The sequence below is a fragment of the Enterobacter sp. ECC-249 genome, assembly GCF_043965265.1.
GTDB classification, from domain to species: Bacteria; Pseudomonadota; Gammaproteobacteria; order Enterobacterales; family Enterobacteriaceae; genus Enterobacter; species Enterobacter quasiroggenkampii.
In genome coordinates this window covers 510,877-568,547 of record NZ_CP143660.1, presented here as the reverse complement: position 1 = coordinate 568,547, position 57,671 = coordinate 510,877, and the positions used below count along the sequence as shown (strand labels likewise).

The window sequence follows — 57,671 nt, the reverse complement described above, 5'->3', positions numbered from 1 at the left end:
GCGATCCAATTTTTGCCTAAGAAAATGTAAAGTTCGGTCCTAAGGCTTCTCTTACTCCCATTTACTGATTAAAACAGGAAGCAAGTTAAGCGATAATCATGTAACCGTTTAACCGATTACGACCATTATCAAGGAGCGAAAAATGGCTACGCACTTTGCAAGAGGGATACTGACAGAAGGACGTCTCGTATCGGCAAGAATTTCTTCAGCCTGTCACCGTGAAGCACTCACTCTTCCGGAACACCGCAGAACGCGGTTTTTAGCGTCCAGAGCGCTTCTCGCAGAACTGATGTTTATGCTGTACGGCACCAGCGAGCTGCCGGACATCATTACCCAACCCGAAGGCCGCCCGGTCTTTGCCGACCCGGATCTCCCTCGTTTTTCCATTGCCTACACGGGCAACATCATTGGCGTCGCGCTGACCACCGAAGGGGATTGCGGGCTCGATATGGAACTTCAGCGTGCGACGCGCAGCTTCCATGGCGCTAATGCGCATGAAGACTATCCGCTCTCCAGCAATGAGAAGCTGTGGGTACGCAACCAGAACGATCCTGTCGAAGCCAGAGCCCAGCTCATTACCCTGCGCCAGAGTATTCGCAAGCTCTGTGGATGCGCCTCAGACGACGCCAGCCTGCTGCAGCTGCTGCCAGGCTCCGGACGTCTGCGCGCCACCCAGGCCACGCTGGTAGAGGCGCTCAGTGACGCAGAGGATGTGCTCATTTGGTCCATTGCGGTTACCCCCGCCATCGAACGCATGAAAATCTGGGAATTTGACAGGCAACAGGGATGGCGTAGCCTTCCTGATGTGCCCGAGCGCGCCAACGAGCCCGCCGCACGCCTGATGCGTTTAACCAGTTTACCGGCAGAAAAAGCATTCACCCTTAGCTGATCCAATCAGGGTCATCATGATGAAACAGGAGTAATCATGTCTGATACGTTGAAAGTAGTTACGTTACTGGGAAGCCTGCGCAAAGGTTCATTTAACGGGATGGTGGCACGCACGCTGCCACAGCTGGCGCCTGCAGGTATGGAGATTAGCGCCCTGCCGTCTATTGGCGATATTCCGCTTTATGATGCTGACGTACAGCAGGAAGAAGGGTTCCCGCAGAGCGTCGAGGCGCTGGCCGAACAGATCCGCCAGGCCGACGGCGTGGTCATCGTCACGCCGGAGTACAACTACTCTGTACCCGGTGGCCTGAAGAATGCCATCGACTGGCTGTCCCGTTTACCTGAGCAGCCGCTGTCAGGTAAACCGGTGCTGATCCAGACCAGTTCCATGGGCACGATTGGCGGCGCGCGCTGCCAGTATCATCTGCGCCAGATCCTGGTCTTCCTGGATGCGATGGTGATGAACAAGCCGGAATTTATGGGCGGAGTGATTCAGAACAAGGTCGACCCGCAAACGGGTGAAGTGGTGGATCAGAGCACGCGCGATCATCTGTCTGGCCAGCTGACGGCGTTCGGGGATTATATTAAGCGGGTGAAGGCGTAAGATCATTGCGGCCTGATGCCCTCACCCTGGCCCTCTCCCACGGGGAGAGGGAACAAACACTAAAGCCCTTTTCGAAGAAAAGGGCTTGCTGTTTATTTGGCGTCGATAAACACAATCTTCAGTACAAACAGCAGCGCCACAACAATCACGCACGGGCTGAGGTCGCGGAAACGACCGGTCCCGATCTTCATTACGCAGTAAGAGATAAAGCCCAGCGCGATACCTTCGGTAATCGAGAAGCTGAACGGCATCATCACGGCGGTAATAAACGCCGGCACCGCTTCGGTTAAATCATCCCACTTCACGCGCGACAGGCTGGAGGTCATCAGCACACCCACGTAGATCAGCGCACCCGCCGCCGCATAAGGAGGAACCATACCCGCCAGCGGAGAGAGGAAGATCACCAGCAGGAACAGAATACCCACCACAACCGCCGTCAGGCCTGTACGGCCGCCCACGGATACGCCGGAAGAAGATTCAATATACGCGGTAACGGACGAAGTTCCGATAAACGCACCGGTCACAGAGGAGACGCTGTCCACAAACAGCGCCTGCTTCATGCGCGGGAATTTCCCTTTCTCATCCGCCAGACCCGCTTTGTCGGTCACGCCAATCAGCGTACCGGAGGAGTCGAACAGGTTCACCAGCATGAAGGAGAAAATCACGCCCGCCAGACCCAGGTTCAGGGAACCCGCCAGATCGACATGACCAACAACGGTAGAGACGCTCGGTGGCGCGGAAACGATGCCGTTATAGTGAACGTCGCCCAGCATCCAGCCCAGCAGCGTGGTGACCACGATGGACACCAGTACCGCCGCGTGAATATTGCGGGAAGCCAGGATCGCGATGATAAAGAAGCCCAGCACGCCCAGCAGCACGTTATGGGAGGTCAGGTGACCGATGCTCACCAGCGTATCCGGGTTAGCCACGATAACGCCGGCGTTTTTCAGCCCCATCATACCGATGAACAGACCAATACCGCTGGTGATGCCCACGCGCAGGCTCACGGGAATGTTCGCAATCATCCAGTAACGCACGCGGAAAATGGTCAGCAGCAGCAGGCCAACGGCACCCCAGAAGATGGCGCCCATGCCAACCTGCCACGGCAGCCCCATCGCCTGAACTACCACGAAAGCGAAGAACGCATTCAGGCCCATCGCCGGTGCCAGCGCAACCGGCAGATTAGCGAACACACCCATCAGAATGCTGCCAAGGGCCGCGATCAGACAGGTTGTTACGAAGACGGCGCTGGTATCCATGCCAGCGACGCCCAGAATTTGAGGGTTCACAAAAACGATATAGACCATCGTCAGGAAGGTGGTGAAACCAGCGATCACTTCGGTGCGTGCCGTTGTGCCGTGCTCGCGCAGTTTAAACACGCGCTCAAGCAGACCCTGACCAGATGTCTGGGTAGTGTGTTGTTGACTCATCATCAATTTCCGAACAAGGAGGGAAAATTCGTCGCTATCCTATACCAAAATGCGACAATAGTGGCGGTTACGTGATACTTTTTTCATTGATTTTGCTTATACGGCAACGATTGCGTCCCGGTGAACTGCCGTACGTAAACGTTAAACTTGTTAAAAGGGAAAGGCATGTCCGGAATTGAAGCGGTATTTTTCGACTGCGACGGTACGCTGGTCGACAGTGAGGTCATTTGTTCCCGCGCGTATGTCACTATGTTCCAGGAATTTGGCATTACGCTGGAACTCGAAGAGGTGTTTAAACGCTTTAAGGGCGTGAAGCTCTACGAGATCATCGACATCATTAACGAAGAACACGGCGTGGATCTGGCGAAAGCGGATCTGGAACCGGTGTACCGCGCCGAGGTTGCACGCCTGTTCGATTCCGAGCTGGAGGTGATTCCAGGCGCAAACGCGCTGCTGGATGCCATGACGGTGCCAGTCTGCGTCGTCTCCAACGGTCCGGTCAGCAAAATGCAGCACTCGCTGGGCAAGCTTGAGATGTTGCACCACTTCCCGGAAAAACTGTTCAGCGGCTACGATATCCAGCGCTGGAAGCCGGACCCGGCACTGATGTTCCATGCGGCAAAGGCGATGAACGTTAACGTAGAGAACTGCATTCTGGTGGATGACTCGTCTGCGGGCGCTCAGTCGGGGATTGATGCGGGAATGGAGGTGTTTTACTTCTGCGCCGATCCGCACAACAAGCCGATCGATCATCCAAAAGTCACGACATTCACCGATCTGGCGCAGTTGCCTGAATTGTGGAAGGCGCGCGGGTGGGATATTACGCGTTAAGCCGCCCTCCCTGCAGGGAGGGCGACAGGCTTATCTGAAGAGCTTTTGAACAAACTCTGCATAGGCCGGACGCCAGACGTCCATTTCGTGATTCAGACCGGGGTACATTTTATAGTCGAATTTGATGCCCTGTTTTTCCAGCTCCGCTTTCAGACCGGCGATATCTTTGCCGGTCACCGAATCGCGCTCTCCCACAACGACGGTGAAGTTATGCAGCTGCCGATTAATGGCCTCAGGCTGCTTAAAGCGTGCGGCTACGCCTTCGTCAGGAACGGTTGTCGTGGTAACGCCGCTGAACGTTCCCAGCCAGCCGAAGCTCTCCAGATGATTCATCCCGGAGACCAGCGCCTGATAACCGCCCTGTGACAATCCCGCCAGTGCCCGGCCGGCCGCATCTTTACGCACGTTGAAGCGCGTATCCACCAGCGGAATAATCTCGCTCATCAGTTCACGGTCTGCGGCTTTCGCATTGAGCGGATAGAAAGACTTTCGTCGTTCTGCCGGTGGGAAGTTTTCGGGGATGGCCTCAGCGCTCTCCGTCTCGGTGTCGGGTACGACCACCAGCATCGGTTTGATTTTCCCCTCGGCCATCAGGTTATCCATGATTTGAGGCAGACGGCCCTGGTCGATGGCCGAGAGCCCGGTATCCCCAAAACCATGGTAGAAGTAGAGCACCGGTAAGGGTTCCCCTGTGCCGTTGTAGCCAGGGGGAGTCCATACATAGACGCGGCGCTCTGACTTGAGCGACGGCGAGTGCCAGGTCAAGGTCGTCAGATCGCCATGCGGTACAGGACGATCGTCGAGAATACTGCCCGGAACCAGAATCAGGCTGGTGTTCACCTGCCGCTGAGGTTTTTGATAGCGGCTTCCCGTGTCGACTGAACGGAAACCATCGATGTCGAAATAATATTCGTAGAGATTCGGGGCCATCGGCTCGCTTTTCCATGACCAGACGCCATTTTTCTCTTTCGTCATATCATGGGAAACCTGGCTTTCAGGCATTGACCCCGTCACCACGGAGACTCGCGTTGCGCCGGGTGCAAACAGGCGAAACGTAATGCTTTTATCCGCATTAACCTGGGTTACATAGTGGCTGACCGGGGTAGGCTGATCAGGTGTGACCGGCAACGGTGCGGCAATAACGTCTGTTCCAGTACCGATCCCGATGCTGATGGCCATCGCCAGACACGCTAATGAATTTTTCATATACCATCCTTTGCTGTTTTTTCGTCTCACGTTAGCGCGTTTCGAACGTCAGGCAACGGATGAAGGGGAAAATTGTGATTACAATAGAAATAACAACGCCGGTGAGTACCGGCGTTGTTATCAGATGACAGGATTACTCTTTCGGATCTTTACCCGCCAGCAGCTTGTCCAGCTCGTCGCCGCCGACGTGACGGAAGTCCTGACCTTTCACGAAGTAGAAGATGTATTCGCAAATGTTCTGGCAGCGGTCGCCGATACGCTCGATGGAGCGCGCGCAGAACAGGGCCGTCAGTACGCTTGGGATCGTACGAGAATCTTCCATCATGTAGGTCATCAGCTGACGCACGATGCCTTCATACTCCTGGTCGACCTTCTTGTCTTCACGGTAGATACGCACCGCTTCGTCCAGATCCATACGCGCAAAGGCATCCAGCACGTCGTGCAGCATCTGCACGGTGTGGCGGCCCAGCGACTCCAGGCTCACCAGCAGCGGCTGGTGCTGCTGAGAGAACTTCTCCAGCGCGGTGCGGCAGATTTTATCCGCAACGTCACCAATACGCTCCAGCTCGGCGATGGTTTTGATGATCGCCATCACCAGACGCAGGTCGCTCGCCGTCGGCTGACGTTTCGCGATAATGCGCACGCAGGCCTCGTCGATAGCGACTTCCATCATGTTGACGTTTTTGTCGCCTTCAATAACGCGCTTCGCCAGCTCGCTGTCCTGGTTATGCATTGCCGTAATCGCATCAGAAAGCTGCTGCTCAACCATGCCACCCATGGTCATCACCTGCGTGCGAATGCTTTCCAGCTCTGCGTTGAACTGGCCTGAAATGTGTTTATTAAGATTGAGGTTGTCCATGGTTTCTCCACATGCACTAAGGCAAATCAACCGTAGCGGCCAGTAATATAATCTTCGGTTTGTTTCTTCGCGGGCCTGGTGAACAGCGCGTCCGTATCGCTGAACTCAATCAACTCGCCCAGGTACATAAACGCCGTGTGATCGGAACAACGTGCAGCCTGCTGCATGTTATGGGTCACGATTACCACGGTGTAATCCTGCTTCAGCTCGGTGATCAGCTCTTCAATACGGCCGGTTGAGATCGGGTCCAGCGCTGAACACGGCTCATCCAGCAGCAACACTTCCGGGCGAATCGCAATACCGCGCGCAATGCACAGACGCTGCTGCTGACCACCGGAGAGAGAGTAACCGCTCTGGTGCAACTTATCTTTGGTTTCGTTCCATAATGCGGCCTTGGTCAAAGCCCACTGCACGCGCTCGTCCATATCGGCACGGGAGAGTTTTTCAAACAGGCGAACGCCAAAGGCGATGTTGTCGTAAATGGACATCGGGAACGGCGTTGGTTTCTGGAACACCATCCCCACTTTGGCGCGCAGCAGGGCGATATCCTGCGCCTGGGTCAGAATGTTTTCGCCGTCGAGGATGATTTCACCTTCAGCGCGCTGCTCCGGATAGAGCGAATACATTTTGTTAAAGGTACGCAGCAGCGTGGATTTTCCACAGCCGGACGGACCGATAAATGCCGTGACCTGGTTCTTCGCGATATCCAGGTTGATGTTCTTCAGGGCATGGAATTTGCCGTAGTAGAAGTTCAAATCACGAACCTGAATCTTACCCGGGGCAGTATCGACCATACTCATTGACTCATTTCCTCATTCGGCGCCGCGAGCTGCCGCGCCGTAAAAAATTAACCGTGTTTCTTCTTCGCGAAAATGACGCGCGCCAGAATGTTCAGCAACAGTACGCAAAGGGTAATGATCAGCACCCCGGCCCAGGCCAGCTGCTGCCATTCCGCGAATGGGCTCATCGCAAATTTAAAGATCGTCACCGGCAGGTTGGCGATCGGCTGCATCATGTCCGTGCTCCAGAACTGGTTGGAGAGGGACGTAAACAGCAGCGGCGCCGTTTCGCCAGCGATACGCGCTACCGCCAGCAGGATACCGGTCATGATCCCGGAGACCGACGCCTTCAGCGTAATCGCAGAAATCATCTTCCATTTCGGCGTACCCAGCGCGTAAGCCGCTTCACGCAGGCTGTCCGGCACCAGTTTCAGCATGTTCTCGGTAGTACGAATCACAATCGGCACCTGCAGCAGCGCCAGCGCAATGACGCCCGCCCAGCCGGAGAAGTGTTCCATCTGCGCCACCACCACGGTGTAAACAAACAGACCCACGACGATTGAAGGTGCAGACAGCAGAATGTCGTTGATGAAGCGAATCACTTCCGCCAGCCAGGATTTACGGCCGTATTCTGCCAGGTAGATCCCCGCCATAATGCCCAGCGGCGTGCCGAAGACCGTCGCCCAGAGGATCAGCAATCCGCTGCCCGCCAGGGCATTCGCCAGACCACCACCCGCCGTATTCGGCGGCGGCGTCATTTCGGTGAACAGCGACAGTGACATTCCGTCAATCCCGCGAACGACCGTCGAGAAGAGGATCCAGACAAGCCAGAACAGGCCGAATGCCATCGTCGCCATCGAGAGCGTCAGGGCAATGCGGTTTTTCATGCGGCGTCTGGCCTGCATTTTGCGGCGGGATTCCGCCAGTTCAGCGGTAGCTTGCATTTCGAGAGTGGCCATTAGCGTGCTCCCTCATTTTTAGCGAGGCGCATAATCATCAGCTTGGAAATCGCCAGAACAATGAAGGTGATAACGAACAGAATCAGACCCAGCTCCATCAGCGCCGCCACGTGCAGACCCGATTCCGCTTCCGCAAATTCATTCGCCAGCGCAGAGGTAATACTGTTGCCCGGCATATAGAGCGACACGCTGTCGAGCTGGTAGGTGTTACCGATGATAAAGGTGACCGCCATGGTTTCACCCAGCGCGCGACCTAAGCCCAGCATCACGCCCCCGATCACCCCATTTTTGGTGAACGGAAGGACAATGCGCCAGATAACTTCCCAGGTGGTGCAGCCGATACCGTAGGCAGACTCTTTCATCATCACCGGCGTTTGTTCGAAGACATCGCGCATGACCGCCGCAATGTACGGAATAATCATGATGGCGAGGATCACACCTGCCGCCAGAATGCCGATACCGAAAGCCGGGCCTGAGAACAGGGCCCCCACAAACGGAATGGCTGAGAGGACATTACCCACCGGTTCCTGAAAGTACGTGGCGAACAGCGGCGCAAAGATGAACAGGCCCCACATGCCGTAGACGATACTCGGAATAGCTGCCAGCAGTTCGATGGCAATACCCAGCGGGCGTCGCAGCCAGCCCGGCGCCAGCTCCGTCAGGAACAGGGCAATACCAAAGCTCACCGGAACCGCAATCAGCAGGGCGATGAACGAGGTCACCAGCGTGCCGTAGATCGGCACCAGAGCACCGTAGATGTCGTTCGGTGCGTCCCACTCTTTGGTCCACAGGAAGGAGAAACCGAATTTCTGGATGCTCGGCCATGAGGAGAAAATCAGAGACACGATAATGCCGCCCAGCAGCAATAGCACAATCAGCGCAGCCAGTTTTACCAGCGCGCTGAAAATCATGTCACCTTTTTTACCCGGAGGGTTAAATGCAGGCTTGGTTGCAGCCATAAATTACTCTTCTGTTTGAGACGTTTTTACGAATATGCCCGGTGGCGCTAACGCTTACCGGGCCTACAGCTTAAACCGTAGGGCGGGTAAGCGCAGCGCCACCCGCCATCTTCGTTAAATATATCCTGTTAGTACAGCGCTTTACCGCTGCTGTCTTTTACGTTGGTTTTCCATGCAGCGCGAATCTGCTCAACCACGTTGTCTGGCAGGGTGGCGTAATCCAGAGCGTTAGCCTGTTTGCCGCCGTTTTTGTATGCCCAGTCGAAGAACTTCAGCACTTCAGCGCCCTGCTCAGGTTTCTTCTGCTCTTTGTGCACCAGGATGAAGGTGGTAGAGGTGATTGGCCATGCACCTTCGCCTTTCTGGTTAGTCAGATCCTGCGCGAAGGATTTGCTCCAGTCAGCGCCTTTCGCGGCGTTAGCAAAGTTCTCTTCGGTTGGGCTAACCGGTTTGCCGTCGGCTGAAACCAGTTTGGTGTAGGACAGGTTGTTCTGCTTCGCGTACGCATACTCTACGTAGCCGATGGAGCCAGGCAGACGCTGTACGAACGCGGCGATACCGTCGTTACCTTTACCGCCCAGACCGGTTGGCCAGTTAACGGTAGAGCCGGAACCGACTTTAGATTTCCACTCTTCGTTCACTTTTGCCAGGTAGCTGGTGAACACGAAAGAGGTACCGGAACCATCCGCGCGGCGAACCACGGCGATGTTCTGAGAAGGCAATTTCAGGCCTGGGTTGAGTTTAGCGATCGCTTCGTCATCCCATTTTTTGATTTTGCCCAGGTAGATGTCACCCAGCGTCTTACCATCCAGCACCAGCTCGCCCGACTTCACGCCCGGCAGGTTGATGGCCAGAACCACGCCACCGATCACGGTAGGGAACTGGAACAGGCCTTCCTGAGCCAGTTTGTCATCAGACAGCGGAGCATCAGATGCGCCGAAATCAACCGTGTTCGCGGTAATTTGTTTCACGCCACCGGAGGAGCCGATACCCTGATAGTTAACCTTGTTACCGGTTTCTTTCTGGTAGGTATCCGCCCATTTGGCATACACCGGCGCAGGGAAGGTTGCACCAGCGCCAGTCAGGCTTGCTTCTGCAAATACAGAGAACGCGCTCAGAGATAAGGTCGCGGCGACAACAGTTGCGACAGTGGTACGCATAACTTTCATAATGTCTCCTGCAAGATTTTCGTAAATCGTTGTTTAGTGGCTACGATGAGCAAAATAGGACAAACAGGTGACAGATAAATGTACGAATTATGACAGTTTTATGACAATGGAAATTTCACTTAAAAATTAGCAAAAGAAAGCTTAATTTTCATCTGGTTAGCCACTTTTGTGACAAGACGTTTTCAGAAATATTTTCTTTATGTGACACTGAAAAAAGTAGCTGAAGATGACAAATTGTCATTATTAAAAACGAGAAAGGATTGATGAAAAACAAACCGGGTGGGATAAAAAAGCTCCACCCGAAGGTGGAGCCTGAAGGGATTATTCTACGGTGACAGACTTCGCCAGGTTACGCGGCTGGTCAACGTCGGTGCCTTTGATCAGCGCAACGTGATAGGCCAGCAGCTGCAGCGGAACGGTGTAGAAGATAGGTGCAATCACCTCTTCCACATGCGGCATCTCGATGATGTGCATGTTGTCATTGCTGACAAAACCGGCATCTTTATCGGCGAAGACGTACAGGACACCACCGCGGGCGCGCACTTCTTCGATGTTAGATTTCAGTTTTTCCAGCAGTTCGTTGTTTGGTGCCACAACGATGACCGGCATATCCGCGTCAATCAGCGCCAGCGGGCCGTGTTTCAGCTCGCCTGCCGCATAGGCTTCAGCGTGAATGTAGGAGATCTCTTTCAGCTTCAGCGCGCCTTCCAGCGCAATCGGATACTGATCGCCACGACCCAGGAACAGGGCGTGATGTTTGTCAGAGAAATCTTCCGCCAGCGCTTCAATGCGTTTGTCCTGAGACAGCATCTGCTCAATACGGCTCGGCAGCGCCTGCAGACCGTGAACAATGTCGTGTTCAACGGAAGCATCTTCGCCTTTCAGACGCGCCAGCTTCGCCACCAGCATCAGCAGAACGGTCAGCTGAGTGGTAAACGCTTTAGTGGAGGCGACGCCGATTTCGGTACCCGCTTTGGTCATCAGCGCCAGATCGGATTCACGCACCAGCGAGGAGCCCGGAACGTTACAGATGGCCAGAGAGCCCAGGTAGCCCAGCTCTTTAGAGAGACGCAGCGCGGCCAGGGTATCCGCCGTTTCGCCAGACTGGGAAAGGGTGATCATCAGGCTGTTACGACGCACCGCGGATTTGCGATAGCGGAATTCAGACGCAATTTCCACATCGCACGGCACGCCCGCCAGGGATTCAAACCAGTAGCGAGAGACCATACCGGAGTTGTAGGAGGTGCCGCAGGCCACGATCTGAATGTGCTCGACCTTGCTGAGCAGTTCGTTCGCGTTTGCACCCAGCTCGCTCAGATCCACTTCACCGTGGCTGATGCGCCCGGTCAGGGTGTTTTTGATGGCGTTTGGCTGCTCGTAAATCTCTTTCTGCATGTAGTGACGGTAAGCGCCTTTGTCGCCCGCGTCGTACTGCAGGTTAGATTCGATCTCCTGGCGCTTCACCTGCTCGCCTTTGGTATCGAACACGGTCACGCTGCGGCGAGTCACTTCGGCGATATCCCCCTCTTCGAGGAAGATAAAGCGACGGGTGACCGGCAGGAGCGCCAGCTGGTCAGAAGCGATAAAGTTTTCGCCCATGCCCAGGCCGATAACCATCGGGCTACCGGAACGCGCGGCCAGCAGCGTGGACGGGTCGCGAGAATCCATGATCACCGTACCGTACGCACCGCGCAGCTGAGGGATAGCACGCAGCACCGCATCACGCAGCGTGCCGCCCTGCTCCAGCTCCCAGTGCACCAGGTGAGCAATCACTTCGGTGTCAGTTTCAGAGACGAAAGTATAGCCGCGCGCTTTCAGTGCTTCACGCAGCGGTTCGTGGTTTTCGATAATGCCGTTGTGCACAACCACGATGTGTTCAGACACATGCGGGTGCGCGTTACCTTCAGACGGTTCACCGTGCGTCGCCCAGCGGGTGTGCGCAATACCGGTACCACCGTGCAGCGGATGCTCTTCCGCAGCCTGGGCCAGCATCTGCACTTTACCGAGACGACGCAGACGGGTCATATGACCTTCTGCATCGACGACAGCCAGACCGGCAGAGTCGTAACCACGGTATTCCAGACGACGTAAACCTTCGAGAAGGATTTCAGCAATATCACGCTGCGCAACTGCGCCAACAATTCCACACATAATTTTAGATTCCGAATTTAGGCATTATGCCTGCGTTGTCGCTGACCTGTATTTGCCCTTTCCGGGCACCCCGAGCCTTGTAGAGAGTGGGGTTATTTTTATGGGTACTGCCTGTGGGGGGAGGATTATGTTATCCCCTCACCCCAGCCCTCTCCCCAAAGGGGCGAGGGAGAAAAACACCGCACCGAACGATCCCCTCTCCCCTTTGGGGAGAGGGTTAGGGTGAGGGGTAAATCCGTTACTTCTTCTTCACCGGGCGTTTCCAGCCCTGCTTGCTGACCTGCGGAACGCGGCTTAGTACCAGCTCGTTCTCGGCCACATCGCGCGTTACGGTTGTTCCAGCGGCAATAGTCACCCCGTTACCCACGGTAACAGGCGCCACCAGCTGCGTATCAGAACCAACGAACACGTCATCACCGATGATGGTTTTAAACTTATTCGCGCCGTCATAGTTACAGGTAATCGTCCCTGCACCAATATTCACGTTATTGCCAATTTCCGCGTCGCCCAGATAGGTCAGATGACCAGCTTTCGAGCCTTTACCCAGACGCGCTTTTTTCATTTCCACGAAGTTACCCACGTGAGCGCCTTCCAGCAGCTCAGAGCCCGGGCGCAGACGCGCAAACGGGCCGATGGTACAGGCGGCATCCAGACGGGCATCTTCCACCACGCTGTACGGGCTGATTTCGCAGTCGTCGCCGATGACGCTGTTTTTAATCACGCAGCCGGCGCCAATTTTGACGCGATTGCCCAGCGTAACGTGACCCTCGAGGATAACGTTAGTATCAATCTCAACGTCACGCCCGTGAGTTAATGAGCCACGCAGATCGAAACGCGCCGGATCGCGCAGCATCACCCCCGCCAGCAGCAGTTTTTCGGCCTGCTCGGACTGATAAATACGCTCAAGACGGGAAAGCTGCAGGCGGTTGTTCACGCCGTCCGTTTCGCTGATGCGCGCCGGATGAACGGCGGCAATTTCACACCCTTCGTGGTACGCCATCGCAATGATGTCGGTGATGTAGTATTCACCCTGCGCGTTGTTGTTATCGAGTCTGGACAGCCAGCGCTTCATATCCGCGCCATTGGCAATCAGGATACCGGTGTTGATCTCCTGAATCTGGCGCTGTTCGTCGCTGGCATCTTTATGCTCAACAATACCCGTGACGTTGCCGTTTTCACGGGTGATACGGCCATAACCGGTTGGATCGTCCAGCACGACGGTTAATAAACCAATGCCGCCCTGCGGTTTGGCTTCACGCAGGCGAGTGAGAGTTTCAACGGAAATCAGCGGGACATCGCCGTAGAGCATCAAAATGTCTTCGTCATCCGCAAAGAACGGGGCTGCCTGCTGCATCGCATGGCCTGTGCCCAGCTGTTCGGCCTGAAGCACCCAGTTGAGCTTGTCGTCGCTCAGCGTCTTTTTAAGCAGATCGCCGCCGTGGCCATAGACCAGGTGAACCTGACCGGCACCCAGTTCATTCGCTGCATCAATGACATGCTGCACCATTGGCTTTCCTGCAAGCGTGTGGAGCACCTTAGGCAGATCGGAATACATGCGGGTCCCTTTGCCAGCGGCAAGGATCACCACGCTCATCGCACTGTTTGACATACGCATCCTGACGGTTGTTTGAGTGTGAAGTAAAAACGTTTGATGCTTAAAATTCTACATCTTTTTCATCATGAATTAAGGCCGAAAAAAAAAGCCAGCCTGGTATCCAGACTGGCTTTTGTGCTTTTCAAGCCGGTGTTACATCGCTTTTTTGGTCAACTCGATAACGCGCAGTTTCGCGATCGCTTTGGCCAGCTCCGCAGACGCCTGAGCGTAATCCACGTCACCATGAGAGCTGTTAATGTGCTCTTCAGCCTTACGCTTCGATTCCAGGGCTCGCGCTTCGTCGAGATCCTGTCCACGGATAGCGGTATCGGCCAGAACGGTCACACTGCCAGGCTGCACTTCAAGAATGCCGCCGGAAAGATAGATAAACTCTTCGTGACCGAACTGTTTAACGATGCGGATCATACCAGGCTTAATGGCGGTGAGCAGCGGTGCGTGACCCGGGAAAATACCCAGTTCACCTTCACTACCCGTTACCTGGATTTTCTCGACCAGACCAGAGAACATTTGTTGCTCTGCGCTGACGACGTCCAGGTGGTAAGTCATTGCCATATCACCCTCCGATTAAGGCGTTAAAGTTTTTTGGCTTTTTCCACGGCTTCGTCGATGGAACCAACCATGTAGAACGCCTGCTCCGGCAGGTGATCGTATTCGCCTTCCATAATGCCTTTAAAGCCACGGATGGTGTCTTTCAGGGAAACGTATTTACCTGGAGAACCGGTGAATACTTCCGCAACGAAGAACGGCTGGGACAGGAAGCGCTGGATCTTACGCGCACGTGCTACCACCAGTTTGTCTTCTTCAGACAGTTCATCCATACCGAGGATGGCGATGATGTCTTTCAGTTCCTGGTAACGCTGCAGCAGGGACTGTACGCCACGCGCGGTGTCGTAGTGTTCCTGACCAACAACCAGTGGATCCAGCTGACGGCTGGTGGAGTCCAGCGGATCAACGGCCGGGTAGATACCCAGAGACGCGATCTGACGGCTCAGTACCACGGTTGCATCTAAGTGAGCAAAGGTGGTTGCTGGAGATGGGTCAGTCAAGTCATCCGCAGGTACGTATACCGCCTGAACGGAGGTGATAGAACCGGTTTTGGTAGAGGTGATACGTTCCTGAAGAACACCCATCTCTTCCGCCAGCGTAGGCTGATAACCTACCGCTGAAGGCATACGACCCAGCAGTGCAGATACTTCCGTACCGGCCAGGGTATAACGATAGATGTTATCAACGAACAGCAGAACGTCACGGCCTTCGTCACGGAACTTCTCAGCCATAGTCAGACCGGTCAGCGCAACGCGCAGACGGTTTCCTGGTGGCTCGTTCATCTGGCCGTAAACCAGGGATACTTTGTCCAGAACGTTGGAGTCGGTCATTTCGTGGTAGAAGTCGTTACCCTCACGAGTACGTTCACCTACGCCCGCAAACACAGAGTAACCGGAGTGCTCAATCGCGATGTTACGGATCAGCTCCATCATGTTTACGGTTTTACCAACACCCGCACCACCGAACAGACCGACTTTACCGCCCTTCGCGAACGGACACATCAGGTCGATAACTTTGATACCGGTTTCCAGCAGTTCCTGAGAGCTGGACAGCTCTTCGTAGGAAGGTGCCGCGCGGTGGATAGCCCAACGCTCTTCTTCACCGATGTCGCCTTTCATGTCGATTGGCTGACCCAATACGTTCATGATACGACCCAGTGTTGCTTTACCTACCGGGACTTCGATCGGGTGCTCAAGGTCTTTTACTTCCAGACCACGACGCAGACCGTCGGAAGAACCCATCGCGATGGTACGCACGATACCGCCGCCGAGCTGCTGCTGAACTTCCAGCACCAGGCTCTCGTTACCATTCTGTACCTCAAGCGCGTCGTACACGCGTGGTACGGCGTCCTGAGGGAACTCGACGTCCACCACGGCGCCGATTACCTGGACAATCTTTCCAGTAGCCATCTTGAATCCTCTACGTAATTCGTAAACCTGGTTAAACCGCGGCGGCCCCCGAGACGATCTCGGTGAGTTCCTGAGTAATGCTGGCCTGACGAGCTTTGTTGTAAACCAACTGCAGCTCTTTAATCAGGCTGCCGCCATTATCGGTCGCGGCTTTCATCGCCACCATTCGTGCGGCCTGCTCGCTGGCCAGGTTTTCTACAACGCCCTGATAAACCTGAGATTCAACGTAACGACGCAGCAGGGTATCCAGCAGCGGTTTCGGATCGGGTTCATACAGGTAATCCCAGGTTTTTTGTTTCAGCTCGCCATCTTCTGATGCCGGTAACGGCAGCATCTGAGTGAGCGTTGGAACCTGAGACATGGTGTTAATGAATTTGTTGCTGACAACGTACAGTCTGTCCAGACGGCCTTCATCATAAGCCTGCAACATCACTTTAACCGGGCCGATCAGTTCGGACAGGGACGGGTTATCACCCATACCGGTCACCTGAGCGACAATGTTGCCACCAACGGAGTTAAAGAAAGAGACGCCTTTAGAGCCGATCATTGCGATATCGCACTGAACGCCTTTTTCAGACCATGCTTTCATATCCGCCAGCAGTTTTTTGAACAGGTTAATGTTCAAGCCGCCACACAGACCACGGTCGGTCGACACCACCAGGTAGCCCACGCGCTTAACGTCGCGTTCTTCCAGGTAAGGGTGCTTATATTCCAGATTACCGTTTGCAAGGTGACCAATCACTTTGCGCATGGTTTCTGCATAAGGACGGCTGGCCGCCATGCGATCCTGCGATTTACGCATTTTGGAAGCGGCGACCATCTCCATCGCTTTAGTGATCTTTTGCGTGTTCTGGACGCTTGCGATCTTACTACGTATCTCTTTTGCGCCGGCCATGAGCTTCTCCTCAATGCCAGGCGGCTTGTCCTGAGACAAGCCGCCGGACGATTACCAGGATTGGGTTGCTTTGAAGGAATCGAGGATAGCTTTCAGCTTGCCTTCGATTTCGTCGTTATAGCCACCGGTCTGGTTGATCTCTTGCATCAGCGGAGCGTGATCACGGTCGACGTAAGCCAGCAGAGCTGCTTCGAAGCTACCGATTTTCGCCAGTTCCACATCTTCGAGGTAACCGCGTTCAGCCGCGAACAGTACCAGGCCCTGCTGAGCAACAGACATTGGTGCATACTGTTTCTGCTTCAGCAGCTCGGTCACTTTCTGACCGTGGCTCAGCTGTTTACGGGTTGCTTCGTCCAGATCGGATGCGAACTGAGAGAACGCAGCCAGTTCACGATACTGTGCCAGCGCGGTACGGATACCACCGGACAGTTTCTTGATGATCTTGGTCTGAGCAGCACCACCAACACGGGATACGGAGATACCCGGGTTAACCGCCGGACGAATACCGGAGTTAAACAGGTTAGTTTCCAGGAAGATCTGACCATCGGTAATAGAGATTACGTTGGTCGGAACGAACGCAGAAACGTCACCCGCCTGAGTTTCAATGATCGGCAGAGCGGTCAGAGAGCCCGTTTTACCCTTCACTTCACCTTTGGTGAAGTTCTCGACGTATTCCGCGTTAACGCGGGAAGCACGCTCCAGCAGACGAGAGTGGAGGTAGAATACGTCGCCAGGGAACGCTTCACGTCCAGGTGGACGACGGAGCAGCAGGGAAACCTGACGATAAGCAACAGCCTGTTTAGACAGGTCATCGTATACGATCAGCGCATCTTCACCGCGGTCACGGAAGTATTCGCCCATTGCGCAACCGGCGTATGGCGCCAGGTATTGCAGTGCAGCAGATTCAGACGCAGTTGCTACCACAACGATGGTGTTAGACAGTGCGCCGTGCTCTTCCAGTTTACGAACCACGTTAGAAATGGTGGACGCTTTCTGGCCGATGGCCACGTACACACATTTGATGCCGGAGTCACGCTGGTTGATGATGGCGTCGATTGCCATCGCGGTTTTACCGGTCTGACGGTCACCGATGATCAGTTCACGCTGACCACGACCGATTGGGATCATGGCATCAACGGACTTATAACCTGTCTGAACAGGCTGATCTACGGACTGACGGTCGATAACGCCCGGTGCGATAACTTCGATTGGGGAGAAGCCATCGTGCTCAACCGGACCTTTACCGTCGATTGGCGCACCCAGGGTGTTAACAACGCGACCCAGCAGGCCACGGCCAACCGGCACTTCCAGAATACGGCCAGTACACTTAACCTTCATGCCTTCGGCGAGGTCAGCGTATGGACCCATCACAACTGCACCAACGGAGTCGCGCTCCAGGTTCAGTGCGATAGCGTAACGGTTACCCGGCAGGGAAATCATCTCACCCTGCATACAATCGGCCAGGCCGTGGATGCGGATAACACCGTCACTTACAGAAACAATAGTACCTTCGTTGTGAGCTTCACTCACAACACTGAACTGAGCAATGCGCTGCTTGATCAGTTCGCTGATTTCGGTGGAATTCAGTTGCATGCTCCAGTCCCCTTAAGACTGCAAGACGTCTGCAAGGCGTTCAAGACGGCCGCGTACGCTGCCATCAATGACCATATCACCCGAACGGATGATTACGCCTGCCATTACAGACTTATCGATTTTGCAATTCAGCTTAACTTTGCGTGACAGACGTTTTTCCATCGCGGCGGTGATTTTCGCAAGCTGTTCGTTACTCAGTTCAGTCGCAGAAGTTACTTCAACTTCAGCGGTTGCTTCACTGAGGGCACGTAAGTGCTCAAACTGCTCGAGAACATCCGGGAGCACACGGAGACGACCATTTTCTGCCATCACCTTAATCAGGTTCTGGCCGTTGGCATCCAGTTGCTCTCCGCACACGGCGATAAACGACGCGGCGAGAGTTTCAGGTGCTAACGCACCGGAAAGCAACTCAGCCATTTGTTCGTTTTTCGTCACCTCAGCGGCAAACGCCAGCATATCCTGCCAGCGATCGACATTTTGGTGTTCGACAGCAAAGTCAAAAGCTGCTTTGGCGTAGGGGCGAGCTACCGTAACAAATTCAGACATCAGCCCCTCCCTCCTTACAGTTCAGCGACAAGTTTGTCCACGATGTCGCTGTTAGCAGCTTCATCCACGGAACGTTCGATGATCTTCTCGGCGCCAGCAACAGCCAGAATCGCAACCTGCTTACGCAGTTCTTCACGAGCACGTTTACGCTCAGCATCAATTTCTGCCTGAGCCTGTGTCACGATCTTAGTACGTTCCTGTTCTGCTTCAGCTTTGGCTTCGTCCAGGATCTGCGAACGGCGTTTGTTAGCCTGTTCGATGATAACCTGAGCTTCCGCTTTCGCTTTTTTCAGCTGGTCTGTCGCGTTGGCCTGTGCAAGGTCCAAATCTTTCTTAGCGCGTTCTGCAGAAGCCAGACCGTCAGCAATTTCTTTCTGACGTTTTTCGATGGCAGCCATTAAAGGCGGCCATACATACTTCATGCAGAACCAGACAAAGAGAATAAACGCGATGGCCTGGCCGAGGATTGTTGCGTTCATGTTCACAGCACAATACCTCTTTAATTTCTGTGGCTTAGGGTTTTAAAACTACTACTACGCGACAGCAAACATCACGTACAGACCCAGACCTACAGCGATCATTGGGATAGCATCCACCAGACCCATAACGATAAAGAACTGAGTACGCAGCAGAGGAATCAGATCAGGTTGACGCGCTGCGCCTTCCAGGAATTTGCCCCCGAGGATGCCGATACCGATCGCAGCACCGATAGCCGCCAGACCCATCATCACAGCGGCAGCCATGTACAGCAGATCCATATTCAGGTTTTCCATGACAGTCTCCAGTTTGTTTCAATTAAAACGTAGTAGTGTTGGTAAAAAATCAGTGCTCTTCAGACGCCATCGACAGATAGACGATCGTCAGAACCATGAAGATAAAGGCTTGCAGCGTAATGATCAGGATGTGGAAAATGGCCCACGGCACATTCAGAACCCACTGTGACCACCACGGCAGAAGACCCGCGATCAGAATGAAAATCAGCTCACCCGCATACATGTTGCCGAACAGTCGCAGACCCAGTGAAACAGGTTTGGACAGCAGGCTAACGCCTTCCAGGATCAGGTTGACCGGAATAAACGCCCAGTGGTTGAACGGCTGCAAGGTAAGCTCTTTCACAAAGCCGCTTACGCCTTTCATTTTGATGCTGTAGAAAAGAATCAGGATAAACACGCCCAGCGCCATCGACAGGGTGATGTTCACGTCCGCAGACGGTACAACACGCAGTGCAGGCAGGCCGAAGATGTGCTCGCCGATAAACGGCAGCAGATCGATTGGCAGCAGGTCCATCAGGTTCATCAGGAAGACCCAAACGAACACGGTCAGCGCCAGCGGAGCAATCAGCTTGCTCTTGCCATGGTACATGTCTTTGACGCTGCCATGGACGAAGCCGATGATCATTTCGATGAAGGTCTGGAATTTCCCTGGTACACCGCTGGTCGCCCGTTTAGCAACACCGCGGAACATGGCCAGGAACAGAAGACCCAAAACCACCGAGAAGAACATGGAGTCGATGTTGATCGTCCAGAAGGTGGCCGGGGGGTTATGTGGATCCACCAGCGAGAATGTACGCAGGTCCAGCTGAAGGTTATTCAGATGGTGACCTATGTAATCCTGCGGCGTCATATTTTCTGAAGCCATGATGCCTTTTACCCTTTGTTATTGATTACAGCTGGAGCCAGAACTTGTACCACCAGCACCAAAACCCACGTTGCTATCAGCGGCATGAAGACCACTTTCAAAACCGCCAGCGCCATCACCAGTAGAGCAAAGGTCAGCAACACCTTACACACTTCGCCGATGGCGAAGGACCAGGCCACGCGGCCTTTGGCGGGTGTATGCGCCTGATGACGCCAGGCAAAAATCATAAACAACACGTTTGGCAGCACAACCGCCAAACCCCCGCACACGGCGGAGATGCCCCAGAAGGGGTCTTTGAGGCTAAACAGCAGTCCACTTGCTATCACAGCCAGAAACTGAATGAACAGAAGCTTACGAGCAACGTTTCTACTCAAGAGCGACACAGACATCACGTTTTTACTCCTGCTCCCTTCGAGGTATGTCGCGTGTCGTATAAAACGTCCTTTAAGGCTCAGAGTCAAGCATCAAAAAGCGGTCAAATTATACGGTGCGCACCCGTGATTTCAAACATTAAGTAGCGAAAAGGTGAATAAATGTTTAAATATTTTTCCCCACCGCTATTTTTTAACTTTCGCTGAAAGCGTCAACCTTCGACCAAAACTGCAAACAGCGCGAAAACGTTGACGATAAAGCGTGCACGAGATCACAAAACACACATTTGCGATAAGGTTGTATTTATCAAAGGCGCAAATCGCGGAAATTTATCTTTATGAAATTAAACGCAAAACGTCGTAACTATTTTCAAAACAGCCCAGTACACAATAAAAACCTTTTATTGACATTCTTAATAAATAATTAACATTGCGTTCTGGTTACTGCCTTCCACTTTTAGCAGACTTATATTTTCACAGATGACTATCTTCTCGGTGAATAATAGTTACTTCGTTAACCGGAAGAAAAACCTTAGTGAAGCAGAGGTTAAAAGTCGCCCGATAAATCCCCGCTAGTTGTGCTGTTTTTTAACATGATAAGAACAGCACGAATTCCACATTTTTTATTAATTTTTTAAAAATTGTTTGGCTTAATTATCACCAGGTGACGTTCACCTTCGAGCTGAGGAATCTCTAATTTCTCAATAGACTCGACGGCAAAACCGTCCGGAAGCTGTTCAATCTCATCGCCTGGCAACTGCCCTTTCAGCGCATAAAAGCGGCCATTCTCTGCAGGCAAGTGTTTGCACCAGCTCACCATGTCATTGAGCGACGCAAACGCGCGGCTGATAACCCCGTCAAACGGCGGCTCTGCCGGGAATTCCTCTACCCTGCTCTGCACGGGCGTGATGTTCTCAAGCTTCAGCTCATGCTGTACCTGACGTAAAAAGCGCACGCGTTTGCCAAGGCTGTCCAGCAGCGTGAAGTGGCTCTCAGGGCGAACAATCGACAGCGGAACGCCCGGTAAACCTGGTCCTGTACCCACGTCGATAAAGCGTTCACCTTTCAGCCAGGGGGCAACCACGATGCTGTCGAGAATGTGGCGAACGAGCATCTCGTTGGGGTCGCGAACAGACGTCAGGTTGTACGCTTTGTTCCATTTGTTCAGCATATCGACATACGCCACCAGCTGATTTTTCTGGTGATCGGTGAGCGAAATACCTGCCTGATCCAGCAGACGAGAGAGTTTGTTGAGCACGGTGAATACCTGTTGAGAGTTTTTTTGCCCGGTGGCGCTGCCGCTTACCGGGCCTACGAATAAGTAGGGCGGGTCAGCGAAGCGCCACCCGCCAAAAGCAATGTCAATTACGCGCTGCGGCGCAGCATGCCTTGCTTTTTCAGCCACACCAGCAGGATCGAAATCGCCGCTGGGGTCACGCCCGAGATTCGCGATGCCTGGCCGATCGACACCGGTTTGTGATCGTTCAGCTTAGCGATCACTTCGTTGGAAAGGCCAGTCACCTGGCGGTAGTCCAGCATTTCCGGCAGGAGCGTGTTTTCGTTGCGCTGCTGCTTTTCGATCTCATCCTGCTGACGCGCGATGTAACCTTCGTACTTCACCTGGATCTCAACCTGCTCTGCAGCTTCAGCATCTTCCAGGCCCGGCGCGAACGCGGTCAGTTTGACCAGGTTCTCGTAGGTGACTTCAGGACGGCGCAGCAAATCTTCACCGCTGGCCTCGCGCGACAGCGGCGCTGTTAAGTGAGCGTTTACTTCAGCAGCGGTTTCCGCCTGCGGATTAACCCAGGTGGTTTTCAGACGCTGACGTTCCTGTTCAATGCGCTCCAGCTTCTCGTTGAAGCGCGCCCAGCGTTCGTCATCGACCAGGCCGAGCTCGCGGCCCATTTCGGTCAGACGAAGGTCGGCGTTATCTTCACGCAGCATCAGGCGATATTCTGCGCGAGAGGTAAACATACGGTACGGTTCTTTGGTACCCAGCGTGCAGAGATCGTCAACCAGCACGCCCAGATACGCCTGAGAACGGCCTGGTGCCCAGCCCTCTTTCTCAGCAGAGAAGCGCGCGGCGTTCAGACCGGCAAGCAGACCCTGTGCAGCCGCTTCTTCGTAGCCGGTGGTGCCGTTAATTTGCCCCGCGAAGAACAGACCGTGGATGAATTTGCTCTCCAGGGTTGGCTTCAGGTCACGCGGATCGAAGAAATCGTACTCAATAGCGTAGCCAGGGCGAACGATTTTCGCATTCTCCATCCCCTGCATTGAGCGAACAATTTGCATCTGCACATCGAACGGCAGGCTGGTGGAGATGCCGTTCGGGTAAATTTCGTTTGAGGTCAGCCCTTCCGGCTCCAGGAAGATCTGGTGCTGGTTACGATCGGCAAAGCGCATCACTTTGTCTTCGATCGACGGGCAGTAGCGCGGACCGATCCCTTCGATCACGCCGGCGTACATCGGGCTGCGATCGAGGTTATTGCGGATCACATCGTGAGTTTTCTCGTTGGTATGCGTGATATAGCACGGCACCTGCTGCGGATGCTGTGCCGCATTGCCCATGAACGAGAAGACCGGCATAGGGTTATCACCGTGCTGTTGCGCCAGCACGCTGAAATCAATGGTGCGCGCATCAATACGAGGCGGCGTACCGGTTTTCAGACGGCTTACGCGTAGCGGCAGTTCACGCAGACGGCGAGACAGTGGAATAGACGGCGGATCGCCGGCACGGCCACCGCTGTAGTTATCCAGACCGATATGAATTTTACCGTCCAGGAATGTGCCCACGGTCAGCACCACGGCTTTCGCGCGGAATTTGAGGCCCATCTGGGTCACGGCACCCACGACGCGATCGTTCTCAACGATAAGATCTTCAACCGCCTGCTGGAAGATCATCAGGTTCGGCTGATTCTCCAGAGCGGTACGCACTGCCTGACGGTAAAGCACGCGGTCTGCCTGAGCTCGGGTCGCACGCACAGCGGGACCTTTACTCGCGTTTAGTATCCTAAACTGGATGCCAGCCTGATCGATCGCTTTCGCCATCAGGCCGCCAAGTGCATCCACTTCTTTTACCAGGTGTCCTTTCCCAATGCCGCCAATCGCCGGATTACAGGACATTTGTCCCAGCGTGTCGATATTGTGTGTCAAAAGCAGGGTCTGCTGACCCATACGCGCTGCGGCCATTGCGGCCTCAGTGCCTGCGTGACCCCCGCCAATGATGATGACGTCAAAAGGATCCTGATAAAACATGGTGGTCTGCCTCGCGTAAAGCGGTATGAAAATGGATTGAAGCCCGGGCCGTGGATTCTACTCAACTTTAGTCTTTCGAGAAAGCATTGGGATCCTGGGCTATTAAAAAGAAGATCTTTTTATTTAGAGATCTGTTCTATTGTGATCTCTTATTAGGATCGCGAACCTGTGTGGATAAGTCCGATCTCGCAAAGAAGATCATGCAGTTAGAAAGGATCGTTTGCTGTGAATGATCGGTGATCCTGGACAGTATAAGCTGGGATCAGAACGCGACTTTATACACAGGTCAAAAACGATACAATAGTTGTTATTTGGATAACTACGGGTTAATACGAGCTTTTAACCAGAGTTATCCACATCTGTTCGCGCGATCTTTAATCGTTTTTGAGTAAATTTTTCCATTCCGCGAGCCAGATCTCGGCTGGATCCTCCGGAATGTCATGATCGAGGATGTTGATCTTGAGCGTTTCACCCAGCTGTTTTGCTCCGCAGGAGGTCACAGCGGCTTCAACTTTCTCTATTGCCCCGCAAAAGGTGTCATATTCACGACTGCCGATCCCTACTGCGCCAAAACGGACGTTTGACAGATCGGGCTGCTGTTCCAGCAGTTCGTCATATAAAGGTTGCAGGTTATCCGGCAGATCGCCCGCGCCGTGCGTGGAGGTGATCAGCAGCCAGACCCCGTCAGTCGGAAGATCTTCCAGCAACGGGCCGTGCAGGGTTTCTGTGGAAAAGCCCGCATCTTCCAGCTTCTCAGCCAGGTGTTCCGCTACGTATTCCGCACCACCAAGGGTGCTGCCGCTGATAAGGGTAATGTCCGCCATTGATCGCTCGCCCAGATAAAGAGACGGCCATTGTACGCTGTGAACGAGCTGGGATCTACCTGTGGAAAATGTGGGAATGGATTTGCCCGATCACGGGCGGATGGTACGCATGATCGGGTTTTGCAGGGAGATCAGGGTCTCGGTGGATTGAATTTCATCGATTGTTTGGATCTTGTTGATAAGTACCTGCTGGAGGGCGTCGATAGATCGGCACATGACTTTAATAAAGATGCTGTAGTGCCCGGTGGTGTAATACGCCTCGGTGACTTCATCCAGCGCGTTCAGCTTCGCCAGGGCGGAAGGATAGTCTTTGGCGCTTTTAAGAATGATGCCGATGAAGCAGCAGACGTCGTAACCCAGATGTTTAGGGCTGACGTCAATGCGTGCGCCGGTAATGATCCCCGCCTGCTTCATCTTCTCTACGCGAACGTGAATGGTTCCCGGGCTGACGCCAAACTGTTTTGCCAGTTCGGCGTAGGCGGTACGGGCATTGGCCATTAACGCCTCCAGGATGCCGCGGTCGAGATTGTCGATCTGATAATTTTCCATAGCTTTTTCTTATGAAGATTAATGAATCATTCTATTCTAGCGTTTAATTTTATCGAATCAAAAGTGAAGGTGGCTTTTTGTTGATGAGTTATTGAATGTGATGCCATTTCTGTTGCTTAATCAATATCAACAGGACGCAGGAGTATAAATAATGAAAACCGCTTACATCGCAAAACAACGCCAGATCAGTTTCGTAAAATCCCATTTTTCCCGCCAGCTGGAAGAGAAGCTAGGGCTGATTGAAGTCCAGGCTCCGATCCTTAGCCGCGTGGGCGACGGGACGCAGGATAACCTGTCTGGATGCGAAAAAGCGGTACAGGTGATAGTGAAAACGCTGCCAGACGCCCAGTTCGAAGTGGTTCATTCCCTGGCGAAGTGGAAGCGTCAAACCCTTGGACAACACGACTTCAGCGCGGGCGAAGGGCTCTACACGCACATGAAGGCCCTTCGCCCCGATGAAGACCGCCTTTCTCCGATTCATTCCGTTTACGTTGACCAGTGGGACTGGGAGCGCGTGATGGGTGATGGCGAGCGCCACGTCGGCACGCTGAAATCCACCGTTGAGGCGATCTACGCCGGGATCAAAGCAACCGAAGCGGCCGTAAGCAAAGAGTTTGGTCTGGCACCGTTCCTGCCGGAATCGATCCACTTTGTGCACAGCCAGGAATTGCTGACCCGTTTCCCGGATCTGGATGCCAAAGGCCGCGAGCGCGCGATCGCCAAAGAGCTGGGGGCGGTGTTCCTGATTGGGATCGGCGGCAAGCTGTCTGACGGTAAACGCCATGACGTTCGTGCGCCGGATTATGATGACTGGAGCACCGCCGGTGAGGGGGAATTCGCCGGTCTGAACGGCGATATTCTGGTCTGGAACCCGGTACTGGAAGACGCATTCGAGATTTCTTCTATGGGGATCCGCGTGGATGCTGAGGCGCTGAAGCGCCAGCTGGCGGTGACCGGTGATGAAGATCGCCTCAAACTCGAGTGGCACCAGGCGCTGCTGCGCGGCGAAATGCCGCAGACGATTGGCGGCGGTATCGGCCAGTCCCGTCTGACCATGCTGCTGCTTCAGCTGCCCCATATTGGTCAGGTTCAGTGTGGCGTCTGGCCGCAGCAGATACGTGAAAGCGTCGGTTCTCTTCTGTAATTAACGCTGCCAGCGTCTGAGCAGGCGGCTACGCAACCCGGTATCAAAGCGCCAGATATGATCGAAGATGCGCATGATGCCGGGTTTTCCATGGGCGGACATCGCCACCGCATGAAAACGGTGCTGATGCACCCGCTGTAATTCCTTCACTTTATTTATCACGTCATCCGGCAGCCGCTGGGCAATAAAATCGGAAATCACCACCGCGTCAGCGTCGTACCAGTCGCCGCCCTGCATCCGCTCAACGATGCTGCGAAAACAGCTGGCCAAATCGGTGCCGCCGCGAAAACGCTGGCTCAGGAAGCGGATTGCCTGCTCGATCCCCTGCTGGTTCGTCAGCTCATAGCCCACGACTTCGCTGGAGAACAGCATGATGAAGCAGCGACGACGATCGGCGAGCGCCACGCGCATCAGCGCCAGACAAAACGCTTTTGCACACTGCTCGTTAAAGCCGCCCATCGATCCGGACGTATCCACGCAAACGATGAAGGGCCCGCGCGGCTGTTCATCAAAATCCTGATGAACGATCGGCCGCTGGCTGATTTTCTCGCGCCAGGCTTCGCCGTGCAGCCGGTAGGTGAGGAGCTGTTTTTCCACCAGCCGACGGTAAAACTCATACTCCAGCTCGGTCATCCCCAGCGTGCTCAGCTCCGTGGGCAGCAGGCGTAAAATGTCATCGCTCTCCTGGAGCCCGTCGACCTGCTCCGGCACGGTGGCCGGTTCGCGCACCAGGGTGCGGAAGGTTTCCATCGGGGCATCTTTCTTTGGGACCGACTTTGCCTCCCTCGAGCGTCCCAGCTGTTCTGCAAGCTTCATCAACTCGGGCTGCTGCGTCAGAAAATCGCCGTATTTGACGATCAGCTGATAGTCCCCGCGCCGGAGCTGACCGGCGCTCATATCCCAGAGACGCCCGGCGGCGTTTTCATTCTCCACCAGCACCTGCTCAAGCTGGCCGCTTAAGGTCATGCGTTCCTGAACTTCACTGAGCAGCTGTTCGCGCTCTTCGTCCAGCAGCTGCTGGTTAAGGGTTGTAGCCTGAACCACCAGGCTCAGCCGCCAGCGCTGTAAGAAGAGGGTGTGCAGCGCCGGAGTAAAGGTGGCGTTATCCGTGACCAGCCCCCGGGCCTGGCTGGCAAACGGCGAGTGGACCTTGTCGAGCAACGTCAGGGTTTGCGGAAGCTGGACGATAAACTGCGGCGTGGAGAGCCGCTGGCACTGCTGATAACAGGCCACCTCTTCCGTCAATTCAGGCGGGACTTCCGTCTCCTTAAACCGCTGGCGAAGGTTATCGCGCCAGCGCGGGAGATCGTCGGTCATCGCTTTTTTAAGCTTCGGAAATTTTTCAAAAAACGCCGCCAGCTGCGGCGATGCCAGAAGGGTTATGACCACTTCTTCGATCAATCCTTCTTCGCTGACGGCCAGCATGACGTTTAGCGTATCCAGGGTTAGCATTGACGCGCCTGTTTAATCTGCGCGCTGACGTCCTGCAGGCTGGCTTCGATGCGACCTAACCAGTCGCTATGAATAAAGAGGCATTTTTGCTGCTCGCTAAAGCGGGTGTGCTGCTGGTGCCATTCGGTATCCAGCGCGTCCAGCGGCTGCTTAATCTCTTCCGGCACGCTGTCCGAAGCGGTTCCCGGTAGCGCGAGACGCGAGCCCTGCAGGCTGACGTCGCGGATCACCAGGTGCTGGCTGCTGTCCACTTCCATATTCAGCGGCTGCGCGAAACCGATGCCGTTGAGCTTTCCGCGGATCTCTCCGCCCTTATCCAGCCACTGCGCTAGCGCCTCGCGTTCAATCGTCACGTGCACCACCTGCATATCATGCAGCTTGAGCGGCTGCTGGAGCAGCAGGGTCAGCGTCGGGCTGGTGAGTTCGGCGGGTAATTCATAGTGCGGTTTGCGGGCGAACATCCCCCCCAGGCGATTCACTTTCAGGGCGGTTTTATCACTTTGCTGCTGCTGAAGCTGGATGCGCCGCTGGGCAATCGCCCCCAGCTGGTTGAGCATTGCCTGCTGCCCCCAGGCGTGTCCGGTCATCAAAACGTCAAGCTGCTGCTGCATCAGGTTCATGCCTTCTGCGTCGTGCCACAGGCAGTCTTTCAGCAGGATGAGATCGATGGGCGCAACGGCATCACGCCCGCTGAACAGGGCGCTGGCCTGCAGCAGGCGGATCGCTTTTTTCCAGCGGCGGTCAGAGACGTACGGCGCTGAAGGCAGCAGGTCGAGCTGCTGGCGCAGCATGAAAATCAGTTCAAAAACGGCATCGGGCAGTTTAATTTTGCCGATCTCTTCCTGCCACTGATGATACTCCTCGTCGGTCACCTGCAATGAAGCCGCCACCGGATTTTCATTTTCATCCTGCTGGCTGATCAGCATAGAGCGGAAGTTAGACTTATCCTGTACTTTGTCCAGCCACAGGCGGATGAGCATACGGTCATACAGCGCTTCCAGGCTGCTGTCGGCTTCGGGCAGTTCGTTAGAGGCGGCCACCAGCAGGCGCATCGGGATTTTTTCTTCGCTGGCCCCGTTGCGGAACCGACGTTCGTTTATCGCCGTGAGCAGGGTGTTCAGAATGGCCGGTCCCGCTTTCCAGATCTCATCGAGAAAGACAATTTCAGCCTCAGGCAGATACCCCGCCGTCAGACGCTCGTAGCGCCCTTCATCTTTTAGCGCCTGAATGGAAAGGGGGCCGAAAACCTCTTCGGGAGTGGAGAAGCGGGTCATCAGATATTCAAACGCGCGGGCATTCTGAAAAGCGAACTTAAGCCTGCGGGCAATGAGGCTTTTGGCGATGCCCGGTGGCCCAAGCAGAAACACGCTTTCACCGCTCAACGCCGCCAGTAAACAGAGGCGAATGGCGTGGCTACGCTCGAAAAGGCCTTTCTCCAGCGCGCTGCTGAGGCGGGAAATTCTTTCTGCTAATAAATGTGAGTGAGCCATAATAGTTTTGCATCCTTTCGCCGTCGTGGCGGCTAATTGAAGCGAGTATAGACGTTTCAGTCAGGGCTGGTAATAGACTGAAGTGCGGCGCAATTTTCTTTGCGCTACATTAATGCGGTTGCATTTAGGGGTACGATTTTGCATTGAATCGTGCATACTGTGCGCTTTTTGTGGGCCAAGGGACCAGGAACACATTTGTTATTCAAACGAAAAGACTAGTCTATGAGCACTGATAATAAGCAATCATTACCCGCAATAACGCTTGCGGCGATCGGGGTTGTCTACGGTGATATCGGCACCAGCCCGCTTTATACGCTTCGTGAATGTCTGTCCGGCCAGTTTGGCTTTGGTGTTGAGCGCGATGCCGTATTTGGCTTCCTGTCCCTCATCTTCTGGCTGCTGATCCTGGTGGTTTCTGTGAAATATCTCTCCTTCGTTATGCGCGCTGACAACGCGGGCGAAGGCGGGATCCTGACCCTGATGTCCCTTGCAGGGCGCAACACCTCCGCCAGAATGACCTCCGTGCTGGTGATTATCGGCCTGATTGGCGGCAGCTTCTTCTATGGAGAGGTGGTTATCACGCCCGCGATTTCGGTCCTCTCGGCGATAGAGGGGCTGGAGATCATCGCACCGCAGCTTGATACGTGGGTGGTCCCACTGGCGATAATCGTATTGACGCTGCTGTTTGTGATCCAGAAGCACGGTACCGGGCTGGTGGGTAAACTGTTTGCGCCGATTATGCTGGCCTGGTTCCTGATCCTGGCGGCGCTTGGTTTGCGCAGTATTATCGCGAACCCGGAAGTGCTGCAGGCGCTGAACCCTTACTGGGCCGTGCATTTCTTCCTCGAATACAAAGTGGTTTCCTTCGTTGCGCTGGGGGCGGTCGTGCTCTCCATCACCGGCGTTGAAGCGCTGTATGCTGACATGGGTCACTTCGGGAAACTGCCTATCCGCGTGGCCTGGTTTATTGTGGTACTGCCGTCGCTGGTGCTGAACTACTTCGGCCAGGGCGCGCTGTTGCTCAAAAATCCGGAAGCGATAAAGAACCCGTTCTTCCTGCTGGCGCCTGACTGGGCGCTGGTGCCGATGCTGATCCTGGCGACGCTGGCGACCGTCATTGCCTCTCAGGCGGTGATTTCAGGCGTCTTTTCTCTGACGCGTCAGGCCGTGCGTCTGGGGTATCTCTCGCCGATGCGCATCATCCATACCTCAGAGATGGAGTCAGGTCAGATTTATATCCCGTTCATTAACTGGCTGCTCTATTTCGCGGTTGTGATTGTCATCGTCAGCTTTGAGCACTCCAGTAACCTGGCGGCGGCGTACGGTATTGCGGTAACCGGTACGATGGTGCTGACATCGCTTCTCTCCACTACGGTGGCGTACCGAAACTGGCACTGGAATAAATTCCTCGTGGCGATGATTCTGGTGGGCTTCCTGTGTATTGACGTGCCGCTGTTCTCTGCGAACCTCGACAAAATTGTTTCCGGCGGCTGGCTGCCGCTGACGCTGGGTCTGGTGATGTTCATCGTCATGACCACCTGGAAAAGCGAGCGTTTCCGCCTGCTGCGGCGCATGCATGAGCACGGCAATTCTCTGGAGGCGATGATCGCCTCTCTGGAGAAATCCCCGCCGGTTCGCGTGCCGGGGACCGCGGTATATATGTCTCGTGCGCTGAACGTCATTCCGTTCGCGCTGATGCATAACCTCAAGCACAACAAAGTGCTGCACGAGCGCGTGATCCTGCTGACGCTGCGTACCGAAGATGCGCCTTACGTTCACAACGTGCGTCGCGTGCAGATTGAGCAGCTGTCGCCGACCTTCTGGCGCGTGGTGGCGAGCTACGGCTGGCGTGAAACGCCAAACGTGGAAGAGGTGTTCCACCGCTGCGGTCTGGAAGGGCTGAGCTGCCGGATGATGGAGACGTCGTTCTTTATGTCTCACGAGTCGCTGATCATCGGCAAGCGCCCGTGGTATTTGCGCCTGCGCGGCAAGCTGTACCTGATCCTGCAGCGTAACGCCCTGCGTGCGCCTGACCAGTTTGAGATCCCGCCTAACCGCGTGATAGAGCTGGGTACGCAGGTCGAGATTTAAGTCTTTGTGCGCCCTGATGCCCTCACCCCGACCCTCTCCCACAGGGAGAGGGCGCAAACATAAAAAACGGTAACCTGGGGGTTACCGTTTTGCATTTACCTCCACTCTATTTCACTTAGCGAAACGTTTCGACGTCGATCACAAATCTGTTACGTCATGATGGTTTTCTGAACATTTCTGGCGCTACACTCCTTTTAGCGAAACGTTTCGCTAGTGGAGCAAGAAAATGAAGAAAGGCACTGTACTCAACTCAGAAATCTCATCGGTTATTTCCCGTCTTGGGCATACCGATACGCTGGTGGTTTGCGATGCAGGCTTACCGGTTCCGCGCAGCACAACCCGTATCGATATGGCGTTAACGCAGGGCGTACCCTCGTTTATGCAGGTACTGGACGTGGTGACCGCGGAGATGCAGGTTGAGGCGGCCATTCTCGCGGCGGAAATCAAACAACATAATCCGCAACTCCACGAAACGTTGCTCAGCCATATTGAGCAGCTGCAACAACACCAGGGAAACACCATAGAAATTCGTTACACGACGCACGAACAGTTCAAACAACAAACCGCAGACAGTCAGGCGGTGATTCGCAGCGGGGAGTGTTCCCCGTATGCGAATATTATTCTCTGTGCTGGCGTCACCTTCTGAGGCCATCATGGACGCATTACTGCAACTCAAAGGGATCGATAAGTCGTTCCCGGGCGTGAAAGCCCTCTCCGGCGCGGCGCTGAACGTCTACCCCGGGCGCGTGATGGCGCTGGTGGGCGAGAACGGTGCCGGCAAATCCACCATGATGAAAGTGCTGACCGGTATCTACCAGCGCGATGCCGGTTCACTCGTCTGGCTGGGTAAAGAAACCACCTTCTCTGGCCCGAAATCTTCTCAGGAAGCGGGTATCGGCATTATTCACCAGGAGCTGAACCTCATCCCTCAGCTCACGATTGCGGAAAACATCTTCCTCGGCCGCGAGTTTGTTAACCGGTTCGGCAAAATCGACTGGAAAACTATGTATGCCGAAGCGGACAAGCTGCTGGCGAAGCTGAATCTGCGCTTTAAGAGCGACCGCCTGGTGGGCGATCTCTCCATCGGCGATCAGCAGATGGTGGAAATCGCGAAGGTGCTGAGCTTTGAGTCGAAGGTCATCATCATGGATGAACCGACCGACGCCCTGACCGATACCGAAACCGAATCCCTGTTCCGCGTTATCCGCGAGCTGAAGTCGCAGGGGCGCGGGATTGTCTATATATCTCACCGCATGAAAGAGATCTTCGAGATCTGCGACGACGTCACCGTCTTCCGCGACGGGCAGTTTATTGCCGAACGCGAAGTGGCGACGCTGACTGAAGATACGCTTATCGAAATGATGGTGGGACGTAAGCTGGAAGATCAGTATCCGCATCTGGATAAAGCGCCGGGAGAGATCCGCCTGAAGGTGGACAATCTCTGCGGTCCGGGTGTGAACGACGTCACCTTTACCCTGCGCCAGGGCGAGATCCTGGGCGTGGCGGGCCTGATGGGCGCGGGACGTACTGAGCTGATGAAAGTGCTCTACGGCGCACTGCCGCGCACCAGCGGTTATGTCACCCTTGACGGTCATGAAGTGGTCACCCGCTCTCCGCAGGATGGTCTGGCGAACGGCATCGTCTATATCTCCGAAGACCGCAAACGCGACGGCCTGGTGCTGGGTATGTCGGTAAAAGAGAACATGTCCCTGACCGCGCTGCGCTATTTCAGCCACAGCGGCGGCAGCCTGAAGCATAAAGACGAGCAGCAGGCGGTCAGCGATTTCATCCGTCTCTTTAACGTTAAAACCCCGTCGATGGAGCAGGCGATTGGCCTGTTATCCGGCGGTAATCAGCAAAAAGTGGCGATTGCGCGCGGGCTGATGACGCGCCCGAAAGTGTTGATCCTCGACGAGCCAACCCGCGGCGTGGACGTGGGCGCGAAGAAAGAGATCTATCAGCTGATTAACCAGTTTAAGGCCGACGGTCTGAGCATCATTCTGGTCTCTTCCGAGATGCCAGAAGTATTAGGCATGAGCGATCGCATTATCGTCATGCATGAAGGGCATCTCGGCGGTGAATTCACTCGCGAGCAGGCCACCCAGGAAGTTCTGATGGCTGCCGCTGTGGGCAAGCTTAATCGCGTGAATCAGGAGTAAGAAGATGACAACCCAGGCTGTTTCTGGTCGCCGCTATTTCACAAAGGCGTGGCTGATGGAGCAAAAATCGCTGATTGCCCTGCTGGTGCTGATCGCGATTGTGTCGACCATGAGCCCGAATTTCTTCACCGTAAATAACCTCTTCAACATTCTGCAGCAGACGTCGGTGAACGCCATTATGGCGGTCGGCATGACGCTGGTGATTTTGACCTCAGGTATCGATCTGTCCGTCGGTTCCCTGCTGGCACTCACCGGCGCGATCGCCGCTTCGATTGTCGGGATTGAAGTTAACGCGCTGGTGGCCGTGGCCGCCGCGCTGGCTGCAGGTGCGGCGATTGGTGCCGTAACCGGCGTGATTGTAGCAAAAGGCCGCGTTCAGGCGTTCATCGCGACGCTGGTAATGATGCTGCTGCTGCGCGGGGTGACCATGGTTTATACCAACGGCAGCCCGGTCAACACCGGCTTCACCGATAACGCCGATCTGTTTGGCTGGTTCGGTATCGGTCGCCCGCTGGGTGTTCCGACCCCGGTCTGGATCATGGCTTTCGTCTTCCTGGCGGCGTGGTACATGCTGCACCACACCCGTCTGGGCCGTTACATCTATGCGCTGGGCGGTAACGAAGCGGCAACGCGCCTGTCCGGGATTAGCGTTAATAAAGTTAAAGTCATCGTGTACTCCCTGTGCGGTCTGCTGGCGTCACTGGCGGGTATCATCGAAGTGGCGCGCCTCTCCTCCGCGCAGCCGACGGCGGGTACGGGATATGAGCTGGATGCTATCGCGGCGGTGGTTCTGGGCGGTACGAGTCTTGCGGGCGGTAAAGGTCGCATTGTTGGGACATTGATCGGCGCACTAATTCTCGGTTTCCTGAATAATGGTTTGAATTTGTTAGGTGTTTCCTCCTATTACCAGATGATCGTTAAGGCAGTGGTGATTTTGCTGGCGGTACTGGTAGACAACAAAAAACAGTAACTGACGACACTACAGGACATCTTAGATATGAACATGAAAAAACTGGCTACCCTGGTTTCTGCTGTCGCGCTGAGCGCAACCGTAAGTGCTAACGCCATGGCGAAAGATACCATCGCGCTGGTTGTCTCTACCCTGAACAACCCGTTCTTCGTCTCTCTGAAGGACGGTGCGCAGAAAGAAGCGGACAAACTGGGCTACAACCTGGTGGTACTGGATTCACAGAACAACCCGGCGAAAGAGCTGGCTAACGTTCAGGACTTAACCGTTCGCGGCACTAAAATCCTGCTGATCAACCCAACCGATTCCGATGCCGTAGGTAACGCCGTGAAAATGGCAAACCAGGCGAAGATCCCGGTAATCACCCTGGACCGTCAGGCAACCAAAGGCGACGTGGTGAGCCATATCGCGTCTGACAACGTGCTGGGCGGCAAAATCGCGGGTGACTACATTGCGAAGAAAGCAGGCGAAGGCGCGAAAGTTATCGAACTGCAGGGGATTGCCGGTACGTCTGCAGCCCGCGAGCGTGGCGAAGGCTTCCAGCAGGCGGTTGCAGCGCACAAATTCAACGTGCTGGCGAGCCAGCCTGCGGACTTCGACCGTACTAAAGGTCTGAACGTTATGCAGAACCTGCTGACTGCGCATCCTGACGTGCAGGCGGTATTCGCGCAGAACGACGAAATGGCGCTGGGCGCGCTGCGTGCCCTGCAGACCGCTGGTAAATCTGATGTGATGGTTGTCGGATTTGACGGCACGCCGGATGGTGAAAAAGCAGTAAACGATGGCAAACTGGCTGCGACCATCGCTCAGCTACCAGAGCAGATTGGCGTCACTGGCGTTGAAACTGCCGACAAAGTGCTGAAGGGCGAAAAAGTTCAGGCTAAATACCCTGTTGACCTGAAGCTGGTCATCAAGCAGTAAAAGGCGAATCAGGTCGTCACTGGCGGCCTGAGGGACACCAATAAAGAAAAGTGTGGCATACGCCACCGGGTAACACCGGTGGCGCTCTCAGATGGACAACCCAACCATGAAAACCGCAGGCAACCTCGTCGTCCTTGGCAGTATCAATGCCGATCACATTCTTAACCTTGAATCGTTCCCTGCACCGGGCGAAACCGTCACGGGTAACCAGTATCAGGTGGCCTTCGGCGGTAAAGGTGCAAACCAGGCCGTCGCCGCCGGCCGCAGCGGGGCAAACATTGCGTTTATCGCCTGCACGGGCGATGACGATACCGGCGAACGCGTACGCAAGCAGCTGGCGAGCGATAATATCGATATCGCACCGGTCAGCGTTGTTGCAGGGGAATCGACCGGCGTGGCGCTGATTTTCGTCAACGCGGAAGGTGAGAATGTTATCGGTATTCATGCTGGCGCTAACGCTGCGCTGACGACGGAACGCGTAGAGGCGCAACGTACAATCATCGGCGAAGCCGAAGCCCTGCTGATGCAGCTGGAATCACCGGTTGAAAGCGTGCTGGCCGCCGCCAAAATCGCGCATGAAAATCATACCACTGTCGTACTTAACCCAGCCCCAGCCCGTGTATTATCAGACGAGCTGCTGGCGCTGGTGGACATTATTACGCCGAACGAAACCGAAGCCGAAAAGCTGACGGGCATTCGCGTAGAAAATGATGACGATGCCGCCCGAGCGGCGCGTGCGCTTCACGACAAAGGCATCGGAACGGTGATCATCACCCTGGGCAGCCGTGGGGTGTGGGCAAGCGTCAATGGCGAAGGCCGTCGCGTGCCGGGCTTTAAGGTCAAAGCGATTGATACCATCGCAGCGGGAGACACCTTCAATGGTGCACTGGTGACCGCGCTGCTGGAAGGCAAGAGAATGGATGACGCTATCCGCTTCGCACACGCTGCCGCCGCGATTGCAGTGACGCGCAAGGGCGCCCAGCCTTCCGTTCCGTGGCGTAAAGAGATAGATGAATTCTTAAGTCAGCAGGGGTAACGCTTGGCCACAATGAAAGATGTCGCCCGCCTGGCGGGCGTTTCTACCTCGACGGTCTCTCACGTTATAAACAACGATCGCTTCGTCAGCGAGGCGATTCGGGAAAAAGTCGAAGCGGCAGTAAAAGATCTCAACTATGCGCCGTCTGCGCTGGCGCGCAGCCTTAAGCTCAACCAGACGCGTACCATCGGTATGCTGATCACCGCCAGTACCAACCCCTTTTATTCTGAGCTGGTTCGCGGCGTGGAGCGCAGCTGCTTCGAGCGTGGCTACAGCCTGGTGCTGTGCAATACCGAAGGGGACGAGCAGCGCATGAACCGTAACCTGGAAACGCTGATGCAAAAACGCGTCGACGGGCTACTGCTGCTTTGTACTGAAACGCACCAGCCCTCGAAAGAGATTATCCAGCGCTATCCCTCCATTCCCACGGTGATGATGGACTGGGCACCGTTCGACGGCACCAGCGACCTTATTCAGGATAACTCTCTGCTGGGGGGCGATATGGCCACTCAGTATCTGATCGATAAAGGCTATAACCGCATCGCCTGTATTACCGGCCCGCTGGACAAAACCCCGGCGCGTTTGCGTCTGGAAGGATATCTCGCCGCAATGGCGCGGGCGGGCCTTTCCGTGCCGGAAGGTTACCGTATTACCGGTGATTTTGAGTTTCACGGTGGTTTTGAAGCGATGCAGACGCTGCTGGCGCAGCCTCAGCGTCCGCAGGCGGTGTTTATCGGCAACGACGCCATGGCGTTTGGCGCCTATCAGGCTTTATATCAGGCCGGTTTGCGTGTTCCCCACGATATGGCGGTAATCGGCTACGATGATATCGAGCTGGCCAGCTATATGACGCCGCCGCTCACCACCATCCATCAGCCAAAAGATGAGCTGGGCGAGCTGGCCATCGATGTGTTAATCCACCGAATGGCTCAGCCCACGCTGCAGCAGCAACGCCTGCAGCTTACTCCTGTTCTGATGGAACGCGGTTCGGTTTAGCTTTCTCTTTGTGACGCTCTTTAATCAGGTTTCGGCCGTCTTTCGGTTTTAACAGCATAAAGACCAGCGCTGAAATGACGGTAAGTGCGCCCATGGTGATAAAGGTATAGTGGAACTGCTCAACGGTATTTGCGTTGTCAAAACCTTCATAAAACCTCAGCACCGCTGCACTCACGGCAACCCCTAAACTGATCGACAGCTGTTGCGTTACCGCCAGCACGCTGTTGCCGCTGCTGGCGTTCTCGTCAGTCAGATCGGCAAGGGTGATGGTGTTCATCGACGTGAACTGCGTCGACATCGCCATGCCCAACACAAACAGCGGCAGGATCAGCATCCAGACGGGTAACGCGGCGGACTGCAGTGAGAACTGCGCAATCATCAGACCAATAAAGACCGTCACGCCAACCAGCGTCTTACGATAGCCAAACCAGCGCAGCACCTGTGTAACGGTTGATTTTGCCAGAATTGAGCCCATTGCCGTGGGCGCCATCATGCACCCGGCAATCAGGGCCGGGTAGCCGAAACCCACCTGCAGCATCAATGGCATAAGGAACGGTACACAACCCGTCCCCAGACGAGACGCAATGTTCCCTGCAATCCCTACGGAAAACGTTCGGGTGTTAAAGAGCCCCAGAGAGATTAACGGCGTCGGGTGACGGCGCGCGTGACGTATATAAAGAAGGAATAACAGAATACCGCCGAGGATAACGGAGAGCGCCATCCACGTCGCGACGATCTTCTCGCCAAACAGCTCCATCCCGCTGGAGAAGAGTACCAGGCTCAGGCCAAACAGGAAAAAGCCGCCCATGTCAAAGCTGCGCCTTGGTGTGGTGAAGTTCGGCATATATTTGCGGGCATACAGCAGCCCCGCAACGCCAATCGGAATATTAATCAGGAAAATCCAGTGCCAGCTTGCCCAGGTGACAAACACGCCACCGAGTACCGGGCCAAGTATCGGGCCGACCAGTCCCGGCATGGTGACGAAGTTGAGCACGGGAAGCAGTTCGCTTCGAGGATAGGCTCGTAGTAAGGCAAGGCGCGCCACGGGCATCATCATCGCGCCGCCGATGCCCTGTAATACGCGGAAGATAACCAGCTCCGTTAAGGACGAGGAGAGCGCACAGGCCAGCGAACCGAGCGTAAAGAGCGTTACGGCCAGCATGAAAACTCTGCGGGTGCCAAAGCGGTCGGCCAGCCAGCCGCTAACCGGAATTAACATTGCGACCGTCAGCGTGTAGCTGATGATGGCGGACTGCATCGCCAGCGGGGAGCGGTTAAGGCTTTGCGCAATAGCGGGAAGCGCAGTGTTGAGGATGGTGGCATCCAGTGCCTGCATAAAAAACGCCATGGCTGCAATCCACGGCAATCCGGCCATGCTGCGCGCTTTTTTCTTTGTCATTTATTTACCTGCTGGTGGGTTGGCGCGGCCAGCAATGCCTGGCACGCACTCAGGGCTCGCTGCCCGTCGCTTTCCTGGATGGCATCCACTATCGCCTGATGCAAATCCAGTTTTACCACTTCGTTTTGTGTAATAGAGGTAAAGTAGGTGTGATACACCGAATGAAATAAAGAGGCAAAAGAGGTGAGGAACGGATTGGCGCTCATCATATAGATGTGTTCATGCCAGGCCATATCGACCTCAACCCAGCGTTCGCGGTTGAAGTGCTTTTTCAGGAACACCATCTCTTCCATCAACGCGTTAAGCTGCGCTTTTTGCTCTGCTGTTCCTAGCGTGGCGGCAAGCAGACATGCCTGAGGTTCAAGGCTGCTGCGCATCACCAGAAAGTGATCGACGACCTGATGAAAGTTATCTTCCGTCATCCACCAGGAGAGCAGCTCCTGATCGAGAAAATTCCAGTTACTCTGTGGCATCACGCGTGTGCCTATACGCGGGCGTGGAAGCACCATACCTTTTGCCGTCAGGGTTTTCACCGCCTCGCGAACCGCGGTACGACTTACCCCAAACTGCTCACCCAGCTCCATTTCACCCGGCAGGATGCTACCCGGGGCATATTTACCCGCTAAAATCCGCTGAGCGAGCTTTTCTGCCAGCACGTACGACAGGTTTTTTTGGGCGGCCAGCTGTTGTGCGCTTAATGGCATCGCTTTTATTCCTTAAAGATTCATGCTGATAATTATGCCACCTCGAATGTGATTATGGTTGCAGATACATCAAATAGAACAATTTGTAGCTTGATTTCACCTCTGTTGGTGAAAAAAAAGGCGGGTGAAAACTTTTTTTAAATTTCCTCTTGTCACGTCGGAATAACTCCCTATAATGCGCCTCCACTGACACGGAACAACGGCACACACGCCGCCGGGTCAGCAGAGAATAGCGTAAATAAACGCTTGACTCTGAAGCGGGAAAGCGTAATATGCACACCCCGCGCCGCTGCGAAAAGCGAAGCGGCACTGCTCTTTAACAATTTATCAGACAATCTGTGTGGGCACTCAAAGTGACATGGATTCTTAACGTCCTCGGACGAAAAATGAATACCAAGTCTCTGAGTGAACATACGTAATTCATTACGAAGTTTAATTCACGAGCATCAAACTTAAATTGAAGAGTTTGATCATGGCTCAGATTGAACGCTGGCGGCAGGCCTAACACATGCAAGTCGAGCGGTAACACAGGGAGCTTGCTCCTGGGTGACGAGCGGCGGACGGGTGAGTAATGTCTGGGAAACTGCCTGATGGAGGGGGATAACTACTGGAAACGGTAGCTAATACCGCATAACGTCGCAAGACCAAAGAGGGGGACCTTCGGGCCTCTTGCCATCAGATGTGCCCAGATGGGATTAGCTAGTAGGTGGGGTAACGGCTCACCTAGGCGACGATCCCTAGCTGGTCTGAGAGGATGACCAGCCACACTGGAACTGAGACACGGTCCAGACTCCTACGGGAGGCAGCAGTGGGGAATATTGCACAATGGGCGCAAGCCTGATGCAGCCATGCCGCGTGTATGAAGAAGGCCTTCGGGTTGTAAAGTACTTTCAGCGGGGAGGAAGGTGTTGAGGTTAATAACCTCAGCAATTGACGTTACCCGCAGAAGAAGCACCGGCTAACTCCGTGCCAGCAGCCGCGGTAATACGGAGGGTGCAAGCGTTAATCGGAATTACTGGGCGTAAAGCGCACGCAGGCGGTCTGTCAAGTCGGATGTGAAATCCCCGGGCTCAACCTGGGAACTGCATTCGAAACTGGCAGGCTAGAGTCTTGTAGAGGGGGGTAGAATTCCAGGTGTAGCGGTGAAATGCGTAGAGATCTGGAGGAATACCGGTGGCGAAGGCGGCCCCCTGGACAAAGACTGACGCTCAGGTGCGAAAGCGTGGGGAGCAAACAGGATTAGATACCCTGGTAGTCCACGCCGTAAACGATGTCGACTTGGAGGTTGTGCCCTTGAGGCGTGGCTTCCGGAGCTAACGCGTTAAGTCGACCGCCTGGGGAGTACGGCCGCAAGGTTAAAACTCAAATGAATTGACGGGGGCCCGCACAAGCGGTGGAGCATGTGGTTTAATTCGATGCAACGCGAAGAACCTTACCTACTCTTGACATCCAGAGAACTTTCCAGAGATGGATTGGTGCCTTCGGGAACTCTGAGACAGGTGCTGCATGGCTGTCGTCAGCTCGTGTTGTGAAATGTTGGGTTAAGTCCCGCAACGAGCGCAACCCTTATCCTTTGTTGCCAGCGGTCCGGCCGGGAACTCAAAGGAGACTGCCAGTGATAAACTGGAGGAAGGTGGGGATGACGTCAAGTCATCATGGCCCTTACGAGTAGGGCTACACACGTGCTACAATGGCGCATACAAAGAGAAGCGACCTCGCGAGAGCAAGCGGACCTCATAAAGTGCGTCGTAGTCCGGATTGGAGTCTGCAACTCGACTCCATGAAGTCGGAATCGCTAGTAATCGTAGATCAGAATGCTACGGTGAATACGTTCCCGGGCCTTGTACACACCGCCCGTCACACCATGGGAGTGGGTTGCAAAAGAAGTAGGTAGCTTAACCTTCGGGAGGGCGCTTACCACTTTGTGATTCATGACTGGGGTGAAGTCGTAACAAGGTAACCGTAGGGGAACCTGCGGTTGGATCACCTCCTTACCTTAAAGAACCTGCCTTTGTAGTGCTCACACAGATTGTCTGATGAAAAGTAAATAGCAAGGCGTCTTGCGATTGAGACTTCAGTGTCCCCTTCGTCTAGAGGCCCAGGACACCGCCCTTTCACGGCGGTAACAGGGGTTCGAATCCCCTAGGGGACGCCACTTGCTGGTTCGTGAGTGAAAGTCACCTGCCGTCATATCTCAAAACTGACTTGCGAGTCAAGTTTGAGATATTTGCTCTTTAAAAATCTGGATCAAGCTGAAAATTGAAACGACACATCTTTAATGGTGTGTTCGAGTCTCTCAAATTTTCGCAATCGGAAGTGAAACATCTTCGGGTTGTGAGGTTAAGCGACTAAGCGTACACGGTGGATGCCCTGGCAGTCAGAGGCGATGAAGGACGTGCTAATCTGCGAAAAGCGCCGGCGAGGTGATATGAACCTTTGACCCGGCGATGTCCGAATGGGGAAACCCAGTGTGATTCGTCACACTATCGTTAACTGAATACATAGGTTAACGAGGCGAACCGGGGGAACTGAAACATCTAAGTACCCCGAGGAAAAGAAATCAACCGAGATTCCCCCAGTAGCGGCGAGCGAACGGGGAGCAGCCCAGAGTCTGAATCAGCTTGTGTGTTAGTGGAAGCGTCTGGAAAGTCGCACGGTACAGGGTGACAGTCCCGTACACGAAAGCACACAGGTTGTGAACTCGAAGAGTAGGGCGGGACACGTGGTATCCTGTCTGAATATGGGGGGACCATCCTCCAAGGCTAAATACTCCTGACTGACCGATAGTGAACCAGTACCGTGAGGGAAAGGCGAAAAGAACCCCGGCGAGGGGAGTGAAAAAGAACCTGAAACCGTGTACGTACAAGCAGTGGGAGCACCTTCGTGGTGTGACTGCGTACCTTTTGTATAATGGGTCAGCGACTTATATTCTGTAGCAAGGTTAACCGTATAGGGGAGCCGAAGGGAAACCGAGTCTTAACTGGGCGTTAAGTTGCAGGGTATAGACCCGAAACCCGGTGATCTAGCCATGGGCAGGTTGAAGGTTGGGTAACACTAACTGGAGGACCGAACCGACTAATGTTGAAAAATTAGCGGATGACTTGTGGCTGGGGGTGAAAGGCCAATCAAACCGGGAGATAGCTGGTTCTCCCCGAAAGCTATTTAGGTAGCGCCTCGTGAACTCATCTTCGGGGGTAGAGCACTGTTTCGGCTAGGGGGCCATCCCGGCTTACCAACCCGATGCAAACTACGAATACCGAAGAATGTTATCACGGGAGACACACGGCGGGTGCTAACGTCCGTCGTGAAGAGGGAAACAACCCAGACCGCCAGCTAAGGTCCCAAAGTCATGGTTAAGTGGGAAACGATGTGGGAAGGCACAGACAGCCAGGATGTTGGCTTAGAAGCAGCCATCATTTAAAGAAAGCGTAATAGCTCACTGGTCGAGTCGGCCTGCGCGGAAGATGTAACGGGGCTAAACCATGCACCGAAGCTGCGGCAGCGACGCTTATGCGTTGTTGGGTAGGGGAGCGTTCTGTAAGCCGTTGAAGGTGTGCTGTGAGGCATGCTGGAGGTATCAGAAGTGCGAATGCTGACATAAGTAACGATAAAGCGGGTGAAAAGCCCGCTCGCCGGAAGACCAAGGGTTCCTGTCCAACGTTAATCGGGGCAGGGTGAGTCGACCCCTAAGGCGAGGCCGAAAGGCGTAGTCGATGGGAAACAGGTTAATATTCCTGTACTTGGTGTTACTGCGAAGGGGGGACGGAGAAGGCTATGTTAGCCGGGCGACGGTTGTCCCGGTTTAAGCATGTAGGCGGAGGTTCCAGGTAAATCCGGTACCTTTTTAACGCTGAGGTGTGATGACGAGGCACTACGGTGCTGAAGTAACAAATGCCCTGCTTCCAGGAAAAGCCTCTAAGCATCAGGTAACATCAAATCGTACCCCAAACCGACACAGGTGGTCAGGTAGAGAATACCAAGGCGCTTGAGAGAACTCGGGTGAAGGAACTAGGCAAAATGGTGCCGTAACTTCGGGAGAAGGCACGCTGATATGTAGGTGAAGCCCCTGCGGGTGGAGCTGAAATCAGTCGAAGATACCAGCTGGCTGCAACTGTTTATTAAAAACACAGCACTGTGCAAACACGAAAGTGGACGTATACGGTGTGACGCCTGCCCGGTGCCGGAAGGTTAATTGATGGGGTTAGCGGCAACGCGAAGCTCTTGATCGAAGCCCCGGTAAACGGCGGCCGTAACTATAACGGTCCTAAGGTAGCGAAATTCCTTGTCGGGTAAGTTCCGACCTGCACGAATGGCGTAATGATGGCCAGGCTGTCTCCACCCGAGACTCAGTGAAATTGAACTCGCTGTGAAGATGCAGTGTACCCGCGGCAAGACGGAAAGACCCCGTGAACCTTTACTATAGCTTGACACTGAACACTGGTCCTTGATGTGTAGGATAGGTGGGAGGCTTTGAAGCGTGGACGCCAGTCTGCGTGGAGCCATCCTTGAAATACCACCCTTTAATGGCTGGTGTTCTAACGTAGACCCGTAATCCGGGTTGCGGACAGTGTCTGGTGGGTAGTTTGACTGGGGCGGTCTCCTCCCAAAGAGTAACGGAGGAGCACGAAGGTTAGCTAATCCTGGTCGGACATCAGGAGGTTAGTGCAATGGCATAAGCTAGCTTGACTGCGAGAGTGACGGCTCGAGCAGGTGCGAAAGCAGGTCATAGTGATCCGGTGGTTCTGAATGGAAGGGCCATCGCTCAACGGATAAAAGGTACTCCGGGGATAACAGGCTGATACCGCCCAAGAGTTCATATCGACGGCGGTGTTTGGCACCTCGATGTCGGCTCATCACATCCTGGGGCTGAAGTAGGTCCCAAGGGTATGGCTGTTCGCCATTTAAAGTGGTACGCGAGCTGGGTTTAGAACGTCGTGAGACAGTTCGGTCCCTATCTGCCGTGGGCGCTGGAGAATTGAGGGGGGCTGCTCCTAGTACGAGAGGACCGGAGTGGACGCATCACTGGTGTTCGGGTTGTCATGCCAATGGCACTGCCCGGTAGCTAAATGCGGAAAAGATAAGTGCTGAAAGCATCTAAGCACGAAACTTGCCCCGAGATGAGTTCTCCCTGACCCTTTAAGGGTCCTGAAGGAACGTTGAAGACGACGACGTTGATAGGTCGGGTGTGTAAGCGCAGCGATGCGTTGAGCTAACCGATACTAATGAACCGTGAGGCTTAACCTTACAACGCCGAAGGTGTTTCGGCGAAGAGACAGACAATCAATTTCAGCCTGATACAGATTAACAGAATTTGCCTGGCGGCTTTAGCGCGGTGGTCCCACCTGACCCCATGCCGAACTCAGAAGTGAAACGCCGTAGCGCCGATGGTAGTGTGGGGTCTCCCCATGTGAGAGTAGGGAACTGCCAGGCATCAAATAAGTGAAGAGGCCATCCGAAAGGATGGCCTTTTTGCGTTTCTGAACCAACGAATTTTGTAGGCCAGGTAAGGCAAAGCCGCCACCCGGCAAGTCAGACCGCACCCCACGCCACAATAAACCCCGCGATCCCATCCACATCATTTAAGTCCAGCACCGGAACCTCAAGCGGCAATACCACATCACTGGCCACCGCAATGACATGCTCATCAAGCGTTAACTCGCTGATGTCATGCCCGGCATCACTTCTGAACAGCAGGATCTTAGGCACGGCCTCATGCTTAAATCCTTCAACCAGCACCAGATCCAGCGTGGCATGATCCATCCGGCTGACCAGATAAGCGAGATCCAGCGGCGCCTCATCCGGCGTTTCTGTCATTAACGCCCAGCGCTGAGGACTTGCTACCATCGTTTGTGCTGCTCCAGCCTTACGCAGCTCATAGCTGTCTTTTCCTGGCGTATCGATATCCATGTTGTGATGACTATGCTTAATCAATCCAGGACGAAGGCCTCTGGCACACAGCGCTGGTATCAGCTTTTTCAGCAGCGTAGTTTTCCCGGTCCCACTCCATGCTGAAATGGCTAAAAGAGGTATCATTTTTTCTCCTGCATCATCTGCAAATCTTCATGCGTATTCACGTTCACAAACGCTGATTTCACATCGCTAAAATCAACGGAATGGCCGCCAGACTCACGCATGAAGACCATCACCCTGCGCTCTCCCGCAGCCAGATAGCTCTGCAGAGCAGGCGCTAGCGATCGATGCATCAATGCGATAGCAGGATGGTCACGCTCGCCATCATGTACCCAAACCACAGGAGCCGTACCGCGAAGCTGTAACAAACGTTCGACAAGACAGGACGGAATAAACGGGGTATCGCAGGGACAGAAGATAAACCACTCTCCTTGAGACTGTTGAATGACAGAAAGCATACCGGCCAGCGGTCCCGGGAAATCCTCAAGGATATCCTGGTAAACGGCGTACCCGCTGCGCTGGTAAGTGTCGATATGCCGGTTAGCACTGATGGCCATTGTCGACACCTGGTCTGCGAGCGTATCAGCGACATGCTGCCACAAGGGTTTGCCATTAAGAAGCTGAAGCCCCTTATCTTTTCCACCCATTCGCGTTGCTTTGCCGCCTGCCAGAACGACCCCGATGATTTCCTGGCTAAGATTCACGAATATCGCCTCTTTTATTGTGGGATTGACCCTGCTAACGTGTCACTCTAAATGAAAGGAGCACCACCATGAAATGTAAACGTCTGAATGAAGTTATTGAACTCCTCCAGCCCGCCTGGCAAAAAGAGCCAGAGCTAAATCTGATGCAATTTTTACAGAAACTGGCGAAAGAGTCAGGTTTTGACGGCGATCTGGCAGACCTTTCTGACGACATCCTGATCTACCACCTTAAAATGCGCGACTCCGCAAAAGATGCTGTTATTCCTGGTATTCAGAAAGATTATGAGGAAGATTTTAAGACCGCATTGCTGCGCGCCCGAGGCGTAATTAAAGAGTAAAAGCTTGTAAGCGGCGGCACCGAAATCGCCACAAGATGATATCCTGAATCATTCGTATAATTTCCGGATGATCGGATGAACGACCAGGCTTTTACTTTCCAGACATTACACCCGGACACCATTATGGATGCCCTGTTTGAACAGGGTATTCGGGTGGATTCCGGGCTAACACCGTTAAACAGCTACGAAAACCGCGTCTATCAATTTCAGGACGAGGATCGTCAGCGCTTCGTCGTAAAGTTCTATCGTCCTGAACGCTGGTCCGCTGAACAAATTCAGGAAGAGCATCAGTTTGCTCACGATCTGCTGGATGACGATGTCCCCGTTGCCGCGCCCCTGAAATTCAATAACCAAACGCTCCTCACGCACGAAGGGTTTTATTACGCGGTATTCCCAAGCCTGGGAGGACGTCAATTTGAAGCGGATAATATCGATCAGATGGAGTGGGTTGCCCGTTATCTTGGGCGCATACACCAGACGGGACGCAAAAAAGCCTTTATTGCCCGCCCGACTATCGGGATTCAGGAATACCTTCTTGAGCCGCGCGAAATATTTGAAACGTCTGCAATGATCCCCGCTGCGTTAAAGAATGATTTCCTCAACGCCACCGATAAGCTCATTGCTGCTGTTAAAACCTGCTGGCGCGACGATATTTCCGTCCTGCGCCTGCATGGCGATTGTCATGCAGGAAATATCCTCTGGCGTGATGGCCCGCTCTTTGTCGATCTCGATGATGCGCGTATGGGGCCAGCGGTTCAGGATCTGTGGATGCTGCTCAATGGCGACAAAGCCGAGCAACGTATGCAGCTTGAAACCATTATTGAAGCTTATGAAGAATTTAGCCCATTTAATTCAGACGAAATTGCCCTGATTGAGCCTTTACGCGCGATGCGTTTTGTTTATTATCTCGCATGGTTGATCAGGCGTTGGGACGATCCCGCATTTCCCCGGAATTTCCCGTGGCTTACCGGAGAGGATTACTGGCGTAGCCAGATATCTACATTTACTGAGCAGGTCAAGGTTCTTCAGGAACCTCCACTGCAATTAACGCCGATGTATTAATTGGACACACCCAGGAGAGAGTTAATCATGAAAAAAATTTGGCTGGCGCTGGCAGGTATGATTCTGGCATTTAGCGCTTCTGCTGCGCAGTTTACCGACGGCAAACAGTACACCACGCTGGAAAAGCCGGTCGCTGGCGAGCCACAGGTTCTGGAGTTCTTCTCGTTCTATTGCCCACACTGCTATCAGTTCGAGCAGGTGCTGCATGTGTCTGACAACGTGAAGAAAAAGCTGCCAGAAGGCACCAAAATGACCAAGTACCACGTCGAGTTCCTGGGCCCATTGGGTAAAGACCTGACTCAGGCGTGGGCGGTTGCGATGGCGCTGGGCGTGGAAGATAAGATCACTGCGCCAATGTTTGAAGCCGTACAGAAAACCCAGACCGTTCAAACCACTGCGGATATTCGTAAAGTGTTCGTTGATGCCGGCGTGAAAGGTGAAGAGTATGACGCAGCATGGAACAGCTTTGTGGTGAAATCTCTGGTAGCTCAGCAGGAAAAAGCGGCTGCTGACCTCCAGCTTCAGGGCGTTCCGGCGATGTTTGTTAACGGCAAATACCAGCTGAACATGCAGGGCATGGACACCAGCAGCATGGATATCTTCGTACAGCAGTATGCTGATACCGTGAAATACCTGGTTGAGAAGAAGTAATTTCGTTGATGTAAAAACGCCGGTCACTGACCGGCGTTTTTGTATGAAGATTTAATAGTGTCTATCTGTTCGTCTTTCTCTTTCCAGAGCGTATTAAGCCACTGCTGGAAACGACGTTTAAAGTTCTTATCATTCACGTAATCACCATGCAGCCCGGAATCAATAGGCACCAGGTCGACACGCACAACAATACGCGTCAGTTTGCCGCTGAGCATATCGAAGAATGGCGTTTTGTCGTTTTCCGGATAGCAGAGCGTGACGTTAAGGAGTTTATCGAACTGTGCTCCCAGCACGTTAAGCGCCATCGCAATCCCCGCCGCCTTTGGCGGCAGCAGGTGCTGGTAAGGAGAGCGAGTTTGCTGGTGCTTCTCTTCCGTAAACCGGGAGCCTTCCACAAAGTTCACGATGGTCGTTGGATGCGCGCGAAACTTTTCGCAGGACCGGCGCGTGGTCTCCACATCCTTACCGCGACGTTCCGGATGACGAATCAAATAGCTGCGCGAATAGCGTTTCATAAACGGCATATCGAGCGCCCAGCAGGCCAGCCCGATAAAAGGCACCCAGGCGAGCTGCTGTTTCAGAAAGTATTTGTTCATCGGGATGTGTTTGCGAAAAAGCACGCATAACACCACGATGTCCGCCCAGCTGTGGTGATTGCAGATCAGCAGGTACCAGTTCTTCTTGTTAAGACTCTCCAGCCCTTTTATATCCCACTTCAGATGCGGGTTCAGGCACAGCAGGATCGCCAGTCCTTCGCACCAGCAGTACATCATGAAATTACAAAATGCGGATACGGCTCGCCACACCACGGGGACAGGCAGCAGCAGTTTAATAATCCCGGCGAGAATGATCGGCACAGAGCAGATGACCGTCACCAGAATAGTTAAAATAATGCTTAACAGTAATGTTATTGCAGCGAGCAATCTCGACATGATGAGCTTTTTCAGGTAGTTAGCTGTAAGTGAGCGACCGGCTAGTCGACGCTGGGCGCTGATTTTACCAGAAAACAGACAATTTAATGGCGCTTTCACGTGATGATTTGGCCGCTTTTACCCTGTCGCAGAAGATTTCTCTGTCATTCCGCGCTTATCAAGTCTTATATCCACATAGACTAAATAGCCATCAGTTGGCCATAAAGATAAGATCTAATGCCATAACAGCATGATAATTAAGATCTAAAAATTATCTCATATGTATTTTTTGCGTCTGTTATTCATATGAAGTGAAAATATACACAAACTTATCCACAGTTTGATTTTTGCGAGCGATCCTCACGATCGCAAAATCTTTTCCTGTATCTGGCGCTAATAACTGATGTTTTCATCCTTCTGTGGCATCCTTTACCCATAAATTGATTAAAGGCACGGACATTATGGTTCAGATCCCAGAAAACCCTCTTATTCTCGTCGATGGCTCTTCTTACCTGTATCGGGCATACCATGCGTTTCCTCCTCTGACCAATAGCGCAGGGGAACCGACCGGCGCAATGTACGGCGTGCTGAACATGCTGCGCAGCCTGATCCTTCAGTATCAGCCAACCCATGCGGCTGTCGTCTTTGATGCGAAAGGTAAAACCTTCCGCGATGAGCTGTTTGAGCATTACAAATCCCACCGTCCGCCAATGCCTGACGATCTGCGTGCGCAGATTGAGCCGCTGCACGCCATGGTAAAAGCGATGGGGCTGCCGCTGCTGGCGGTCTCTGGCGTTGAAGCCGATGACGTCATCGGCACGCTGGCGCGTGAAGCTGAAAAAATGGGCCGTCCTGTGCTGATCAGCACCGGTGATAAAGATATGGCGCAGCTGGTGACGCCAGGTATTACCCTGATTAACACCATGACTAACACCATTCTGGGGCCAGAAGAAGTGGTCACGAAGTATGGCGTGCCGCCAGAGCTGATTATCGATTTCCTCGCATTGATGGGCGACTCCTCGGATAACATCCCGGGTGTCCCTGGCGTCGGCGAGAAAACCGCGCAGGCGCTGCTTCAGGGGCTGGGCGGGCTGGATACGCTCTACGCCGAATCAGACAAAATCGCCGGGCTCACCTTCCGTGGTGCAAAAACCATGGCCGGAAAACTGGAAGAGAACAAAGAGGTGGCTTATCTCTCCTATAAGCTGGCAACCATCAAAACTGATGTCGAACTGGAGCTGGGCTGTGAGCAGCTGGAAGTGCAACAGCCTTCCGCTGACGATCTGCTGAGCCTGTTTAAGAAATACGAATTCAAGCGCTGGATCGCTGACGTGGAAGCCGGTAAATGGCTGCAGGCAAAAGGGGCGAAACCTGCTGCAAAGCCGAAGGAGACGATTGTCGTTGACGCAGAAGAACAGGCGGAAGAAGAAGCCGTGGCGCTTTCCTTCGACAACTACGAAACCATTCTTGAAGAGTCGCAGCTGATCGCCTGGATCGACAAACTGAAAAAGGCACCGGTCTTTGCCTTTGATACCGAAACTGACAGTCTCGATAACATCTCAGCCAATATGGTAGGCCTGTCATTTGCGACAGAGCCTGGTCATGCGGCCTATGTTCCCGTGGCGCACGATTACCTGGACGCGCCGGAGCAGATCTCCCGTGAACGCGTGCTTGAGCTGCTGAAGCCGATCCTGGAAGATGAAAAGGCGCTTAAGGTTGGGCAAAACCTCAAGTACGACCGCGGTATTCTGCAAAACTACGGCATTGAACTGCGCGGGATTGCCTTCGACACCATGCTTGAATCCTACATTCTGGACAGCGTCGCGGGCCGTCATGATATGGATTCCTTATCTGACCGCTGGCTCAAGCACAAAACCATCACCTTCGAAGAGATTGCCGGTAAAGGGAAAAATCAGCTCACCTTTAACCAGATAGCTCTCGAAGAAGCTGGGCGCTACGCGGCGGAAGACGCTGACGTCACGCTGCAGCTGCACCTGAAGATGTGGCCAAAACTGCAGAAGCACGAAGGTCCGCTGAACGTGTTCCAGCATATCGAGATGCCGCTGGTGCCCGTGCTGTCACGCATTGAACGTAACGGCGTAAAAATCGACCCAACGGTGCTGCATAACCACTCCGGGGAGCTGGCGCAGCGTTTGACCGAGCTTGAGCAAAAAGCGCATGAGCTTGCAGGCGAGCCGTTCAACCTCTCTTCACCGAAGCAGCTGCAAACCATTCTGTTTGAAAAGCAGGGCATCAAGCCGCTGAAGAAAACCCCTGGCGGTGCGCCTTCAACCTCTGAAGAGGTGCTGGAAGAGCTGGCGCTGGATTACCCGCTGCCAAAAGTGATTCTGCAGTACCGTGGTCTCGCGAAGCTGAAGTCTACCTACACCGACAAGCTCCCGCTGATGATCAACCCGAAAACGGGGCGTGTGCATACGTCGTATCATCAGGCCGTCGCGGCGACCGGTCGTCTCTCATCAACCGATCCCAACCTGCAGAACATCCCGGTACGTAACGAAGAGGGCCGCCGTATTCGCCAGGCTTTCATCGCCCCAGAGGATTATCTGATTGTCTCGGCAGACTACTCGCAAATCGAACTGCGCATTATGGCGCACCTGTCCCGTGACAAAGGCCTTCTGACCGCGTTTGCCGAAGGGAAGGATATCCACCGGGCAACCGCGGCGGAAGTCTTCGGCTTGCCGCTGGACAGCGTGACAAACGAGCAGCGCCGCAGCGCTAAGGCGATCAACTTCGGCCTGATTTACGGCATGAGTGCATTTGGGCTTTCGCGCCAGCTCAACATTCCGCGTAAAGAGTCGCAGAAGTATATGGATCTCTACTTCGAGCGTTATCCGGGCGTGCTGGAATATATGGAACGCACCCGCGCGCAGGCGAAGGAAAAAGGTTACGTCGAAACCCTGGATGGCCGCCGTCTCTACTTACCGGACATCAAATCCAGCAATGCCGCGCGTCGCGCTGGCGCTGAGCGTGCGGCGATCAACGCCCCGATGCAGGGTACCGCGGCGGACATTATTAAGCGTGCAATGATCGCCGTTGATGCCTGGCTTGAAGCAGAGAAGCCCCGCGTGAAAATGATCATGCAGGTACACGATGAACTGGTATTTGAAGTGCACAAGGACGACCTGGACGCCGTGTCGAAGAAGATCCACGAACTGATGGAAAGCAGCATGACGCTGGACGTGCCGTTGCTGGTGGAAGTAGGAAGTGGTGAAAACTGGGATCAGGCTCACTAACGGTTTTTCGCATAACGCGCTATTTATGTAAGTTTGCAACATATGAACGCGCGTTTTGTGACAATCATTAGAATTCCCTATGTAAAGAATGAAAAAAAACTACAAAAAGTGCTTTTTCTGCAGCACAAAAAGGGGTAGAGTTATCGGCGTAGGGTACAGAGGTAAGATGTTCTATCTTTCAGACCTTTTACTTCACGTAATCGGATTTGGCTGAATATTTTAGCCGCCCCAGTCAGTAATGACTGGGGCGTTTTTTATTGCGGCAAAGAAACCTTCGGGCAAAAAAAAGCGCGGCCATCGCCGCGCCCGGTATTACTCTTCTTCCGCTTCCGTCGCGGGTTCCAGCTCGCTAAACCAGGTGTCGAGCTTCTGACGCAGCTTGTCCACGCCCTGCTTTTTCAGCGAGGAGAACGGTTCAACCTGCACATCACCATTGAACGCCAGCACCGCTTCGCGAACCATATTCACCTGCGCTTTGCGCGCGCCGCTTGCCAGCTTATCGGCTTTCGTCAGTAGCACCAGCACGGCGATATCGCTTGCTACAGCCCAGTCGATCATCTGCTGATCCAGATCTTTCAGGGGATGGCGAATATCCATCAGCACCACCAGACCTTTCAGGCACAGACGTTTTTCCAGGTATTCACCCAGCGCACGCTGCCACTTGATTTTCATCTCTTCCGGAACCTGCGCGTAACCGTAGCCCGGTAAGTCGACCAGGCGTTTGCCCTCTGCGACTTCAAACAGGTTGATCAGCTGGGTACGGCCAGGTGTTTTTGAGGTACGCGCCAGGCTCTTCTGATTAGTCAGCGTATTCAGGGCGCTGGATTTCCCCGCATTGGAGCGGCCAGCAAATGCCACTTCAATACCGGTATCAGAAGGAAGGTGGCGTATATCGGGCGCACTGGTGACAAAATGCGTCTGTTGGTAGTTCCAGGTAGTCACGTGGTCGTCTCCAAAATCGTAATCTGAGGGGGATTATACCCGAATGCAGGCAAAAGGCTTTTCTGATTGCTATGCCCTGTAGGCGAATGCCCCAACCGGTGTGAGAGATCGGCCAGAGATGCTATGGGAGATTTCAGAGAATTCGCAGGTGTTAAAAAAGGCAAACTGTTTTAAATCATAATCTTATTTCCGGGTAATTGTCTGAAAATCTCTTTTTGTACCGTTTCGTTGCTTGTTAGTTTATGCGAACAATGTAAAGTGTGCGTCAGGGCGAGGAAGCCATCAGGAAATCGACTTAAGGATTAGGGTCAGGAGCGCCAGGAGGCGAAGACGCAGGATTGTCAGGATGACCAGCGCCTGGAGGCGTTTTAACAGGAAAGGGAACCGTATCATGGACGGTATTAGCCAAGGGATAAACAGGGTTTGTTGTTGGCAAACATGGAATGTCTGACCCGCTAAGGGTTGTGAGTCAGGAAAAAAGGCGACAGATTGCTCTGTCGCCTTTTTTCTTTGCTTGCTTTCTGCTAGATTTCGCCGCAATTCTATACTGAAGAAAACGACTTAAAGATAAAACATCATGAAAAAACCAACCTCCGCTGCGGGCGCGAAACGCCCTGCAAAAGCACGCCGCAAAACGCGCGAAGAACTGAACCAGGAAGCGCGCGACCGCAAACGCGACAAAAAACATCGCGGTCATGCTGCGGGTAGCCGTGCCAACGGTGGTGGTGCAGCGGGCGCTTCTGCAAAAGGCAAACAGCAGAAAGATCCTCGTATCGGCAGTAAAACTCCCATTCCACTGGGCGTGACAGACACCCCGGTCACTAAGCAGCACAAACCAAAGAGCGAGAAACCTATGCTTTCACCGCAGGCTGAGCTGGATTTGCTGGAGAACGATGAGCGCCTGGACGCGCTGCTGGAACGTCTTGAAGACGGTGAAACCCTGACCGCCGAAGAGCAGTCATGGGTGGATGCCAAACTGGATCGCATCGACGAGCTGATGCAGAAGCTGGGTCTGTCTTACGATGACGAAGACGATGAAGAAGAAGACGAAAAGCAGGAAGATATGATGCGTCTTCTGAAGGGTGGAAACTAACATTTGCACCCGGCAGGCACGATAGTCCTGCTTATAACCCTTCCGGTTATATGTTATCTGGTGTGGTTATTCGTTAAACTACGGCGGTTGTCGCGGCGACAGAAGTGGCTGCGCACCCGAATGAAGGCCCGCAATGGGGTCAGAACGGGCCGCCGTATACGAACGCGACACCAACGGAAGGAGTGAGCATGTCAGCACCAACTATCGACTGGGATTTGGCCCTAATCCAGAAATATAACTATTCCGGGCCGCGTTATACGTCATACCCCACCGCGCTGGAGTTCTCCGATGCCTTCGGCGAGAGGGATTTTCAGCAGGCTGTTGCACGCTATCCTGAGCGTCCGTTGTCGCTCTACGTCCATATTCCGTTCTGCCATAAGCTGTGTTACTTCTGCGGCTGCAATAAAATCGTGACCCGTCAGCAGCATAAAGCCGACCAGTACCTTGATGCGCTCGAACAAGAAATTGTGCATCGCGCGCCGCTGTTTAAAGGCCGTCACGTCAGCCAGCTTCACTGGGGCGGCGGTACGCCAACCTATCTGAATAAAGCGCAGATAAGTCGCCTGATGACGCTTCTGCGCGGCAATTTCAGTTTTAACGCCGACGCTGAAATCTCGATCGAAGTTGATCCGCGTGAAATTGAGCTGGATGTACTGGATCACTTACGCGCCGAAGGCTTCAATCGTCTGAGCATGGGCGTGCAGGATTTCAATAAAGAGGTTCAGCGTCTGGTGAACCGCGAGCAGGACGAAGAATTTATCTTCGCCTTACTCAATCACGCGCGTGAGATTGGTTTCACCTCGACCAATATCGACCTGATTTACGGCCTGCCAAAGCAGACGCCGGAGAGCTTCGCCTTCACCCTGAAGCGCGTGGCCGAACTCAACCCGGATCGCCTGAGCGTCTTTAACTACGCGCACCTGCCGACGCTGTTTGCCGCCCAGCGCAAAATCAAAGATGCCGATCTGCCTTCTGCCCAGCAGAAGCTGGATATCCTGCAGGAAACCATCACCTCGCTGACCGACACCGGCTATCAGTTTATCGGGATGGATCACTTCGCCCGTCCGGATGACGAGCTGGCGATTGCTCAGCGGGAAGGCGTTCTTCACCGCAACTTCCAGGGCTACACGACCCAGGGCGATACCGATTTGCTGGGAATGGGCGTCTCCGCCATTAGCATGATTGGCGACTGCTACGCGCAGAACCAGAAAGAGCTGAAGCTGTATTACCAGCAGGTTGATGAGACCGGCAACGCGCTGTGGCGCGGCATCGCGTTAACGCGTGACGACTGCATCCGTCGTGATGTGATTAAGGCGCTTATCTGCAACTTCCGTCTCGATGTCAGCGAGGTGGAAGCGCAGTGGGCGCTGAACTTCAGCGAGTATTTTGCGGAAGACCTGAAGCTTCTGGCGCCGCTGGCGAAGGACGGGCTGGTGGATGTCTCGGAGAGCGCGATAGAGGTCACCCCGAAAGGACGTCTGTTGATCCGTAATATCTGCATGTGCTTTGACGCGTATCTGCGTCAGAAAGCGCGTATGCAGCAGTTCTCGCGGGTGATTTAAGCGGCAATGCCGGGTGGCGGCTTCGCCTTATCCGGCCTACAAAAGCGTGAAATGTAGGCCGGGTAAGCGAAGCGCCACCCGGCTTTTCATTGACAGCTCGCTAGCTAAACAGCCCAACCAGCGCCGCACACAGCACCGCCGCAACGGCGGTTTGTGGCGTGTGGCTTTCAGCGGCTCCGCTAGAGAGCATATTCACGAATGTTTCCAGCATGATGTTCACCCCCAATTTCCGGGCACGATCATACAAAACTCATCGGAACAGTAAAGCGCAAAATAACGGCAATTTGCGCTCAATTAATAACCTTTACACAAGGGCTGATATTACTCCATTCCCAGCTCTTTCAGCTTGCGCGTCAGGGTATTACGTCCCCATCCCAACAGGCGAGCGGCTTCCTGCTTGTGGCCCTGCGTATGACGAAGCGCGGTAGTTAACAGCGTACGCTCCATCTCAGGCTGCGCTTCAGACAGCAGGTTTTGATGACCGGAACGCAGGGCACGGTCGGCCCACTGCGCCAGCAGCGTCGCCCAGCTGTCCGGCAGCGCGTGACCGGTGGTGCTTTCAGGCGCGGTCGCTTCAAACAGCTCGGCCGGTAAATCCTGAATCAGCACTTCCTGCCCGGCGGCCATCACGGTTAACCAGCGGCAGGTGTTTTCCAGCTGACGCACGTTGCCCGGCCACGCCAGACGCGTCAGGGCGGCATCGGTTTCGGGATGAAGCTGCTTGGCCTCCACGCCCAGCTCGCGGGCGGCCACCTGCAGGAAATGACGCGCCAGGCGGGGAATATCTTCCCGGCGTTCACGCAGCGGCGGCAGATGAACGCGAATGACGTTCAGACGATGGAATAAATCCTCGCGGAATTTGCCTTCCTGCACGCGTTGCTCCAGGTTCTGGTGGGTCGCGGCGATAATGCGCACGTCCACCTTCACCGGCGCATAGCCGCCCACGCGATAAAACTGCCCGTCGGCCAGCACGCGCAGCAGGCGGGTCTGGACATCCAGCGGCATATCGCCGATTTCATCCAGAAACAGCGTGCCGCCGTCTGCCTGTTCGAAGCGCCCCTGGCGAATGGTATTTGCGCCGGTAAATGCCCCTTTTTCATGGCCGAACAGTTCGGACTCAATCAAATCCTTCGGGATTGCTGCCATATTCAGGGCGATGAACGGCGCTTTTGCCCGCGGGCTGTGGCGATGCAGGGCATGCGCCACAAGCTCTTTACCTGTTCCCGATTCACCGTTAATCAATACGCTGATGGACGAGCGGGACAGACGGCCAATAATGCGAAACACGTCCTGCATCGCCGGCGCTTCGCCGATGATGTCGGTGGTTGGGCCAAAATCGGGCGCGTGGCGCGGCTGCTGCTGTTCCTGATAATGGCTAATCGCGCGCTCAACCAGCGCCACCGCTTCGTCGATATCAAACGGTTTGGGCAGGTAATCGAACGCCCCTTGCTGATAGGCGCTAACTGCGGCATCCAGATCGGAGTGCGCGGTCATTATGATGACCGGAAGCATAGGGTGGCGTTGTTTGATCTGCTTTAACAGCGCCAGCCCGTCCATGCCCGGCATGCGAATATCCGAAAGCAGAACATCGGGCGTTTTGGTGGTGAGTGCGTCGAGCACTTCGCTGCCGCTCTCAAACGTCGTGCAGCTTAATCCCGCCCCTGTGAGCGCGCGTTCAAGCACCCAACGGATGGAGCTATCGTCATCGACTACCCAGACTATCCCTCGTTGCATAAACGTCACCTTTATTTTTTAATCGGCAGGAAAACCGAAAACTCGGTATGTCCCGGCCAACTGGTAAATTCAATT

The 57,671-nt window shown here is 54.2% G+C and carries 51 protein-coding genes, 1 tRNA gene and 3 rRNA genes (2 of these 55 only partly in view); 22 read left to right on the top strand and 33 right to left on the bottom strand.

What is annotated here, in order from left to right:
* The 3 genes from yidZ to V1587_RS02765 form a co-directional block, all read left to right on the top strand.
* Positions 1 to 20: the 3' portion of an HTH-type transcriptional regulator YidZ gene (gene yidZ, locus V1587_RS02775; RefSeq protein WP_371899819.1), read on the top strand. The gene continues 952 nt to the left of window position 1, outside the view; only the last 20 of its 972 coding nucleotides appear in the window; its start codon lies beyond the left edge, outside the window; its stop codon occupies positions 18 to 20.
* Positions 21 to 142: 122 nt separating this feature from the next.
* On the top strand, positions 143 to 889 hold the full coding sequence (locus tag V1587_RS02770) for a 4'-phosphopantetheinyl transferase superfamily protein (RefSeq protein WP_371899820.1): 747 nt from the start codon (positions 143 to 145) through the stop codon (positions 887 to 889).
* A gap of 36 nt (positions 890 to 925) precedes the next feature.
* Complete coding sequence (locus V1587_RS02765; RefSeq protein WP_371899821.1) at positions 926 to 1,492, top strand: NADPH-dependent FMN reductase; 567 nt, start codon at positions 926 to 928, stop codon at positions 1,490 to 1,492.
* A 92-nt stretch (positions 1,493 to 1,584) separates the two neighbouring features.
* On the opposite strand, the gene adeP is transcribed toward V1587_RS02765, so the two are convergent.
* Entirely contained in the window at positions 1,585 to 2,922 is a 1,338-nt protein-coding gene (adeP, locus tag V1587_RS02760; protein WP_337281139.1) for an adenine permease AdeP, read from the bottom strand.
* A 165-nt stretch (positions 2,923 to 3,087) separates the two neighbouring features.
* Between adeP and yieH the strand changes: the two genes are divergently transcribed.
* On the top strand, positions 3,088 to 3,753 hold the full coding sequence (gene yieH, locus V1587_RS02755; RefSeq protein ID WP_371899822.1) for a 6-phosphogluconate phosphatase: 666 nt from the start codon (positions 3,088 to 3,090) through the stop codon (positions 3,751 to 3,753).
* A gap of 30 nt (positions 3,754 to 3,783) precedes the next feature.
* On the opposite strand, the gene V1587_RS02750 is transcribed toward yieH, so the two are convergent.
* The 21 genes from V1587_RS02750 to asnC form a co-directional block, all read right to left on the bottom strand.
* Positions 3,784 to 4,932, bottom strand: a complete 1,149-nt coding sequence (locus tag V1587_RS02750) for an esterase (RefSeq protein WP_395314586.1) — start codon at positions 4,930 to 4,932, stop codon at positions 3,784 to 3,786.
* Between the two features lie 160 nt (positions 4,933 to 5,092).
* Entirely contained in the window at positions 5,093 to 5,818 is a 726-nt protein-coding gene (gene phoU, locus V1587_RS02745; RefSeq protein WP_008500182.1) for a phosphate signaling complex protein PhoU, read from the bottom strand.
* 26 nt (positions 5,819 to 5,844) lie between these two features.
* Positions 5,845 to 6,618, bottom strand: coding sequence for a phosphate ABC transporter ATP-binding protein PstB (gene pstB, locus V1587_RS02740; RefSeq protein WP_010426574.1), 774 nt, complete (start codon positions 6,616 to 6,618; stop codon positions 5,845 to 5,847).
* Positions 6,619 to 6,665: 47 nt separating this feature from the next.
* On the bottom strand, positions 6,666 to 7,556 hold the full coding sequence (gene pstA, locus V1587_RS02735) for a phosphate ABC transporter permease PstA (RefSeq protein WP_024907882.1): 891 nt from the start codon (positions 7,554 to 7,556) through the stop codon (positions 6,666 to 6,668).
* Complete coding sequence (gene pstC / locus V1587_RS02730; RefSeq protein WP_023333924.1) at positions 7,556 to 8,515, bottom strand: phosphate ABC transporter permease PstC; 960 nt, start codon at positions 8,513 to 8,515, stop codon at positions 7,556 to 7,558. The genes pstA and pstC overlap by 1 nt, the downstream gene beginning before the upstream one ends.
* 128 nt (positions 8,516 to 8,643) lie before the next feature.
* On the bottom strand, positions 8,644 to 9,684 hold the full coding sequence (gene pstS / locus V1587_RS02725) for a phosphate ABC transporter substrate-binding protein PstS (RefSeq protein WP_008500186.1): 1,041 nt from the start codon (positions 9,682 to 9,684) through the stop codon (positions 8,644 to 8,646).
* A 321-nt stretch (positions 9,685 to 10,005) separates the two neighbouring features.
* Positions 10,006 to 11,835 (bottom strand): glutamine--fructose-6-phosphate transaminase (isomerizing), encoded by a 1,830-nt coding sequence (gene glmS / locus V1587_RS02720; protein WP_371899823.1) that lies wholly within the window; start codon positions 11,833 to 11,835, stop codon positions 10,006 to 10,008.
* Positions 11,836 to 12,073: 238 nt separating this feature from the next.
* Complete coding sequence (gene glmU, locus V1587_RS02715; protein WP_371899824.1) at positions 12,074 to 13,444, bottom strand: bifunctional UDP-N-acetylglucosamine diphosphorylase/glucosamine-1-phosphate N-acetyltransferase GlmU; 1,371 nt, start codon at positions 13,442 to 13,444, stop codon at positions 12,074 to 12,076.
* A gap of 138 nt (positions 13,445 to 13,582) precedes the next feature.
* The gene (locus tag V1587_RS02710; RefSeq protein ID WP_003862360.1) at positions 13,583 to 14,002 is read right to left on the bottom strand and encodes a F0F1 ATP synthase subunit epsilon; all 420 of its coding nucleotides are present in this window, start codon (positions 14,000 to 14,002) and stop codon (positions 13,583 to 13,585) included.
* A 20-nt stretch (positions 14,003 to 14,022) separates the two neighbouring features.
* Positions 14,023 to 15,405, bottom strand: a complete 1,383-nt coding sequence (gene atpD, locus V1587_RS02705) for a F0F1 ATP synthase subunit beta (protein WP_006177559.1) — start codon at positions 15,403 to 15,405, stop codon at positions 14,023 to 14,025.
* Between the two features lie 31 nt (positions 15,406 to 15,436).
* Entirely contained in the window at positions 15,437 to 16,300 is an 864-nt protein-coding gene (gene atpG / locus V1587_RS02700) for a F0F1 ATP synthase subunit gamma (protein WP_024907886.1), read from the bottom strand.
* Positions 16,301 to 16,351: 51 nt separating this feature from the next.
* The gene (gene atpA / locus V1587_RS02695) at positions 16,352 to 17,893 is read right to left on the bottom strand and encodes a F0F1 ATP synthase subunit alpha (protein WP_006808751.1); all 1,542 of its coding nucleotides are present in this window, start codon (positions 17,891 to 17,893) and stop codon (positions 16,352 to 16,354) included.
* 12 nt (positions 17,894 to 17,905) lie between these two features.
* Positions 17,906 to 18,439 (bottom strand): F0F1 ATP synthase subunit delta, encoded by a 534-nt coding sequence (gene atpH, locus V1587_RS02690; protein ID WP_023309790.1) that lies wholly within the window; start codon positions 18,437 to 18,439, stop codon positions 17,906 to 17,908.
* 14 nt (positions 18,440 to 18,453) lie between these two features.
* Positions 18,454 to 18,924 (bottom strand): F0F1 ATP synthase subunit B, encoded by a 471-nt coding sequence (atpF, locus tag V1587_RS02685; protein ID WP_014072436.1) that lies wholly within the window; start codon positions 18,922 to 18,924, stop codon positions 18,454 to 18,456.
* A gap of 48 nt (positions 18,925 to 18,972) precedes the next feature.
* A complete protein-coding gene (gene atpE, locus V1587_RS02680; RefSeq protein ID WP_000429386.1) occupies positions 18,973 to 19,212 on the bottom strand; it encodes a F0F1 ATP synthase subunit C in 240 nt (79 codons plus the stop codon).
* A gap of 49 nt (positions 19,213 to 19,261) precedes the next feature.
* On the bottom strand, positions 19,262 to 20,077 hold the full coding sequence (gene atpB, locus V1587_RS02675; protein WP_008500193.1) for a F0F1 ATP synthase subunit A: 816 nt from the start codon (positions 20,075 to 20,077) through the stop codon (positions 19,262 to 19,264).
* A gap of 8 nt (positions 20,078 to 20,085) precedes the next feature.
* A complete protein-coding gene (atpI, locus tag V1587_RS02670; RefSeq protein ID WP_371899825.1) occupies positions 20,086 to 20,466 on the bottom strand; it encodes a F0F1 ATP synthase subunit I in 381 nt (126 codons plus the stop codon).
* Positions 20,467 to 21,082: 616 nt separating this feature from the next.
* On the bottom strand, positions 21,083 to 21,706 hold the full coding sequence (gene rsmG, locus V1587_RS02665) for a 16S rRNA (guanine(527)-N(7))-methyltransferase RsmG (RefSeq protein WP_148769899.1): 624 nt from the start codon (positions 21,704 to 21,706) through the stop codon (positions 21,083 to 21,085).
* 107 nt (positions 21,707 to 21,813) lie between these two features.
* Positions 21,814 to 23,703 carry a tRNA uridine-5-carboxymethylaminomethyl(34) synthesis enzyme MnmG gene (gene mnmG, locus V1587_RS02660; protein ID WP_023333918.1) on the bottom strand — a complete coding sequence of 630 codons (1,890 nt, stop codon included), beginning with the start codon at positions 23,701 to 23,703 and terminating at the stop codon, positions 21,814 to 21,816.
* 374 nt (positions 23,704 to 24,077) lie between these two features.
* Complete coding sequence (gene mioC, locus V1587_RS02655; RefSeq protein WP_023309786.1) at positions 24,078 to 24,527, bottom strand: FMN-binding protein MioC; 450 nt, start codon at positions 24,525 to 24,527, stop codon at positions 24,078 to 24,080.
* Positions 24,528 to 24,617: 90 nt separating this feature from the next.
* Positions 24,618 to 25,076 (bottom strand): transcriptional regulator AsnC, encoded by a 459-nt coding sequence (asnC, locus tag V1587_RS02650; RefSeq protein ID WP_023333916.1) that lies wholly within the window; start codon positions 25,074 to 25,076, stop codon positions 24,618 to 24,620.
* A 151-nt stretch (positions 25,077 to 25,227) separates the two neighbouring features.
* Between asnC and asnA the strand changes: the two genes are divergently transcribed.
* Entirely contained in the window at positions 25,228 to 26,220 is a 993-nt protein-coding gene (gene asnA, locus V1587_RS02645; protein WP_395314499.1) for an aspartate--ammonia ligase, read from the top strand.
* On the opposite strand, the gene viaA is transcribed toward asnA, so the two are convergent.
* Entirely contained in the window at positions 26,221 to 27,672 is a 1,452-nt protein-coding gene (viaA, locus tag V1587_RS02640) for an ATPase RavA stimulator ViaA (RefSeq protein ID WP_395314498.1), read from the bottom strand.
* Positions 27,666 to 29,162: an ATPase RavA gene (gene ravA, locus V1587_RS02635; protein WP_395314497.1), complete on the bottom strand. Its 1,497-nt coding sequence runs from the start codon at positions 29,160 to 29,162 to the stop codon at positions 27,666 to 27,668. The genes viaA and ravA overlap by 7 nt, the downstream gene beginning before the upstream one ends.
* Positions 29,163 to 29,384: 222 nt before the next feature.
* Here ravA and kup point away from each other — a divergent pair, with 222 nt between their 5' ends.
* From kup to rbsR, 7 genes are all read left to right on the top strand, one after another.
* On the top strand, positions 29,385 to 31,253 hold the full coding sequence (gene kup, locus V1587_RS02630; RefSeq protein WP_371899829.1) for a low affinity potassium transporter Kup: 1,869 nt from the start codon (positions 29,385 to 29,387) through the stop codon (positions 31,251 to 31,253).
* A gap of 226 nt (positions 31,254 to 31,479) precedes the next feature.
* Positions 31,480 to 31,899, top strand: a complete 420-nt coding sequence (rbsD, locus tag V1587_RS02625) for a D-ribose pyranase (protein WP_032662094.1) — start codon at positions 31,480 to 31,482, stop codon at positions 31,897 to 31,899.
* A 7-nt stretch (positions 31,900 to 31,906) separates the two neighbouring features.
* Entirely contained in the window at positions 31,907 to 33,412 is a 1,506-nt protein-coding gene (gene rbsA / locus V1587_RS02620; protein WP_371899836.1) for a ribose ABC transporter ATP-binding protein RbsA, read from the top strand.
* 4 nt (positions 33,413 to 33,416) lie between these two features.
* Complete coding sequence (gene rbsC / locus V1587_RS02615) at positions 33,417 to 34,382, top strand: ribose ABC transporter permease (RefSeq protein WP_371899830.1); 966 nt, start codon at positions 33,417 to 33,419, stop codon at positions 34,380 to 34,382.
* A 27-nt stretch (positions 34,383 to 34,409) separates the two neighbouring features.
* A complete protein-coding gene (rbsB, locus tag V1587_RS02610) occupies positions 34,410 to 35,300 on the top strand; it encodes a ribose ABC transporter substrate-binding protein RbsB (RefSeq protein ID WP_371899831.1) in 891 nt (296 codons plus the stop codon).
* A gap of 106 nt (positions 35,301 to 35,406) precedes the next feature.
* Positions 35,407 to 36,336 carry a ribokinase gene (rbsK, locus tag V1587_RS02605; protein ID WP_371899837.1) on the top strand — a complete coding sequence of 310 codons (930 nt, stop codon included), beginning with the start codon at positions 35,407 to 35,409 and terminating at the stop codon, positions 36,334 to 36,336.
* Between the two features lie 3 nt (positions 36,337 to 36,339).
* Entirely contained in the window at positions 36,340 to 37,332 is a 993-nt protein-coding gene (rbsR, locus tag V1587_RS02600; protein ID WP_371899832.1) for a ribose operon transcriptional repressor RbsR, read from the top strand.
* On the opposite strand, the gene mdtD is transcribed toward rbsR, so the two are convergent.
* Positions 37,298 to 38,731, bottom strand: a complete 1,434-nt coding sequence (gene mdtD, locus V1587_RS02595; RefSeq protein WP_371899834.1) for a multidrug transporter subunit MdtD — start codon at positions 38,729 to 38,731, stop codon at positions 37,298 to 37,300. The genes rbsR and mdtD overlap by 35 nt on opposite strands.
* Positions 38,728 to 39,435 carry a FadR/GntR family transcriptional regulator gene (locus V1587_RS02590; protein ID WP_023309775.1) on the bottom strand — a complete coding sequence of 236 codons (708 nt, stop codon included), beginning with the start codon at positions 39,433 to 39,435 and terminating at the stop codon, positions 38,728 to 38,730. The genes mdtD and V1587_RS02590 overlap by 4 nt, the downstream gene beginning before the upstream one ends.
* Positions 39,436 to 39,889: 454 nt before the next feature.
* Between V1587_RS02590 and V1587_RS02585 the strand changes: the two genes are divergently transcribed.
* The 4 genes from V1587_RS02585 (at position 39,890) to rrf (ending at position 44,865) form a co-directional block, all read left to right on the top strand.
* A 16S ribosomal RNA gene (locus tag V1587_RS02585) occupies positions 39,890 to 41,429 on the top strand.
* An 85-nt stretch (positions 41,430 to 41,514) separates the two neighbouring features.
* Positions 41,515 to 41,590: transfer RNA gene (locus tag V1587_RS02580), tRNA-Glu, on the top strand.
* Positions 41,591 to 41,773: 183 nt separating this feature from the next.
* Positions 41,774 to 44,679 (top strand): 23S ribosomal RNA (locus V1587_RS02575).
* Between the two features lie 70 nt (positions 44,680 to 44,749).
* Positions 44,750 to 44,865 (top strand): 5S ribosomal RNA (gene rrf / locus V1587_RS02570).
* Together the 16S, 23S and 5S rRNA genes with 1 tRNA gene alongside form the textbook arrangement of a ribosomal RNA operon.
* A 99-nt stretch (positions 44,866 to 44,964) precedes the next feature.
* Here rrf and mobB read toward each other — a convergent pair.
* A complete protein-coding gene (gene mobB, locus V1587_RS02565) occupies positions 44,965 to 45,468 on the bottom strand; it encodes a molybdopterin-guanine dinucleotide biosynthesis protein MobB (protein ID WP_371899632.1) in 504 nt (167 codons plus the stop codon).
* Complete coding sequence (gene mobA / locus V1587_RS02560) at positions 45,465 to 46,049, bottom strand: molybdenum cofactor guanylyltransferase MobA (protein WP_371899633.1); 585 nt, start codon at positions 46,047 to 46,049, stop codon at positions 45,465 to 45,467. The genes mobB and mobA overlap by 4 nt, the downstream gene beginning before the upstream one ends.
* A gap of 68 nt (positions 46,050 to 46,117) precedes the next feature.
* On the opposite strand from mobA, the gene V1587_RS02555 reads away from it, so the two are divergent.
* The 3 genes from V1587_RS02555 (at position 46,118) to dsbA (ending at position 48,100) form a co-directional block, all read left to right on the top strand.
* Positions 46,118 to 46,387, top strand: coding sequence for a YihD family protein (locus V1587_RS02555; RefSeq protein WP_008501866.1), 270 nt, complete (start codon positions 46,118 to 46,120; stop codon positions 46,385 to 46,387).
* 75 nt (positions 46,388 to 46,462) lie between these two features.
* On the top strand, positions 46,463 to 47,449 hold the full coding sequence (locus V1587_RS02550) for a serine/threonine protein kinase (protein WP_395314496.1): 987 nt from the start codon (positions 46,463 to 46,465) through the stop codon (positions 47,447 to 47,449).
* Positions 47,450 to 47,476: 27 nt separating this feature from the next.
* Entirely contained in the window at positions 47,477 to 48,100 is a 624-nt protein-coding gene (gene dsbA / locus V1587_RS02545) for a thiol:disulfide interchange protein DsbA (RefSeq protein ID WP_371899635.1), read from the top strand.
* Between the two features lie 23 nt (positions 48,101 to 48,123).
* Here dsbA and V1587_RS02540 read toward each other — a convergent pair whose 3' ends face one another.
* Entirely contained in the window at positions 48,124 to 49,032 is a 909-nt protein-coding gene (locus tag V1587_RS02540; RefSeq protein ID WP_371899636.1) for an acyltransferase, read from the bottom strand.
* A 440-nt stretch (positions 49,033 to 49,472) separates the two neighbouring features.
* On the opposite strand from V1587_RS02540, the gene polA reads away from it, so the two are divergent.
* A complete protein-coding gene (polA, locus tag V1587_RS02535) occupies positions 49,473 to 52,265 on the top strand; it encodes a DNA polymerase I (RefSeq protein WP_371899637.1) in 2,793 nt (930 codons plus the stop codon).
* A 312-nt stretch (positions 52,266 to 52,577) separates the two neighbouring features.
* On the opposite strand, the gene yihA is transcribed toward polA, so the two are convergent.
* Positions 52,578 to 53,207 (bottom strand): ribosome biogenesis GTP-binding protein YihA/YsxC, encoded by a 630-nt coding sequence (yihA, locus tag V1587_RS02530; RefSeq protein ID WP_023309768.1) that lies wholly within the window; start codon positions 53,205 to 53,207, stop codon positions 52,578 to 52,580.
* Positions 53,208 to 53,784: 577 nt separating this feature from the next.
* Here yihA and yihI point away from each other — a divergent pair.
* Together yihI and hemN are read left to right on the top strand one after the other, a co-directional pair.
* A complete protein-coding gene (gene yihI, locus V1587_RS02525) occupies positions 53,785 to 54,300 on the top strand; it encodes a Der GTPase-activating protein YihI (RefSeq protein WP_371899638.1) in 516 nt (171 codons plus the stop codon).
* Positions 54,301 to 54,488: 188 nt separating this feature from the next.
* Complete coding sequence (gene hemN / locus V1587_RS02520) at positions 54,489 to 55,862, top strand: oxygen-independent coproporphyrinogen III oxidase (protein ID WP_371899639.1); 1,374 nt, start codon at positions 54,489 to 54,491, stop codon at positions 55,860 to 55,862.
* 100 nt (positions 55,863 to 55,962) lie between these two features.
* Here hemN and V1587_RS02515 read toward each other — a convergent pair whose 3' ends face one another.
* From V1587_RS02515 to glnL, 3 genes are all read right to left on the bottom strand, one after another.
* Positions 55,963 to 56,073: a YshB family small membrane protein gene (locus tag V1587_RS02515; RefSeq protein ID WP_032622955.1), complete on the bottom strand. Its 111-nt coding sequence runs from the start codon at positions 56,071 to 56,073 to the stop codon at positions 55,963 to 55,965.
* A gap of 110 nt (positions 56,074 to 56,183) precedes the next feature.
* Positions 56,184 to 57,596 carry a nitrogen regulation protein NR(I) gene (gene glnG / locus V1587_RS02510; protein ID WP_024909218.1) on the bottom strand — a complete coding sequence of 471 codons (1,413 nt, stop codon included), beginning with the start codon at positions 57,594 to 57,596 and terminating at the stop codon, positions 56,184 to 56,186.
* An 11-nt stretch (positions 57,597 to 57,607) separates the two neighbouring features.
* Positions 57,608 to 57,671, bottom strand: partial view of a nitrogen regulation protein NR(II) gene (glnL, locus tag V1587_RS02505; RefSeq protein WP_371899640.1) — the final stretch only. Its footprint extends 986 nt past the window's final position; 64 of the gene's 1,050 nt are visible here — the last part of the coding sequence; its start codon lies off the right edge, out of view — the gene reads right to left on this strand; its stop codon occupies positions 57,608 to 57,610.

Bases quoted from the DNA above. Each gene is read 5' to 3' on its own strand.
- V1587_RS02770 (WP_371899820.1), top strand. From the start codon at position 143: ATGGCTACGCACTTTGCAAGAGGGATACTGACAGAAGGACGTCTCGTA.
- V1587_RS02765 (WP_371899821.1), top strand. From the start codon at position 926: ATGTCTGATACGTTGAAAGTAGTTACGTTACTGGGAAGCCTGCGCAAA.
- adeP (WP_337281139.1), bottom strand. From the start codon at position 2,922: ATGAGTCAACAACACACTACCCAGACATCTGGTCAGGGTCTGCTTGAG.
- yieH (WP_371899822.1), top strand. From the start codon at position 3,088: ATGTCCGGAATTGAAGCGGTATTTTTCGACTGCGACGGTACGCTGGTC.
- V1587_RS02750 (WP_395314586.1), bottom strand. From the start codon at position 4,932: ATGGCCATCAGCATCGGGATCGGTACTGGAACAGACGTTATTGCCGCA.
- phoU (WP_008500182.1), bottom strand. From the start codon at position 5,818: ATGGACAACCTCAATCTTAATAAACACATTTCAGGCCAGTTCAACGCA.
- pstB (WP_010426574.1), bottom strand. From the start codon at position 6,618: ATGAGTATGGTCGATACTGCCCCGGGTAAGATTCAGGTTCGTGATTTG.
- pstA (WP_024907882.1), bottom strand. From the start codon at position 7,556: ATGGCCACTCTCGAAATGCAAGCTACCGCTGAACTGGCGGAATCCCGC.
- pstC (WP_023333924.1), bottom strand. From the start codon at position 8,515: ATGGCTGCAACCAAGCCTGCATTTAACCCTCCGGGTAAAAAAGGTGAC.
- pstS (WP_008500186.1), bottom strand. From the start codon at position 9,684: ATGAAAGTTATGCGTACCACTGTCGCAACTGTTGTCGCCGCGACCTTA.
- glmS (WP_371899823.1), bottom strand. From the start codon at position 11,835: ATGTGTGGAATTGTTGGCGCAGTTGCGCAGCGTGATATTGCTGAAATC.
- glmU (WP_371899824.1), bottom strand. From the start codon at position 13,444: ATGTCAAACAGTGCGATGAGCGTGGTGATCCTTGCCGCTGGCAAAGGG.
- V1587_RS02710 (WP_003862360.1), bottom strand. From the start codon at position 14,002: ATGGCAATGACTTACCACCTGGACGTCGTCAGCGCAGAGCAACAAATG.
- atpD (WP_006177559.1), bottom strand. From the start codon at position 15,405: ATGGCTACTGGAAAGATTGTCCAGGTAATCGGCGCCGTGGTGGACGTC.
- atpG (WP_024907886.1), bottom strand. From the start codon at position 16,300: ATGGCCGGCGCAAAAGAGATACGTAGTAAGATCGCAAGCGTCCAGAAC.
- atpA (WP_006808751.1), bottom strand. From the start codon at position 17,893: ATGCAACTGAATTCCACCGAAATCAGCGAACTGATCAAGCAGCGCATT.
- atpH (WP_023309790.1), bottom strand. From the start codon at position 18,439: ATGTCTGAATTTGTTACGGTAGCTCGCCCCTACGCCAAAGCAGCTTTT.
- atpE (WP_000429386.1), bottom strand. From the start codon at position 19,212: ATGGAAAACCTGAATATGGATCTGCTGTACATGGCTGCCGCTGTGATG.
- atpB (WP_008500193.1), bottom strand. From the start codon at position 20,077: ATGGCTTCAGAAAATATGACGCCGCAGGATTACATAGGTCACCATCTG.
- atpI (WP_371899825.1), bottom strand. From the start codon at position 20,466: ATGTCTGTGTCGCTCTTGAGTAGAAACGTTGCTCGTAAGCTTCTGTTC.
- mnmG (WP_023333918.1), bottom strand. From the start codon at position 23,703: ATGTTTTATCAGGATCCTTTTGACGTCATCATCATTGGCGGGGGTCAC.
- mioC (WP_023309786.1), bottom strand. From the start codon at position 24,527: ATGGCGGACATTACCCTTATCAGCGGCAGCACCCTTGGTGGTGCGGAA.
- asnC (WP_023333916.1), bottom strand. From the start codon at position 25,076: ATGGAAAATTATCAGATCGACAATCTCGACCGCGGCATCCTGGAGGCG.
- asnA (WP_395314499.1), top strand. From the start codon at position 25,228: ATGAAAACCGCTTACATCGCAAAACAACGCCAGATCAGTTTCGTAAAA.
- viaA (WP_395314498.1), bottom strand. From the start codon at position 27,672: ATGCTAACCCTGGATACGCTAAACGTCATGCTGGCCGTCAGCGAAGAA.
- ravA (WP_395314497.1), bottom strand. From the start codon at position 29,162: ATGGCTCACTCACATTTATTAGCAGAAAGAATTTCCCGCCTCAGCAGC.
- kup (WP_371899829.1), top strand. From the start codon at position 29,385: ATGAGCACTGATAATAAGCAATCATTACCCGCAATAACGCTTGCGGCG.
- rbsD (WP_032662094.1), top strand. From the start codon at position 31,480: ATGAAGAAAGGCACTGTACTCAACTCAGAAATCTCATCGGTTATTTCC.
- rbsA (WP_371899836.1), top strand. From the start codon at position 31,907: ATGGACGCATTACTGCAACTCAAAGGGATCGATAAGTCGTTCCCGGGC.
- rbsC (WP_371899830.1), top strand. From the start codon at position 33,417: ATGACAACCCAGGCTGTTTCTGGTCGCCGCTATTTCACAAAGGCGTGG.
- rbsB (WP_371899831.1), top strand. From the start codon at position 34,410: ATGAACATGAAAAAACTGGCTACCCTGGTTTCTGCTGTCGCGCTGAGC.
- rbsK (WP_371899837.1), top strand. From the start codon at position 35,407: ATGAAAACCGCAGGCAACCTCGTCGTCCTTGGCAGTATCAATGCCGAT.
- mdtD (WP_371899834.1), bottom strand. From the start codon at position 38,731: ATGACAAAGAAAAAAGCGCGCAGCATGGCCGGATTGCCGTGGATTGCA.
- V1587_RS02590 (WP_023309775.1), bottom strand. From the start codon at position 39,435: ATGCCATTAAGCGCACAACAGCTGGCCGCCCAAAAAAACCTGTCGTAC.
- mobB (WP_371899632.1), bottom strand. From the start codon at position 45,468: ATGATACCTCTTTTAGCCATTTCAGCATGGAGTGGGACCGGGAAAACT.
- V1587_RS02555 (WP_008501866.1), top strand. From the start codon at position 46,118: ATGAAATGTAAACGTCTGAATGAAGTTATTGAACTCCTCCAGCCCGCC.
- V1587_RS02550 (WP_395314496.1), top strand. From the start codon at position 46,463: ATGAACGACCAGGCTTTTACTTTCCAGACATTACACCCGGACACCATT.
- dsbA (WP_371899635.1), top strand. From the start codon at position 47,477: ATGAAAAAAATTTGGCTGGCGCTGGCAGGTATGATTCTGGCATTTAGC.
- V1587_RS02540 (WP_371899636.1), bottom strand. From the start codon at position 49,032: ATGTCGAGATTGCTCGCTGCAATAACATTACTGTTAAGCATTATTTTA.
- polA (WP_371899637.1), top strand. From the start codon at position 49,473: ATGGTTCAGATCCCAGAAAACCCTCTTATTCTCGTCGATGGCTCTTCT.
- yihI (WP_371899638.1), top strand. From the start codon at position 53,785: ATGAAAAAACCAACCTCCGCTGCGGGCGCGAAACGCCCTGCAAAAGCA.
- hemN (WP_371899639.1), top strand. From the start codon at position 54,489: ATGTCAGCACCAACTATCGACTGGGATTTGGCCCTAATCCAGAAATAT.
- V1587_RS02515 (WP_032622955.1), bottom strand. From the start codon at position 56,073: ATGCTGGAAACATTCGTGAATATGCTCTCTAGCGGAGCCGCTGAAAGC.
- glnG (WP_024909218.1), bottom strand. From the start codon at position 57,596: ATGCAACGAGGGATAGTCTGGGTAGTCGATGACGATAGCTCCATCCGT.